This is a genomic window from Salidesulfovibrio brasiliensis JCM 12178 (genome assembly GCF_001311825.1).
Taxonomy (GTDB): domain Bacteria; phylum Desulfobacterota; class Desulfovibrionia; order Desulfovibrionales; family Desulfovibrionaceae; genus Pseudodesulfovibrio; species Pseudodesulfovibrio brasiliensis.
The window spans coordinates 1-40,548 of record NZ_BBCB01000022.1 but is presented as its reverse complement, the minus strand read 5'-3'; the positions used below and the strand labels follow the sequence as shown (position 1 = coordinate 40,548).

Genomic DNA, 40,548 nt, shown 5'->3' with positions numbered 1-40,548 from the left:
CGCTCATCGCGGCCACCGGGCTGGCGTGGCTGGCCGTACACTGGCCGGGCGCGGTCTTCTGGCAGAATCAGGAAGCCTTCGGCTCGGTGATCGGCAGCACGCCGCGCATCGTGGCGGCATCGCTCTGCGCGTACTTCGTGAGCCAGCACAGCGACGTACGGCTCTTTCACTTCATCCGCAGGCTGACGAACGGGCGCCATCTCTGGCTGCGAAACAATCTCTCGACCATGGTGTCGCAGCTCGCGGACTCGACAATATTCGTGACCATCGCCTTCTGGGGCGTGCTCCCGGTGGGCGAGATCATCATCGGCCAGTGGCTGGCCAAGATGCTCATCGCGGCCGTGGATACGCCGGTTGTCTACCTCGTGACCGGCCTGCTCGGAAGAGGGTCGACCCCGGCCGCTTCCAAGGCCTGATGCCTGAATAAACCGGGGCGTTTTCAAGAAAAACGCCCCGGGAAGACAGTGACGGGAGCGTGCCTATTGACAGACATTTCAGCTTGATACACATTTCACAACCAGTGGGAACCCACGGCCTCACTAGGTTTTTGTAAAATTTTCATTTTGGCTATTGACATTGATTGATCGATCAATATATCACGAAGACAGATTGATTGACGAATCAATCAAGTTGTCCGGACTCAAGACAAAGGCTCGTACGATGACAAAGAAGGAAGCCATACTGATAGCGGCCCAAGAGGCCTTCGGCCAACTGGGGTATACTGCGACGACAATGAAGGACGTCTCCACACGTGCCAACGTGTCGTTCGGTTTGGTTTCCCACTACTTCGGGAACAAGCAGGACCTGTTTCTCGCGGCGGGCTCGGCCATGGTCGACAGCTTGATCGAGCACCTGCGGCAGGCAACCGGCAAGGCGAAGAACGGACTGGACGCGATCAACAACTACATGACCGCGTATTTCGACTTCACCAACGCACACAGGAACACGTTCCCGGTCCTGTTGCGCTGCTCCCCCTTCTCCCACATCGAGCCGGGAGTGGATGCGAGCAGGGTTGCCGAGAAGTTTCAGGTCATCATCGACACCATACGGGAATGCGTGTCGATGGGCATTAGCGACGGTAGCATCAGGGAGCTCCCTGTCGAAGAGACTTCCCTGATCATCTACGGCAATATTGTCGGTGCCGTAAGGACCAAGCTCCTCACCCCTTACGGCACCGACAACATTTTCGCCGAAAGCACGAAGCATACGCTTCGCAGCCTCCGGCCCGTGCCCGCCGATTGCGGATAGGGCGTTTGAAAATTTCGGACACTACGTCAACCGAATTGCCTGGGGATCCGAGAGGATCAGTATGCGATTCCCGCAGTATCGCATGAACACCCAAGCGACATAGCCATAATCGGACACACCTCCGAACGGAAACAGAACCGGACCGCAACCCTATTCTGTCCCCCAAAAACAGTCCGATTTGGCATTTACCGGGTATCCTCCCGGTTCACGCGGGACGGCCCATCCAGCCGTCCCGCTTTTTTTTTGCACATGGACGCGACAGCGCGACACTTTGCAACGCTATGCGACACAATGCGCAACACATGCAACACTGTGTCACCTGACTGTTACGTTTTGCCTAATATCTAGACTTTCTATAATACGCCACAATCGCTTATAATAACGTCTTCTTCCGTCAACACAGGTCGTTTTGGCACGCAGGTTGCTCATATTTGCGCATCCGCAACGCGGAATTTGTGCAAACGCAACCCGTTCAGGAGGGGCCATGTTCAACAAGAACGTTACCAAGGTGGTTCAGGACTGCATTCTCGACAGCGGCATTCAGGCCAAGGATATTGCCGAAAGGATCGGCAAGCCCTATTCGACCCTGATGCGGGAGATCAACCCCTTCGACACCAGTGCGAAGCTGGGTGCCGAGACACTGCTCGACATCATGCGCGTCACCAAGGACCTGCGCCCCCTGCAGTTCATGGCCGACGAAATGGGCTTCTCCCTGACCGTCGCGCAACATGAAGAAGGATACGCTCGCCCTGCAGACACGTACGAGCGCGCTGAAGCCAACTAGCATTCGGCTGGTAGCGACTTTTTTCTTGGCGAACGCCTTTAAAGGCGTTCGCCATCACTTTTTCCCACACTCCTCCCGATGGAGCCCTCCTGCCGACGCCGTAATATAAAGAGCACTGGACCCCGAGCCGGGAAATCCGTTACTATCCGGCGGGGGTACATATTTGAAAAAAACAACCGCCACCATGCGAAAGCCGTTCGCCATCCTTCTGATCGTCCTCGCGCTGCTCTTCGGCGCGGCGGTAATCGTGACCGCGACGGTTGTTTCCGACACACTTGAGAATCAGCGGGAAGGGCTGCTTGAACAGGCACGACGCACCGGGCTCAGCCTCGAGCAGCAGCAGATCCGGTTTGCCGACGAAATGCAAAGCCTCGTCAAGCTTGGCCTGTTCGACGGTTTCCTGGACAGGGAAACGCCCGACGCGAGGCCACCGACAAGATCAAGCGGTTCTACCTGCGCCACCAGCACGCCATCCGCAGGATGATGGTTCAGGGGTCAAACGGACGATGGGCGAGCATTCTGAGAACCGACGAAGGCCACTACCTCATCTCCCGCGACAGCAATCCCGGCCCCCTCGTCTCGGATGCGGCATCCCCACACGTCATGCGGGACGGCGGCGAGGCGCAGTTCCTTGTCCCCTCCTTCGATGACTACGGCTACATCAACTACCGGGTCATCGTCACCGTGGACCTCGCAGCCCTCTTCGAAACACAGATCCGCCGCGTCCACGTCGGCCCCGACCGTTGGGTCTGGGTGCTGGACGCCGAGGGCAGGACCATCTTCGGCTCCACCGGGGCAATCGGCGCCCAAGACGTGCGCTTCCCGGACTCCGAAGAGGCGGACACCATAGCCAGAGCCATCCGCAACGGTTACAAGGGCTACATCGAACACACCCTCGACACCAAACACCGCCCGGACGTCATTTCCGCCTACTATCCAGTAACGCTTTCCGGACAACACTTCGGCGTGGTGTACTCGGCACGCGAGCGAGCCCTTTACGGGAACATCATCGACGCCGCCACCGCACTGGGCATCATCTTCTGTCTGGCCCTTGTCATATCGCTTTTCACTTTCCACGCGCTCCTCAGCCAGCGAGAGCAGGCCGCACGCGAAGCCCGCGAGGCCAACGACGCCAAGAGCAGCTTTCTGGCAAACGTCAGCCACGAAATCCGCACGCCCATGAACGCATTTCCGGCATGGCGCAACTGCTGGCCCGGTCCCCGGACCTCTCCGACGAGCAGCGGGAAAACGTGAACATGATCCTTGCCGCGGCCGACAACCTTGTGGAAATAATCAACGACATTCTCGACATATCGCGCATTGAGGCCGGGCGCATGGAAATGAACACCGCGACCATGGACCTCAGGGCCATGGCTCGTGAGCTGGTCGCCATGCACGCAGTCAGCGCGGAAAAAAAGGGAATAACCGTCAAGCTCAACCTCGAGGACGCGCCCCAGTGGGTAATCGCCGACCCGGTACGCCTGCGACAGGTGCTGGTCAACCTGCTCGGCAACGCCGTGAAATTCACGGAAAAGGGGGCCGTAACGCTCACCGTTGCCGACCGCGGACACGGGTGGTCCATCGGTACGCGACATGTTGAGTTCATTGTTGAAGACACTGGCCCCGGCATTGAGGAAGAGGACAGGGAGCGCATCTTTTTCCCCTTTACACAAGGTCGCCCGGACGCCCACTCCCCGACCGGCTCCGGGCTTGGGCTGGCAATCGCCAACCGCCTGCTCGCGCTCATGGGCAGCAAGATCGAAATGCAAAGCACTCCGGGCCGTGGCAGCCGTTTCCACTTCACCCTGGACCTGCACGTCACCGAACCGAAAAACGACGGAGAGAAGACCATGACGGCCACCACCCCGCCCAAAAGGGACCTCCGCATCCTCATTGCAGAAGACATGCACATGAACCGTCTGCTGCTGCAGAAAAGCCTTGCGGCCATGGGCATCACCGCAGTGGACTGTGCGGCGAACGGCAAGGAAGCACTGGAAAAGGTTGCGGAAAAAGAGTACGATTATATATTAATGGACATACGAATGCCCGTCATGGACGGCCTGACCGCAACGCGCGAGATGCGCGAGGCCGGGGTTACCACGCCAATCATCGCCCTTACCGCCCAAGCCATGGAGGAAGACAAGGAACAGTGCGCTGCCGCAGGGATGAACGCCTACCTCGCCAAGCCCTATCGTCTGAACGATCTCAAACGGTTGCTGGACGAAGATCACACCGAATTCAATTAAAGAATATCATATCGGCTCATCGCTTGAGCATGTAGTCTTTCACGCAAACCATGCACCACCCGGAGCAAAGATGCTTAGAGACAAGACGCAGCATTACTACGAAAGGGAATTTCAGCTCGGCCCGGAAGACGTGGAGGAGCTGGTGGCCGCGGCCGAGGCGACGCTCGACGACAGCCTGACCGACCTGACAGCCGCATTCACGGAAGGCGCTGACCCCGCCCGGATCAAGGACGCCGCGCACGCGCTCAAGGGCAACCTCATGAACATGGGGCTGCCCGACCATGCCGGACAGGCTCTGCGCATCGAGCAAACCATCGACTCCGAACCGGACAAGGCCCGGGCAGTGTACGAGGCGCTGCTGTCGGAACTCATGACATTCTAGGGAGATGCAGCGATGAACCAGCGCCCGAACGTCCTGCTTGTGGACGACCAAAAGCTCACGCACGCGGTCATTGAAAAGGCCCTGCGCGAAATGGATCTCAACCTCATCAGCGCCTTTTCCGGCGACGAGGCGCTGCGGGTCGTCCGCAGCCGCGAAGTCTCCCTCGTGCTCATGGACCTCATGATGCCGGGCATGAACGGCATCGAGGCGGCTACCCGCATCCGCGAGGAGCTCGCCCCGACACTCGTCCCCGTGATCTTCATCACCGCCGCGTCGCAGGACGAGGAAGCAGTGCGCCAAGCCTACGAAATGGGCGCGGTGGACTTTCTCTACAAGCCCATATCCCCTACCATCCTCAAGGCCAAGGTCGGCGTTTTCGCGGAGTTGCACCGCCAGCGCATGGCGCTGGAGCAGCGCAAGGAAGAATACCGCGACATCATTGAAGCGGTGGCAACCGGCATCATCACGCTGGACATGGACTGGCGGGTGGTGGAAGCAAACGACTCGGCCTGCGTGCAATTCCTGCAGGACCGCGACTCCCTGCTCGGCAAAGGGCTTTCCTCGATCCTCGGCAGGGACGGAGAGGACCTGAGCGCCGAGATCGCCAGCCACCTTGACAGCAGCGTGGGCTTCTCCGTGCAAAGCATCGGGCACCGCAGCGATGGCACCACCTTCCGGGCGGCGTCCGGGGCACCACCATCATGCTGCAGGGGGCACCCTGCGTCCTCATGTGTGTCACCGATGTCACGGCCTACTGGAACATCACCATCGCCGAGGAGGAGCAGCGCGGCACCCTCGATCCGGACGACAGCCGCAGACTCGACAACCTGCGCGAAGCCCTCTGCGGACACCAGCCGTTTGCACCTGCGGAAGACACCGGCTGCCCTGAGGCGGCGCCCTTCTCGGCTGTCACCGAAAGCCTTCTGGAAGATTTTCCCTGTCCGGTATACGTCAAGGACGCCCACGGCGTTTTCCTTGGCTGCAACAGCGCCCTGACCGATCTTTTCGGCATCACGCAAGAGGATATCATCGGCAAGACCGTCCACGCCCTGATGCCCGAGCAGACCGCACACTCCTTCGAAGCCAGCGATCAGGCCCTTCTTACCGGGAGGCGACGGACCCAGTCTTTTGCCAAGGGCATGCCGACCAGTTCCGGCAAAATGGTTCACCTCGCCTTCCACAAGGCGGTCTTCGGCCCCCGGTCCGACATGCCGAAGGGCATCGTGGGCATTATCGTGGACCAGACCGAGTCCGAGACCCGCCGCCGCTCGCTGCAGGAGGACCTCAACCTCGTGCGCGAAATGCTTGTGGGTCTTGAGGCGGCCTATGTCGTGGTGGACATGGAGAACGACGTCATCGTGGACCTCAACCCGGTGGCGGAAGCTCTTCTGGAAGAGAGCGCGAACACGCTGGTGGGCGCGACCCTTACCGAGATGGTCTGTCCGAGAATGGCGTGCTCGGAGTGCCGCCGCTGTCGGGAGGAACCCATCCGTGAATGGCATGAGACCGAAGTTCGCCTGACCCGAAAGGACGGGCTGGTCATCCCGGTGCGCAAGAACGCCTTCATCACCATGCGGCACGGCCGCCAGTGCATGGTCATGGTCCTCAACGACATCTCAAGGCGCAAGGTTCTCGAGCAGCAGCTCTCCATCGCCCAACGGCTCGAATCCCTCGGGCAGCTTGCCTCGGGCGTGGCTCACGAGATCAACACGCCCATCCAGTACGTTGGAGACAACATCCGCTTTCTCAAGGGGGCGGCCAACGATCTCTTCGCAATGGTCGATGCCGTGGCCGAGAGCCTCGACAAGCTCCCCGAGCCGCTGCACAAGGTCCGGGAGACCATTGAGGACCGCGACTACCCCTTCCTGACGCAGGAGATTCCCCAAGCCATCGAGCAGTCGCTGGAAGGGGTCGACCGGGTGGCGGAGATCGTCCGCAGCATGAAACAGTTCTCGCACCCCGGCAACGAGGAGATGATCCCCTACGACATCAACTCCGCCGTGAAAAACACCGTCATCGTTGCAAGAAACGAGTGGAAGTATTCGGCCGAGGTCCACACGGACCTCGCCCCGGACCTTCCGCAGGTGGTCTGTGACCCATCCGACATGAACCTGATAATCCTGAACCTGCTGATCAACGCGGCACACGCGGTCACGGACGTCTTCGGTTCGGAGAACCCGGAAAAGGGCACCATCACCATCAGCACGAAGAAGCTGAACGGGTTTGTCGAACTGGCCGTGTCGGACAACGGTTCCGGCATCGCCGCCGAGAATCTGGAGAAAGTCTTCAACCCGTTCTTCACCACCAAGGAAGTGGGCCGCGGGACCGGTCAGGGACTGGCCCTCGTGCACAGCGCCGTGGTGGACCGCCATTCAGGCAGCATCGACATCGAGACCGAAGTCGGCAAGGGAACGACCTTCCGCATAACCCTGCCCGTATCGCAGGCTGGCGGGGAGGTGAGCGCATGAAGCGGGTTCTTTTCGTCGACGATGAAAAAAACGTTCTGAACGGCCTGCGCCGCATGCTCAGGAGTATTCGGGACGAATGGGAGATGGACTTTGCCCCCGGCGGGGCCGAAGCTCTCGAACTGGTCGGGAAAAAGGAATACGATCTGGTTGTCAGCGACATGCGGATGCCCGGCATGGACGGCGCGGAACTTCTGACCAAGGTTCAGGAGCTCAGTCCGGAAACGGTGCGCATCGTTCTTTCCGGCCACTCAGAACAGAACATGGTCATGAAGTCGGTCAAACCCGCTCACCAGTTTCTGAGCAAGCCCTGTTCCTCGGAGCAGCTTCTCCAGACCCTCAAGGAGGCCTACAGGCTGCGCAGGCTGCTCAACAACCCGCGCATCAAGCTGCGGTATCAAGTGTCGAGACGCTCCCAAGCATGCCTGACCTCTATAACCGGATAGTCAACGAAATAGACGCGCCCGGCTCATCCCTTGAGGCCGTGGGCGACATCATCGCCGAAGACGTGGGCATGACCGCCATGATCCTCAAGATGATAAACTCGTCCTTTTTCGGCTTTTTCCGCAAGATCAATACGCCCGCACAGGCGGTCAGCCTGCTTGGCGTCGAAGTGGTCAAGGGGCTGGTGCTCAGCGGCCACCTGTTTTCATCCTATTCGCCCGAAAACGCCGCCCCGAGCTTCGACATGGAGGGCTTCATGCGCCACAGCCTCATGGTCTCCAAGCTATGCGAAGCCATTGCCGAAGCAGAAGGCGCATCCCAGCAGGCAAAGGACCAGTGCTCCATTGCCGGGATGCTGCACGACATGGGCAAACTGATCATGAGCACGCAGGTCCCCAAACAGTATGAGGAGATTCTGCGCGCGGCCAAGGCTGGCGGAATACAGGTACACGACGTTGAGGAGCGGCTGCTGGACGCGACGCACGGCGAAGTGGGCGCCTATCTGCTCGGCCTTTGGGGAGTGGATCGGTGCGTCATCGAGGCCATCGCCTTTCACAACCACCCGGAAGCGTACAAGCAGGACGGCTTTCCCATGCTCGCCGCAGTTCACGCAGCAGACTGTTTCGAGTACAAGCTCCTGAACATACAAAACGCTGCGGAACGACCACTTGATCTCTCTTTTCTCAAGGCCTGCGGCTATGCCGACAGGATTGGCGACTGGGAAGCGGTCTGCAAGGACGTAATCAACGAGGTAAAGAAGCATGAGCAGTAACTCCATCCTGTTTGTCGACGACGAACCGAACATTCTGGCCAGCTTTCGCCGGAGCTCGGCAGGCGCTTCAACCTCAACCTCGCCAACGGCCCGCGCGAGGCGCTCTCCATGATAACCAAGGAAGGCCCTTTTGCGTGGTGGTAAGCGACCTCAAGATGCCGGAGATCGACGGCATCAACCTCTTGTCCATGGTCAAGAAACACTCGCCGGACACCGTGCGCATCATCCTGACCGGCCACGCCGATCTGGATTCCGCCATCTCGGCCGTGAACGAAGGGAGCGTCTTCCGCTTCCTGACCAAACCATGCGACACCGAAACGCTCATCAAGACTGTCGATGCAGGGCTCAAGCAGTACCGACTCGTCACGGCCGAAAAGGAACTGCTGCGCGGCACCCTGCGCGGCAGCGTCAAACTGCTCACCGACATCCTCGCGCTCATCAACCCCGAAGCCTTCGGCCGGGCCGAGCGCATCAAGCATCTGGTCATCAAGACCGCCAAGCAGGCCGGACTGGAAAACCCGTGGCGTTTCGAGCTTGCCTCCATGCTCTCCATGGTCGGCTACGTCTCGGTAGACCCGGACATACTGACAAAGAAATTCACCAACCAGCCCCTCTCGCCGGAAGAGGAGCAAATGCTGGCCATGCACTCCGCCATCGCCAGCGGACTGCTTTCCAACATCCCGCGCATGAACGATATCATCGCCATCGTCTCGGCGCAGGACGACCGGCTGGACGAAAACCCGGAGCAACCTCCCGGTGCCCGGCTGTTGCGGCTGGCAAACGATTACGACGCACTGGAACGAAGCGGCCTCGGCAAGGAAGACAGCATCGAGAAGCTTCGTAAGGACGAGGGCTGCTACGACCCTCACCTGCTCGACGCACTGGAACATGTCATCTTTATTGAAGAAGGGTTCCTTCCCAGAAGTCTGCCCTTCAATGACCTCAGGCCGGGCATGTTCCTTGCCATGGACGTGACCACCCCGGACGGCGTACTGCTTATGGCAAAAGGACAGGAATTCAACGAGGTCAGCCTGTTACGGCTCAGAAACTTCGCACGCAACAACAGCATCAAGGAACCCATTCACGTTCGCATCCCGCTGGACAGGGATGAAAAGGAATAGTCGGACGCTCAATCCTTCCGGTACGCCTTTGCCACCGGATCGCCACGGCAGCACCACACCATGACGAACCTACTGCGAAAACTCATCGACGCCCTGCCGCCCAACCGCAAGAAGCGCCCTGAAGCCGGGGAGCTGAGCAAGCGCTTCTACAAGGTGCAGACGCTCAGCGTCAGCGTCATCCTTCTGCTCTTTTCCCTGACCTACGTCGCGGTCAACGTCATCCGGCTGCAGGAACAGCTCGAGGCACGCATCGAAGGTCTGAGCAGGCTTGCCAAGACCAGCCTGACCACCTCGGTCTGGCAGGTGGACTACGACTCGATCCGCGACTTCGTGGACGCGCTTTTCCTCGATGACAGCGTGGTCTATGTCAGCGTCATCACCGATGAGCGAAACATCATCGAGCGAACCAGCCCGCAGCACAAGGGCATGAGCTTCCACGACTTCACCAGAGACTCCGGGTTTCTGACCCGCAGTGTGGAGATCAGCAAGTTTTCCGAATGGATCGGCACCTTCCGCATCGCGGTGACGCTGGAAAGCATACGGCACGAGATCATCGTCAACTCGCTCATATCCCTTGTGCTGGCGCTCTTCATTCTGGCGGCAATCCTGTTCACCAGCTTCCTCTTCACCAGACGCAACATCTTCCTGCGCCTGACCTCGCTGGCGACCACGGCGCGCGCCATTGCGGACGGGAACACCAACACCCCCATCAAGTCCAGCGGCACGGACGAAATCGACGAACTGGCTCAGGCGCTGGAGGACATGCGCCTCTCGCTCATCTCGCTCATCGAGAGCCTGCGGGAAGCCAACGTGAAGCTGCGCAACCAGTCCGCCACGCTTGAGGCGGAGGTCAAAGAGCGCACACTTGAGCTGGAAAACAAGAACGAGTCCCTCAACAACGCCCTGCTCGACGCCAGTGAGGCCCGCCTTCAGGCCGAGACGGCCAACAAGGCCAAAAGCGAATTCCTCGCCGGGATGAGCCACGAGATACGAACGCCCATGAACGCCATCATCGGCATGGCCGAAGGGCTCTCCGACACCGGGCTCGACGACACCCAGCAGCAGTACATCCAGATCCTGCGCAACGCGGGCGAGTCGCTTCTGACAATCATCGACGACATCCTCGACCTCTCGCGGGTGGAGTCTGGACGCATGGAGCTGGAACGCATCGACTTCTCGCTCAGAAGCATCTTTGAGCAGGCCGTGGCGCAGGCCAACAACAAGGCCCTGAAAAAAGGCATCGGCATCAGTTCCCACATCTCACCCAAACTGCCTCCGGTCATCAGCGGCGACCCGGTCCGTCTGGGGCAGGTGCTCACCAACCTGCTGGACAACGCCATCAAGTTCACCCACAAGGGCTCCGTGGAAATCGCGGCCGAACCCGTGGACCGCAACGCCAGCACCATGCTCGTGTCCATCAGCGACACCGGCATAGGCATCCCCGCGCAGAAGCTCGAAACCATCTTCGAATCTTTCACGCAGGCGGACGGCTCCACTACCCGCCAGTACGGCGGCACGGGCCTCGGCCTCTCCATCTGCCGCAAGATCGTTGAACTCATGGGCGGGAAAATCTGGGCGGAAAGCAGCCAGGACAAAGGCACCACCTTCTTCTTCACCATACCGCTGGAGGCCAGCACGGTAGAACTCGAAGCGGTCGGCCCTGTGGACATAGAAATGGACATGCCAGCCTGCCGAATCCTGCTGGTGGAAGACTCCGAGTACAACACCTTCGTTGTGGAGACCTATCTCAAGGACACCCCCTGCACGCTGACCAAGACCGTCAACGGGCAAGAGGGCCTCGACGCATACATGGAGAAGGAATTCGACATGGTCATCATGGACGTGCAGATGCCGGTCATGGACGGCTTCACGGCCATGCGCCGGATCAGGGCCTTCGAGCGGGAAAACGATCGAGAGAGAACGCCGATTCTCGCCATGACCGCGCACGCGCTGGCCAAGGAAGCCCGCCGCTGCATCGACAGCGGGGCCGACATGCATCTGGCCAAACCCGTCCTCAAGACCCAGCTCCTCGACGCGATCCGAAGCATGTGCGTTCGCCGGGAAGAGGACACGGCCACAGCGCCGCCCAAGGCGGAAATCCCGCCGGAGATCGCGGCCATAGCCCCGCAATTCATCGCGAGCATGCGCCGCCAGCTGGCCGAATGCAAACCGGACGCTCTCGAGGGCAGGATGGACTGTCTGCGAAACTATCTTCACAAGCTGCGCGGCGAGGCGACCGCCTTCGGCTTTTCCGGCCTCGACACCTCCACGGCCGAGCTGCACGAGGCTGCCCGCAAAGACGACTTTGACGCCGTGAAGCGTCTGCTCCCCGAACTGGAAAAAGCACTGGATGAGCTCGCCGAGTAACCCGTACAACCGACGAGGAGACTGACATGAAACGACTCGTGATCTGGTCACACGGAAAGGACGCAACCCCTTGGGGCACCAAGAGCCGGATGCTTGCCGAAACCGCCAAGGCCCGGGGATACGAATTCGAAGTGCTCGACTACACCGACACGGTGGACCCGGACGAACGAGCGGAGCGGCTGAAAACCCTGCTCGCCGACCGCAGGCCCTCGGTGCTGGCAGGGTCCAGCATGGGCGGGTACGCGAGCCTCGTCGCCTCCATGGGCGCGGACGTGGCCGGACTCTTTCTGGTGGCACCGGCGCTCTATCTGCCCGGATACGGGACCCACATGTTCGACCGCCTGCCCGCCGCCGTTCAGGTGGTCCACGGCTGGAAGGACGACGTCGTGCCCATTGACAACTCCATCCGTTTCGCGCGGCTGCACGGCGCGTCCCTGATGGCCATTGAAGGAGACCATCGCCTTGCCGGAAAGGCCGGGACGGTGGCATCGGTCTTCGACATGTTCCTCGCCAGCCTGAGCTGATTGTGGACAAGAGCTATTGAGACGTGTAGTGATTGCACTAAGTTGAGAGGGGTGTTTTCGCCATGCGTTTCTTCGCGCCACTTATGCGGACAAAGGCCGTTTTCGCGGCCATGCTGCTCTTCATTCTCGCTGCGCCGGGCATTGTCACGGCGCAGGACGACTTTCCCCTGCGCCCCTTTTTCCCGCACGTTCCCTTCATCGAAACAGAGGATCTCGCGAGGCAATACCGAGAGGCCATCATCGTGGACGTGCGCACACGGTTCGAAAACGAGGTGGCGAGCATCAACAAGGCCGTGCTGCTGCCGTGGGGAGACGACTTCCTTTCCCGCCTCGGCAGACTGCGCGCCCCGGACGGCACGGCTCCGCTGGTCATCTACTGCAACGACCCCACCTGCATCCGGGCCTATCAGGCCGCACAGGCGGCCATCAACGAAGGATACGGCAACGTCTTTGTCTACGATGCCGGCGTCTTCGCGTGGATGCGGGCCCATCCCGATCGGGCCACGCTGACGGGGACCACTCCCGCCCATCCGGACATGGCCCTCGGCGCGGAGGTCTACGCAGAGCACAGGCTGCCCTATTCACGGTTTGCGTCCCTCACGTACGAGCCGACCACGCTGACCATCGACGTGCGCGACATCTACCACCGCGAGCTGGTGCCGGTCATGCACGGTCTGCGCAACATCCCGGTGGAGGCGTTCCTTCAGGCCGTCACCAACCGCGTGTGGACCGAATACACCCTGCTGATTCTCGATAACGACGAAAGCCAGACCCGATGGCTGCAATACTTTCTGGAAGCGAACGGCTATCTGGATTACTACTTCCTCGCCGAGGGCGTGAACGGTCTGCCCAAGCTGCGGGGCGTGCTTCGCCCCCCGCGCGACAGGCTGGCCGAGGTCACCATCCGGCAGGACCGGCTGGGAGGGCTGACCACCACCCCGGACATCGACGCGAATGACAGGGAACTCTTCCTCTACCTCGCATCCCGTGTTCGTTTCGAGAACGTGGCCCTCGTGTCCACGGAATTCAGCGGGGAAGAACTCCGCAGGGAAGCGGCCATGCTGCTTCGTTCCGCAAAGCGCCTCCAGCAGGCGGGCTATCTGCTCTTCAGCACCGTTTCCGACACGCTCATAGCGCAGCTCGACCCCCAGCTTGTCTGGAAGGGCGAGATGGAAGGCGCCATCTGGGAAAAGCGGTGTCGCGAATTTTCCGAGACCGGGCTGGCGAGGCGTCAGGCTGCCGCCAAGTCGCCTGACGGGGAGGTGCGACAGTGAAACGCCTGCTTCTCGTCCTGACATTCCTGCTTGCCGCCGCGACCGCTCACGCACAGACCGCGACCGTGGTGCTGCAGTGGCTCCCGCAGGCCCAGTTCGCCGGGTTCTACGTGGCCAAGGAGAAAGGCTTCTATGCCGAACGCGACGTGGACCTGACCCTCATCTCAGGCGGCCCGGACGTCATCACCTCGGAGCTGCTTGAGTCCCGAAGGGCCACCTTTGCGACCATGTTCCTGTCCACGGGCATCCAGCGCCGGGCAGCGGGCATTCCCATCGTCAACATCGCCCAGTTGGCCCAGCACTCGGGCATGATGCTGCTGGCAAAAAATCTTCCGGGATCAACGGCATCTTCGATCTTTACAACCGCAAGGTCGGCCTGTGGGCCAACGAGTTCCAACTCCAGCCACGCGCCCTGTTCCGGCGCAGCCACATCGACGTCAAGGTCGTGCCCACCGGCTCGTCGCTGGACCTCTTCCTCCTCGGCGGCGTGGACGCCACATCAGCCATGACCTACAACGAATACCATCGGCTCTACACCTACGGCATCGACTTCAAGGACCTGACCGTCTTCCACTTTGCTGACATAGGCCTCGATTTTCCCGAGGACGGGCTGTACGCCCTTGAGGAAACCGCACGGCGACAGCCCGAGCTATGCCGCAAGGTGGTCGAGGCCACCATGGAGGGCTGGGCATACGCTTTTAAACACAAGGATGAAGCGCTCCAATACGTCCAAAAAGAAATGGAGAGCGCACACATCCCCTTCGCCCTGTCGCACCAACGCTGGATGCTCGATGAAATCGAAAAACTCTTCGAGTTCCGGGACGGCTCGTTGAGCATCGAACTGCGCGAGGCCGACTACGACTTCACTGTCCGTGCCCTGCGCGAAAACGGGTTCATCCGCACCAGCCCGGCCTACGCCGACTTCCGCAAGGAGGTGCTGCAATGAAACGCGGCATAGCCTTCAAGATTTCCGCGCTGGCCCTTGCGAGCACCTTCATCATTTTCGCCGCTGTGCTGGTCTACAATTACGACGTTTCCCGAAAGATCATCGGCGAAGCCGCGGAAACCAACGCCCGCAACGTGGGCAAACGTGCCGCCAACCGGGTGGCCTCGGTGGTGTTGCCCATCCAGAAGGCCGTGGACAACCTCGCGCTGGCTCTTGAAGACGCCTCGCTGACCACGGACGAAATCGTGACCCTTTCGCGCAGGATGGTCGAGAGCAACAAGGACATCTACGGCGTGGCCATCGCGTTCGAACCCTACCGCCACGATCAGGAGGAACTCTTCTTCTCGCCGTACCATTACCGGGGCAAGGACGGGATCGAGTTTACCATGCTGGGCGGCACCAGCTACCGCTATTTCTACATGGACTGGTACCAGTTGCCCAAGGTGCTGGGCCGGGCCGTCTGGACCGAGCCATATTTCGATGAAGGCGGCGGCGACGCGCTCATGGCGACCTACTCCGTGCCCTTCTACCGCAGCGAAAACGGCAAACGCGTGCTGGCTGGTGTCTGCACCGCGGACATCACGCTCGACTGGCTGCGCGATGTGATGGACGAAATCCGGCTTTCCAAATCGGCCTACTCGGTGATCCTTTCCAGAAACGGCACCTACATCCACCACCCCATCTCCGAGCTGGTCCTGAACCAGACCATTTTCTCCCTCGCCGAAGACCGCGAGGAACCGGCCATCAGGGAAATCGGACAAGACATGATCGCCGGAAAAACCGGCTTCATGTTCAGAAAGTCGATACGGGGCAATGTGGATAGCTTCCTTTACTACACAGCACTGCCGGTTGGCGGCTGGTCGCTTGCGATCCTGTTCCCCAAGGACGAGGTGCTGGCAGGCGTGAACACCCTGCTTCGCGACATCATCGTCATCGGCGCGCTGGGTTTCCTGCTGCTGACCGGGGCCATGCTCTGGATTGCCAGAAGCATCTCGCGCCCGGTGCGCCAGCTATCGGACTCGGCCATGGAGATCGCCGGAGGCAACCTCGACGCGGAAATCCCGACCATTGAAACCGAAGACGAAGTGGGCGATCTGGCGGACTCTTTCAACCACATGCGCACCTCGCTCAAAACGTATATCAAAGACCTCACCGAAACCACGGCCAGCAAGGAGCGCATCGAATCCGAGCTTCGCATTGCGCGCGAGATACAGATGGGCATTCTGCCCAAGCTGTTCCCGGCCTTCCCGGACCGGCCGGAGTTCGACATTTACGCATCCATCGAACCGGCCAAGGAAGTGGGCGGGGACCTGTACGACTTCTTCTTCGTGGATGACGACCATTTCTGCTTCCTCATCGGCGACGTTTCGGGCAAGGGCGTTCCCGCGGCCTTCTTCATGGCCGTGACCAAGACCCTGCTGAAGGTCATCTGCGAACGCGGGCTCGACCCCGGCGCCGCGCTGGAAAAGGTCAACAACGATCTGGCCGAGGAAAACGAGTCCTGCATGTTCGTCACGCTCTTCCTCTGCGTGATGAACATCCATACCGGCGAGGTCAGATACGGCAGCGCCGGGCACAACCCGCCCATCCTCATCCGCAGCGGCGAGGCCGAATGGATTCCGCCGCTCAAGGAACCGGTGGCTGGCCCCATTGAAGGCATGAGTTACTCCACGAAAACGCTGCAGCTCTCGCCGGGCGACACCATTTTCCTCTACACGGACGGTGTCACCGAGGCCATGGACAACGAGCGCACGCTCTACGGGGAAGACAGGCTCATGGAGCACATGAAACGGTACGCCCGAAAGAACGCCGCGGAGATAGTGACGTCGGTGGACGCCTCCATCAAGGAGTTCACGGGCGGGGCCGAGCAATCCGACGACATCACCATGCTGGCCATGCGCTTCAACGGCGACGGGCCTCAGGAACCATAAGGAGACAACCAAATGGATTTCAAGAACGAGAAACAGGGAGCGTTCATGGTCGTTGTACCGGCCGGGCGCATGGACGCCGTTACCGCTCCCGAATTCGAGCAGGAATGCGAACGCCTCATCCAGTCGGGAGAACTGAAAATGGTGGCTGACATGAGCGCGCTCGAATACATCAGCTCCGCCGGACTCAGGAGCATTCTGGCGACCGCCAAGAAGCTCAAGGGGCAGCAGGGCGAAATCCGCTTCTGCGGCCTTGAGGGCATGGTGGAAGAGGTCTTCTCCATCTCGGGATTCTCCTCCATGTTCCCGGTCTTCGACACGCGGGACGACGCGATCAAGGACTGATGCGTGGACCAAACATCCACATTCCGCGTCAGCGCTTCCCGAGACAATCTCAGCAAGATTCAACACTTCGTGCTCGAACGGGCCGAGGCCCTCGGAGTGCCTGACTCCCTGCGTTCAAAGCTTGAGCTTGTGGTCGAGGAAGTCTTCATCAACATAGCATCCTATGCCTACTCCGAAGGCGGCGGCACCGTGGAGGCGGACTGCGCCCTTGACGGCAGGCGCTTCCGGCTGCGGTTCGTGGATCACGGCATCCCCTTTGACCCGACCGGGCAAGGGCCGCCGGACACGCATGAAGACGTGGACCACCGCACCATTGGCGGCCTCGGCGTCTTTCTGATCCAGAAGATGGCCGACGAAATACGCTATGAACGGCAGGAAGACGTAAATGTCCTCACCATGCATTTCACTCTGCCGCAGGAAGCCTCGGCCGCACAGGAATATGATGACGAAGAAAAGAAACTGGTTTAATCAAAAGACAAGGGAAAACACCTGACAGCCGAGGAGGAACCGAAGGCAATGCGCCTGTTCAGGGGATTCAGATCAATAGCGTCGCAGTTGACATACGGCTTCATCGCACTGGCCGTTGTCGCCGCGTTCGCATCCGGCGCCCTGCTCATGACCATTGCCGACGACTACTCCACCCGAGACAGGCAACGCATCCTCAACCTTGAGGCCCGCCTCGCCGCCGAGCGCATCAACGGCTACTCGGAAAGCCTATTCAACCGCCTCAACTACCTTGCCAGCATCCCGGGCCTCATCAACATGCACCGGGACTCCATGCACAGCCTCCTTGAAGGCCTCTCCCGACTGAATCAGGCATACCATGCAGCGGGCATCGCCGACCTCAACGGCAAACTGCTCGCCAAGGTCGGCGACTGGGACCGTGTCCCGGACATGCTGCACCGAAACCCGGTGTTCCGGCTTGCGGCCAAGTCCCGGTTCAACGCCATCGGCCCGCTCACCGTTCTGCCCGGCACCGAAACCCCCGCCATTGAAATAGCCGTCCCGGTGCGCGACAAAAGCGGCAAGGCCGCAGGCGTCCTCTGGGCACAGGTCAGCCTCAAGTACCTCATGCTGGTGCTCGGCGACCTGCCCATCGGCAAAACCGGCTACGGATACATCGTGGATGACAAGGATTTCCTCATCGCGCTTGACGCCGAGGGCGATCCGAGACTGGAGCCGCTCGAGGCGCCGGAACTGCAGAAAACGATCGCCCGCTCGCTCGGCTATGGCGCACGCCCCGATCCCTATGTCGGTCTGTACGGGGAAAAAGTCCTCGGCACGGTCTCCCCGGTGACGAGCCTCGGGCTCAGGCTTGTGGTCGAGATGCCGCAGGCCGAAGTCTACGCCCCTCGCACGGCCATGATAAAGGCCACCTGCATCGCCCTGCTCATTCTGGCCACCGCGGCGGCACTTCTGGCGTATCTCTACTCCCGGCGTTTCGTCAGGCCGCTTCGCACCTTCACGAGCGCGGCCCGCAAGGTTGCGGAAGGCGACCTCGACGTTCACATCGCCTATGCCGAAGAAAACGAACTCGGTACGCTTGCGCGAACCTTCAACGACATGACCTCCCGGCTGAAGGACGGCCTCAAGTCCCTTAACGAGGAGATCACGGAACGCAAGCTCGCCGAGCAGGCGCTGCGCATAGCCGAGCAGCAGTACCGCAGCATTTTCGAACGGGCGCAGGAAGGCATCATTCAAACCTCCACGGACGGACGCATTCTCATAGCCAACCCGGCAGCGGCCTCCATCTTCGGCTACGACTCCTTTGAAGAACTGCTGCGCGAGACGGACGCCAACATTCGCAAGGTCTATGCCCACCCTGAAGAGCGCGAGGAATTTCTCGGCAAGCTGCACCAAGGCGCTCGCATCAGCGGCCGGATGATGGAGATGGTCCGCAAGGACGGGGAACGCATCTGGATCATGCTGCACGCACAGGTAAGCATGGACCAGAACGGAGAGTACACGCTCATCGACTCCACCTTCCAGGACGTGACCGAACGGCTGCGGGCGGAGAAGGCCTTGGCCGATCTGAACGCCACGCTGGAAAAGACCGTGGAGGAACGCACCCACGACCTGTTCATCAAGGCCCGTGAGCTGGAAGAGGCCAACCACCGCCTGCGCCAGCTCGACAGGATGAAGTCCTCGTTCCTGTCATCGGTCTCCCACGAACTGCGCACACCGCTGACCTCCATCCTCGCTTCGCCAAGCTCATCCGCAAGGAGTTCCAGCGTTCGTTTGCCGGAACCTGCAAGGACGACCCGAAGCTCGAACGAAAGGCCTACCGCATCGTCAAGAACCTGCAGGTGGTGGAAAAGGAAGGCGACCGCCTGACGCGGCTGGTCAACGACGTGCTCGATCTGAACAAGATCGAGTCCGGCAAGGTGGACTGGCAGTACCGCGAAGTGGACGTGGAAGAGCTCATCAACAACTCGGTCAGCCTCGTCATGGGCCAGTTCACCAGCAAGCCGGATGTGGACCTCAAGGTGGAGATCGACTCCGGCCTGCCGCTGCTGCACGCGGACTCTGACCGCATGACGCAGGTGCTCATCAACCTGCTGAGCAACGCCGGGAAGTTCACGGAGAAAGGCTTGGTCAGGGTCAGAGCATACGCCACGCGCGACGGGCTGATCCGCATCGAGGTCATCGACACGGGCCGCGGCATCCCCCGTGAGGAGTTGCACTCCATTTTCGACAAGTTCCAGCAGGTTCGCCAGGGCGACACGCTGCGGTCCACCCTTCAGGGGACCGGCCTCGGGCTGGCCATCAGCCGCAACATCATAGAGCACCACGGCGGCCACATCTGGGCCGAGTCCGAACTGAACAAGGGAACGGCAGTCATCATCGAATTGCCGCTGCTGTTCATCCCCAGCGACAAGGTGCTGCATCCGGAAAGCGAAGACGAGGCCGCACCGCTTGTGCTCATCGTGGACGACGACTCGGGCCAGCGGCACTACCTCTCCAACCTGCTGCGCCGTGCGGGCTACCGCACCATCACGGCGTCCGACGGCGGTTCCGCGCTGCGCATGGCCCGCCAACACACCCCGGACCTCATTACCATGGACATCGTCATGCCCGGCATGGACGGCCGGGAAACCCTTGAGTGGCTTCGCAAGGATGAAACACTGCGGGAAACCCCGGTCATAATCCTCAGCGTACTCTCCGAAGACGAAAACCAGCCCCCCGCCGACGCAATCATCAGCAAGCCCGTTACGCCGCAAAAACTCCTCAATACTGTCAAATCACTGCTCAAAAAGTGATTCTTTTGGCCCCGTCCATCCTCGCGACCTGTTATATTCTGCCCCCTGCCGCTGTTTTTTTCTCTACCCGGTTTGACGATTTTTCTCGGACTGTGCTACCTCTGAAATAAGCCTCTTTTTTTCAAAAGCACTGGAGGGTGGAGACAATGTTTGAAAAGAATCTGACCAAGAAAATGCAGGACGCGGTTCTGGACGGAAGAATTGCTGCCAAGGACGTGTGTCGGAGAATCAACAAGCCCTACTCAACGCTTCTGCGCGAACTCAACCCCTTCGACACACATGCGAAGCTCGGCGCAGAGACCATGTTCGACATCATAAAGGTGACACAGAATGTTGCCGCGTTGGAGTTCATGGCCCGCGAGCTCGGGTACACCCTGCAACCCAACCCCGAGCAGCGCAAGGCGGAAAAGACCGACGGCGCAGCCATAATGATGTAGCCTGCACGACACATGCGTGCTCATGAAATCCCGGGATGCTCTTTGACTTTTCCCGGGGTTTCGTATTTAGTTGGGCCTTTGTACGCCAATCATTACTTTTGAGGAGGATATAGGGCATGTCCCAGAATAAATTCGAACAGGCACTGGCGGTCGGTCGTCCGCCGAACGTCAGGGAACTCTTCCCGAATTCCAGGGCGCTGATCGTCAGCGGCAAGGCCATTGACCGCGCCTGCCGCAAAAAGGGCAAGTGCATGACCATCGCCGCCAACGGCAGGAACATCTTCGTCATCGAAGGTGCCCTGAAGGCGGCCCAGCGCGCCAATGCCGCCATCATCCTCGAAATCGCACGCAGCGAGTCCACGTACTGCCCCACCACCATGTGGAACCTGGCCCGCCGCGTGGACGCCCTGTGCAACCAATACGGCATCACCATCCCGGTGGCCATCCACGCCGACCACTACGTCATCAAGAAGTGGGACGACGTGGCCGTTGCCAAGCGCGAAATCCCCACACTTTTCGACGCAGGCATTACCTCCATCGCCGTGGATGCTTCCCACATTCCCGACGACCAGAACCTGCTGGCGAACATCGAGCTCAACCCGGTCATCCCCGGCTGGGCCGGGTACGAAACCGAAGTGGGCGAGATCAAGGGCAAGCACGGCCTGTCCACCCCGGTGGAAGCCAAATTCCTCATCGAAGGCCTCAACGCCCACGGCATCTGCCCGGACTGGATCGCCCTGAACAACGGCACCACCCACGGCATCGAAGCCACGGGCGGCGGCATTCAGGTGGACCTGACCGCCGACATCCACGAAGCCCTGAAGCCCTTCGGCACCTCCGGCGCGCAGCACGGCACCTCGGGCAACGACTCCGAGCGCCTGCGCGAAATCGCCGCACAGACCCAGACCACCAAAGCCAACGTGGCCACCGCGCTGCAGATGATCGGCTTCGGCGTCAAGGTCAACGACTACGGCAACGCCATCATGACCGACGGCCGCTTCGAAAAGGTCGAAGGCAAGGGCATGAGCGAAGAGCTGTGGCAGGAAATTCTTGAGTACGCCGATGCAAACGGCCTCAAGGGCGGCGACTACAAGAAGCTGAACCAGCCCTTCGAGCGTCGTCTGCAGGGCGAGCCGCGCGAAATCCGCGAGCGCATGGCCAAGGCTATCGAAGACTTCATCTACGACATGCTGGTCAACGTCTTCAATGCAGAAGGCACCGCAGACATCGCCTGCGACCTGCTCATCGAGGCCGGATCCCACGACCTCGGCCCCAAGGTCGAGCAGTTCACCGATCCCGCAGAGTGGACCGAAGACAAGATCCGTGCCCGCGCCAAGGAAATCGACACGGACAAGGGCCCGGAAGGCGACTGGGACGACTAGTACCCACCACTCTGAATACTTGCATCAAAAGCCCTCCCGTCCTGATGGACGGGAGGGCTTTTCCGTTGGTTTGCGCTCCGCACATACAATCGACACGAAATGGACACATTATTTTCCGCATCTTTCATTATTCCAACTCTGTACCGGACACACGAAGTTATGTTACGTTTCCGTGTCCTGTATTGATATCCTGTTCACACAGGTGCTATCAAACCAGTTCCCCTCACCACAATGGAGGTACAAATGGGCAAGGAAATCAAAATCGAAAAGTATATTGAGAAGAAGGACCTGATCACCTTCTTCCGCGAGATCGCCGATGCCATCGAAGGCAGCAGCAGTGAAGAGCTGGCCTGTTTCGAGGACTTCAAGAAAGTCAAAATCAGCATCAAGAACGAGTTCGGCCAGATGGCCGTGAAGGCCAAGATCAAGCAGGAGCGCGAATGCGACGCGACCGGCGAGGAAGCGGAAACCGCCCCGGCCGGGGAAGGCGTCGCAGCCAAGCCCAAATACAAGGATCTGAAGAAGCGCATGAAACGCAGCTTCAAGATGATCGTCAAGATGACGCACGACGAGACGCTCCCGCCCAAGGAGGCGGTGGACTCCTTCCTGGAGGACTCCGAGCTGATGGTCGCCTATCCCGGATACGGCGATGAATACTACGAGGACTACACCAAGGCGTGCGCCGAGTTCGCCGAGGCCTACAAGGCCGAAGACATGGAGCGGCTCAAGGCCGCTGTGGACGAGTTGGCAAACCAGAAAGGCCGCTGCCACGCCAAATACGACTGAAATACAAGACCCAGAGTGAGACCCATGAAGTTGATCAAGAAGGACGACAATACAGTGGAATGCAGACAGTTCCCTGCTGAAGCGAGTGAAGAGATTACCGAGGACGACCGCAGCCGGTTCTTCCGGGTGGTCTCCGTGGACCTCGAGCCGTGGCAGGTGGAACAGGTGCTGACGCCAGCCAAGGTGCACGTCCGGCAGGAAGCCCTGCTGGCCGTGCATTGGCACCCGGAGTTCGTGCCCATGGAGCACATCCGCAAGCGCATCGACGCCACCTTTCCCAATCGGGACGAGGAGCTGCTCATTCCCACCCAGCACAACGTGCTGATGAGCTACGACGGCCATTCCGGCGTCGAGGTGGACTGCTACGCCAGCGGATTCCACCGCAAGGTCCAGCTGCTGCTGCACTTCACCAACGACAAGGTGAAGGAGGCGGGCGTGCTGAAATCCATGCTGGCTCACACCTTCAAGTATCGCTCGTCCCAGCTTTTCGACTTCATGCACACCATCACCTCGCCGCACGAGGAGCGCATCAACAAGGCCGCCCGTTCCACCGGCGCGGATCAGGAACTGATCGAGTTCGTGCGCATCAACGTCAGCAAAATCCAGCAGCTCCTTGACGACGAATGGACCAACGTGCCCCGCCTGTCCGTCAAGAACAAGCTGCTGCGCAACTGGTTCGACAGCATGCGCCCCGAGCTGGGCGACAACGCCGTGGACAGGGTGCAGGCGTATCTCAAGGCGGTCAAGAAGCTGGTCAAGCAGGGCTTCAACCTGAAGTTCTTTTACCGCGCCAGCGAGATCATCGAAGAGGTTCGCGGACTCGGCGGGTGCGTGGTCATCCCCCACCCCGAGCAGTTCTGGCCCATCCTTCTTCGCAACTACGACGTGGACGGCATCGAAGTCTGGAACCCGCAGTCGCAGGAGTACACCGAGTTCCTCATCTCGGTGGTCAACGAGCAGAACTCCCGGCGCAGAAACCACGAGCGCGACATGCTCATCTTCATGGGCGACGACTGCCACATGGGTGAAAAGACCAAGCCGCTCGACCAGCAGGACACTGCCAAGGCCGCGCGCGAGATCGGCGTGCAGCCCGCCTGGGACGACCTGAGCATCCGCAAGAAGCTCATCGTCAACGGCATCAGCAGGCGCTCCGTCATCAGAGAATACAAAGAACGTTTAGCAGGATAGAGGTATCATCATGTCAGAAGAAAAGTTCCTTTTCGATTCCCTTCAGGATTGCGAATCCATCGGCGATTTCCTCGGCTCCCTCACGGAAGGCTTCCGCAAGGGCGACATTGCTCTCGCCACCAACGGCGACGAGATCGTGCTGCGTCCCGAGGGCCTGCTCAACTTCACGGTCAAGGCCAAGAAGAAAGGAAACGAGAACAAGCTCTCGATCAAGATCAACTGGAAGCAGACCACCGGCCCCAAGGAAGGCGAGCCGGGAGCGTTGAAGGTCCGGTAGGCCATGATCACATTTGAAGGACTGGACGAGAACTTCAAGTTTCTCGTGCTCGAGGTCGACAATCAGGCCCGCGCGACCCAGCGGTTCATGGAAACCCCTTCCCGGAAGGGGTTTACCAAGATCACGTCGAGGGACGATTACATCGACAACCTCAAGACGATCATCGAGAACAAGTGCTTCTCGCGCATCCACTCGGACAAGAATCTGGACAAAAACCAGCTCAACAAGATCCGGGCGGTGCAGGTCATCTGCGTCAACCTCGAAAAGATTGCGGACTATTTCGTCAACATCGTCAAGCAGATGCGATATCTGGACGACCAGTCGTTCATTGCCCGCTACAGTTTCGAGGAAATCTTCGAGATCACGTTCGAGAGCCTTGCGGCCATCCGGCCGGCCTTCCATGAGGAAGACATGTCCAAGCGCTCAACATCTGCAAGGCCGAGCCGGAACTGGACGCCATCTACAAGACCAACTTCGACAGAATCCTGAATGAAATGGGTATGGGCCGTGACGCGCAAAGCCTGATCACGGTCCTGTTCATCTTCCGCTACTTCGAGCGCGTGGGGGATGCGCTGCTGAACATCGGTGAGGCCATCATTTTCTCCCTGCTCGGCGAGCGCATCAAAATCGAACAGTTCGACGCCCTGCAGCAGACGCTCAGCAAGTCCGGGTTCAGCGACTCCTTCGCGGACATCGACTTCCGGGCCATCTGGGGCACCCGTTCGGGCTGTCGCATCGGCAAGGTCGAGCAGCGCGACGGTTCCCCTTCGCCACGCCCGCAGGGCAGCATCTACAAGGAAGGGAATCTGGAAAAAATCCGCAAGGAGCGGGCCAGCATCAACCGCTGGAAATCACTCTTTCCGGGTCTGGTGGCCGACGTGTACGGCTTCCACGAGGAGTCGGACAAGGGTTCCATGCTCGTGGAGTTCCTCAACGGCTGCACGCTCGACGAGGTGGTGCTCTCCGGCGATGACGAGTTCCTCAGGAACGCCCTCTTCATCTTCGAGAGCACGGTGCTCGACACATGGACCACCACGCTGGAAAACCTCCCGGTGAAGACCAACTACATCTGGCAGATCCAGTCGCGGCTGGAAAGCGTGCTGCAGATGCACCCGGAGTTCTGGAGGATGCCCAAGTCACTCGGGTCCTCCGAAGTGCGCTCCACCGAAGAGCTGCTCAGCCACTGTGCGGACATCGAGGACGAGCTGGAAGCGCCCTTCTCGGTATTCATCCACGGCGACTTCAACATCAACAACGTGGTCTACAATCACGAGGCCCAGCAGGTGCACTACATCGACCTGTACCGCTCCCGCGATTTCGACTACGTTCAGGACGCCTCGGTGTTCCTCATCTCCAACTTCCGCATGCCGGTCTTCGAGGACAACCACCGGGCGCGAATCAACAGCGTGATCCGGCAATTCTACACCTTTACCAAAGGGTTTGCCGACCAGCACGGGGACACGACCTTCGAGGCCCGCATGGCCTTTGCGCTGGCCCGCTCGTTCTACACCTCCACCCGTTTCGAGCTGAACTTCAAGTTCGCCAAGGAGATGTACAACAGGGCCATGTTCCTGCTGGAGAAAATCTACCACTACCGTGACGGCAAATGGGAAAACTTCTCCCTGCCCACGGACATCCTCTACTATTAGACCAAGACGAGGAGCATTCTTGTGAAAATCGGAGTGATCGGAACCAAGGGCGGCTGGTCGTCGGAGAAGCTGGCCGATACCGTGGCGGAAAAGACCGGAGAGCGCGTGCTCATCGGCATGGATCAGGTGCGCCTCGATCTGCCTCGGGCGATGCGTACTACAACGGGCACAACCTCAAGGACTTCGACGCGCTGATCATCAAGAAGATCGGCTCGCGCTACTCCCCGGACCTGCTCGACAGGCTGGAGGTGCTGCGCTACCTCGCCGAGCGCGGGCTGCCCATATTCAGCTCCCCGCTGTCCATTCTGCGGGTGCTGGACCGCCTGAGCTGCACCATCACCCTGCAGCTTGAAGACATCCCCATGCCGCCTACCACCATCACCGAGAGCGTGGATCAGGCCCTGCACGCCGTGGCCGAATACGGCGAGGCCGTTTTCAAGCCGCTCTACACCTCCAAGGCCCGCGGCATGTTCATCCTCAAGGACGGACCGGACGCCCGCAAGGCCATTGAGGAATACAGGGCCGAAAACCCGATCATGTACATCCAGAAGACCATCGAGCTGGGCGATCTGGACCTCGGCATCGCCTTCCTCGGCGGCGAATACCTGACCACCTACGCCCGCTGCAAGACCAACGGCGCGTGGAACACCACCACCGAGTCCGGCGGCAAGTACCGCGCGTATGAACCGCCTGCGGAAGTGATCGAACTGGCCCGCCGGGCGCAGGCGCGCTTCAACCTCGATTTCACCTGCGTGGACGTGGCCATGACCGACGACGGTCCCTTCGTCTTCGAGGTCTCTGCTTTCGGCGGATTCAGGGGCATTCAGGAAACCAGCGGCATCGACGCCGCCGAACGGTACGTCGAGTACGTCATGAAGAAGGTGGCGAAATGAAACTGACCGGAACCACGAGAAGCGAACTGGCCGCACAGGTAAAGGACGCGGTGCCCGCGCAGAAGGAGCTGCTGCTCGACTTCGGCGGCTGCATCATCGCCGCAAAGAGCAGCACCGATGCGCTGCATGAGGCGCTGGCCGACTATTTCAAGGAGTTCGTCACCACGTCCGGCACGCCCGAGATCACGGTCACGGCCCATGAAGCCGCAACCCCGGACATGGACTTCGAGTTCACGGTCAAGCAGCCTGATCCCGGCAAGACCAAGATCAAGGAAGAGTGGGTGGACCTGCCGGGCGGACGCATCGTTAAGAAACGCCTCACCGGCATGATCTTCATCTTCGGCGAGGGCGAAAACGTGGCTGTCGGCCCGTGTCTGGAAAACAGCAATCAGGTCATCAATTTCATCAACAACCGCTTCATCGAGTGGAAGCTCAACCGTGGCGGTTTCCTCGGCCACGCCGCGGGCGTCATCCACAACGGACGCGGCATCTCCCTGGCCGGGTTCTCGGGCGCGGGCAAGTCCACGCTGGCCCTGCACCTCATGAGCCGGGGAACCACCTTCCTGAGTAACGACCGGGTCATGGTGGAACGCGACGGCTCCGGGCTGACCATGTACGGCGTGGCCAAGCAGCCGCGCATCAACCCCGGCACGGCCCTGAACAACCCGGACCTCTGCAACATCGTGGAAAAAGACCTGCGCGAGGAATTTCTCTCCATGCCCAAGGAGGAACTCTGGCAGCTCGAGCACAAGTACGACGCGCTCATCGACGAGTGCTACGGCCCCGGCAAATTCGAACTGCGAAGCGGCATGGACGGCCTTGTGATCCTGAACTGGGAGCGCGAGGCAGGCCCCATGAAGGTAGCCAAGGTGGACCCGCATGAACGAAAAGACCTCCTCCCGGCGTTCATGAAAGCCACCGGCCTGTTCTACCTCCCGGACGATCCCGCGCGCAGGGACGACCCGGATGCCGACGCCTACGCGGAGCTCCTCGCCCACGCCGACCTCATCGAGATTTCCGGCGGGGTGGATTTCGACCGGGCTTCCGAGGTGTGTCTCAAGTACATGGAAACGGGCGAAGTGAGTGAACAGTAACGGAGAGGCCATGCGCATCAGCATCACCCGCGAGGCGGCGATTCCGGACCGCCTGAAGATCGAACGCTACAGACGAGCGCCGGAACTCGGCCCGCGCATTCTCTTTTTCAGCGGCGGGACCGCGCTTCGCGGCGTATCGCGCGCGCTGATCCGTTATACGCACAACTCCATCCACTTCATCACGCCCTTTGACTCCGGCGGCAGCTCCGCCGTGCTGCGAAAAGCCTTCGGCATGCTCGCGGTGGGCGACATCCGCAACCGGCTCATGTCGCTTGCGGACCAGTCGGTTAAGGGCAACCCGGAAATCTTCGACCTCTTCGTGCACCGCCTTTCCAAGAAGGCCACGCAGGACGAACTCTGCGAGGAGCTTCAATCCATGGCCAGCGGCAAGCACGAGCTGGTGCGCAGGATTCCGGACCCCATGCGCAAGATCATCCGCAACAACTTCCACCAGTTTCTGGAATCCATGCCCGGGGACTTTGACCTCAAGGGTGCCAGCGTGGGCAACATCGTGCTGACCGCGGGCTACCTGAGCAACCGGCGGCAGATGGACCCGGTGATCTTCATCTTCTCCAAACTGGTGCAGGTCTGCGGCGTGGTGCGGCCCATCGTGAACAAGAACATGCACCTTGCCGCGCGCCTGCAGGACGGCAGCGTCATCGTGGGCCAGCACCGCATGACCGGAAAGGAAGTGGCCCCGCTGGCATCGCCCATCGAGGAAGTCTGGCTCACGGACACCCTCGACGACGAGACGCCCAAGCAGGCATACATCCGTAGCAAGGTGCGCGACCGCATCGCCGAAGCGGACCTCATCTGCTATCCCATCGGGAGCTTCTATTCCAGCGTGGTGGCGAACCTGCTGCCGCAGGGCGTGGGCAAGGCGGTGGCGGAAAACACCTGCCCCAAGGTCTTTGTCCCCAACACGGGCTACGATCCGGAGGCCTTCGGCCTCGGCGTGGCCGATCAGGTGGAACAGCTCAAACGCTACCTGCAAAAGAGCGGAGCACCTGAAGGCGCGGATGTGCTGGGATACGTCATCGTGGACACCGAGCATGGCGAGTACCCCGGGGGGATCGACATCGACGCAATCGAGCGGCTCGGCGTGAAGGTGGTCGACAGTACGCTCGTCACCGAAGAGAGCGCGCCGTACATTGACGGCGACACGCTCGCCGCCGTGCTGCTTTCGCTGACATAATCGCATTTTAACAAGAGCGAGGAGGCTTGGACATGGAAAAACAGAAACTCGACGTCAAGATCACGCTGCCCTATCAGGAGGCGATCGACTACCTTGAGGATATGCTCAAAAGCCTCAAGGACGGAAAGGTCGTTGTCCAGAAAGGCACGGAGTACGTGTCCATGACGCCCGGCGAGACGGTGACCATGGAACTGGGAGCCAAAACCAAGAAGAACAAGCAGAAGTTCAGCTTCGAGATTTCCTGGACCGATGACGGCGAGGGGGACCTCGTCATCAGCGGCAAGGAACCTGTTTTTGCGGCGCAGGAAACCTCGGGCGAAAGCGTGAAGGATGCCCCGGCAGAGGACTCTGCGAAAGCCAAGCCTGAAGCGGCCACCCCCGAAGAAGGCAAGGAAGACAAGAAGCAGTCCTCCCCCGCGGCTCCGGCAAAGGCGGCCCCAAAGGCTGTCGCCAACAAAGAGCCGGCCAAGAGTGCGCCCAAGAAGACCGCCGCGAAAAAGACCACAGCGACCAAGAGCAAGACCTCGGCCAAAAGCGGCGGTGCCGCCAAGGCCAAGTCCGCAAAGACTGCGGCAAAGAAATCATGATTCAGCGGCACAGGCCGCAAGGAGGCGTATCATGAACGAAAACGAAACACCTTGCTGGTTTGACTGGAACGAAATCGTGGATGTTTTTTCCATTCCGGAAGAAGATGCGCTGGATGAGAAAAACGTGAAGAATTCCTGCAACGCATAAACAGCATCGCTGACGAGTACGGACGGGAGTACGTTCTCAGGAAGATCGCCCTCATCTGCTAGCAACGGCCATGCGGAGCCCCTGCCGCCCTGCCTCCTGCGGGGCGGCGGCGGACCGCATGGACATGAATTCCATTATGATTTCAGGCACAGAGAGTGTGCCCTTGGTGAAGTCTATCCTTCCTTCAGGCAGGTGGACTCATGGTGGAAACGGTAGCCGTTCTTGCCCGAGGCCTTGACCTCGTACATGGCTGATCGGCCTTATCCACCAGCTCCTGAACCGAAGAGGCGTTTGCCGGGAAGCAGGCGCCCCCCACGCTTGCGCCTATCGTCACTTCGCGCCCCGCCACAACGTATGTCTCCCCGACACGCCGCACGATGTCGCTGGCAATGTCTTCTGCATGGGTCTTGCCGTTGCAGCGGTTGAGCAGGACGATGAACTCGTCTCCGCCCATGCGATACACCGATCCCTCTTCTGCGACACAGGCCAGCAGCCGCTCGGCCACGCGGGCCAGCAGCGTGTCTCCGGCCTTGTGGCCGAGGGTGTCGTTGACTTCCTTGAACCCGTCAAGGTCGATGAAATAGATGAGCACGCAGCCCCCGCGGTCGCGGGCCCGGTCCACCACCATGGGCAGGTCGCGCTCCAGCGCGAGACGGTTGCGCACCCCGGTGAGACCGTCACGAAATGCCAGAACTTCCATATTGGCAGCATCCCCGACCTCGTTGGCCACGCAAAAATAGGCGTTGTGGTCCGGGGAATAGATGGCTTCCCAGTTGAGCAGCTTGTGGCCGCCCGAAGTGTCGAGGAACCGGAAGGAGAAGGACGTGGAGCCGATGTCCGAGGTGATGAGCCGCTGCATGGTACCGAGCGCCTTTTCGCGGTCCTCGAAATGGATGTATTCGAGAAGGTAGGAGTCGCGCAGGGTCTCCGGCTCGTGCCCGGTCACGCGCTCCCAGGAGGGATTGACGTCCTCGATTTCGCCGTCGATGCTGATGACGGCGGCAAGCCCCTGAGCAAGCGCCAGCCAAGCATAACGCTCAACCTGAAAAAGTCGTTCGAGCATGTGCGGGTCGCCGCACTCCTCTAAAAACCTGTCGAAATCCATAAGTGAGGGCTATACCTTAGCAGCGTCCATTTTCCAATAGGGGAATCTCCTTGTTCCTCAATTTCTTCATATCGCAAGGACATTCAGCCGATTTTGACGAATTGCGCATAGTCACCCGAAAAGAAAACCGACTTTCCAGAACTGTTGAAAACACTGTTGACAGGAGAGTCAGAGAACCCGACGCGTGCCAACGTAGTGTTCACGCCAGAAATCATTATCGAGCGAAGATTCCATGACCCTGCTGCCGGAGCGGGGCGAATGGATGAAGGTGCCCCTTTCCGTCACGATGCCCACATGCAGGCTCTTGCCCGTGGTTATCCGGAAAAAGATGAGGTCTCCGGGACGAATGTCGTTCTTGTCGACAAAGATTCCCGCTGAGTACTGCTGCCATGAGACCCGGGGAACCGAAACGCCGTGCTGCCGGTAGACCCACCAGATAAGGCCGGAGCAGTCGTATCCTGCCGACGGAGACTCACCGCCCCAGCGGTAGGGCTTGCCGATCTGGGTGCGTGCGGTCTTGATGACCGCCGAGGCCTTGACTCCGGCTCTGCCCTTGGTCCGGATCGGTTCGCTGTCGCCGAAGTCCGGGATGTAGGGCTCAACGTAGGCGCACCCGGCCAGAAAAAAAACGAGGGACATCCCGCAGAGCAAGGTGCGCAGTGCGGCAATGTCCCTTTTCTTCATGAACGGCCCCGAGGACTATTTGACCTTGAGGTAGGACTTGACGCCCTTGAGGCCCTTGACGCTTCGGACGTGGGCCAGCGCCTTGTCACGCTCGGCAGCGGATCCGACGATGCCGAGGATGACCGCCTTGCATTGGACCATGTAGACGTCCACGTTGGTGGACCAGATGTCCTCGTCCTTGATGAGCTTCTGCTTGATGGAGGCCATCAACTCAAGGTTGTCGGTGGTGCCGCAGTCCGCAAGCTCGCGCTTGGGAAGAAGATAGCTCGTCACCCGCCGTACGCCCTTGACGCCCTTGGCGAGCGAAACGGCCCTGTCTGCCTGCTTCTTGGAAGTGTACTCGCCCACGACGTACACATGGCCTTCATAGGAGGCCACATCGTAGTCCATGTACTTGACACTGTCGTCCTCAAGAAAGGCCTGCTTTACCTGAAAGGTAATCTTTTCGTCATTGTAGATGGTGCCGAGATCGCGTTCATCCACGGCGGCCTTGTAGGGAGCGGCGCAGCCGGAGAGCAGCACGGCAGAACAAATGAACAGAAGGCAAAGGACGGGTAAAACGCGTTTCACGGTTTCCTCCGGGTGGTGGTTTTACATGACAATACCTTTACCGGCGTCCCGAGGCAAGTGGCGCAACAACTCGCGGGCGGCTTCCATTTCCGCCGCCCCTACCGCGTCGCCGCCTTCCCAGTCCGGTGCCGCCTGAATCGTCAGCTCACCGCCCTCCCCGTCTGGGAGTTTCAGGCCAAAACAGTGGAGTTGAAGAGCGCCTTTTGCGCAGTCGCCATATTTCCCGTCGCCAAGGACGGCGTGCCCTCGCGAGGCAAGCTGGACCCGGATCTGGTGCGTCCGTCCTGTGAGCAGCCGCACTGCCAGCAGGCTTGAACGCTCGTCCGCTTTCAGCAGCGTCACATCCGCTGCCGCCGCTTTCCCTTCACCCGTCCGGACCCGCTCACTGCCGGGCTTACCCCGCTTCTCCATGCGGTCCTCCACCCGGACCGTGCCATCGTGCGGCCACCGTCCCGCAACCCGCGCAAGGTAGAGCTTGCCGACCTCTCCATTGGCAAAAGCGTCGTTCAATCGGCGCAGGCTTTCGTAACTCTTCCCCGCGACGAGCAGCCCCGTGGTGTCCCGGTCCAGACGATGTGCCAGCCCGGGCATGAACGGCGCGTCTGCGTACATGGCGCGCAGTCGCCCGGCCACGGAATCCTCTATTCCGTCACCGCCGTGCACCGCCAGCCCGGCAGGCTTGTGCAGCACGACAATGCGCTCGTCCTCATGCACGATCGACAGGGTCCGGACCGGCTCCCGAGACTCGCTTTCCGCAACATGATGCGGCGGGATGCGAACGGTCTGCCCCTCGCGGACACGATCGAACGGCTTTTTCCGTCCCTTGTCCACCCGGACCTCGCCCTTGCGAATCCACTTCATGACCGCCGACTTGGGCACATCCCTGCCCACGCGGCGCTGTAAAAACTGCAAGAGCTTCTGTCCGGCCTCGGCCTTGGTGACGGTTATGTTCTGCACTCCGGGCATGGGTCGGTCATACAGGGCTTTCGCTGCGAGGTAAACGGGACCAATTTCCCTTTCGTCCAAGGAACTAATGGCAAAATACCGAGAATGGGCTATTGTTGTCTTCTGCACCAACACCTACGTCGAACCCGAGGGGACAATGCAACAGGACCGCAGCGGAACACATCAATACGACGCCAACGCGATCAAATCCGTAATGGCGCTCATGGACTCCGCACAGAAGGGCGCCGTTCTCATCCGCGACGGCGAAATAGTCATGGCAAACGAAATGGCCTCCGCCATTTCAGGTTGTGACCTGCCGCTTGAGGGTTCTGCGCCCGACGACCTGTTTCATGACAATACCGGCCCTGCGCTCGCCAAAGCCATCGCCGAGGCAACAACGGGGACTGCAACCGCTTCCCGCCTGAATCTTCGGACGGCAAAGGCGGACCGGGACTGTCGCGCCTATGTGGACATCATTCCAGTCAGCCTCGACGGAGCCCCATGCGCCATGCTGCTCATCGATTCGCCCAGCTGCGAAGGCAGCGACGAACCGGAAATGGACCGCGACCACTGCAAGCTGCTCTCTGAAGCGTCCTATGAAGCCATCTTTCTCTCCGAGGCCGGACGCTGCGTGGGCCAGAACCGGGCGGCGCAGGAAATGTTCGGCTACAGCGACGAGGAAGCAATAGGACGAATGGGAACCGACTGGATACACCCCGATGACCGGGAGACCGTCATCAGGCACATTCGGGAAGGTTACGAAAAGCCATACGAAGTGACCGCCCTTCGCAAGGACGGCAGCACCTTCCCTTGTGAAATTCAGGGGAAAATGACCATTCATGACGGCGTTCCCCTGCGGGTCACGGCGCTTCGCGACCTCTCGGACCACAAGGAAGCCACCCGCGAACTCAGCGAAAGCGAACAACGCATGCGTGCCATCTTCGAGCATTCTCCGCTCGGCGTGGTGCTCTTTTCACCCGAAGGGACCATCGTGGACTGCAACCATTGCTTTGTGGAAATGATGGGCTCCAGCCGGGAGAAGCTCATCGGCTTCAACACCGTACGACAGAGCACCGTGGAGATGAGTCATGCGCTCCTGACCGCCATTAACGGTCGGGCTTCAAGGTATGAAGACCAATACACCTCCGTCACAGGTGGAAAGACTCTGCACATCCGGGTCAACTTCAACCCCATCCATCCCGGCAAATCCCCCACCGAGGTCATCGCCACGCTGGAGGATGTCAGCGAACGCGTGCAGTCGCAAAAGGCGTTACAGGAAAGCGAGGAGCGTTTCCGTGCCATGTTCGAGCACATGGGCAGCGGCGTTGCCGTTTACGAAGGGGTCCAGGAAGGACAGGATTTTCGCTTCAAGGACCTCAACCCCCGGGCTGAAATCATAACTCGAATCAAGCGCGAGGACGTGGTGGGCCACACCCTTCTGGAATGCTTTCCGAACATGGAAGGGACCGGGCTTCTGAATGCACTCAGATATGTATGGAAGACCGGCGAATCCCAGCACCTGCCACCATTTCACTATAAAGACATGCAGCGTCACGGCTGGCGCGAAAACCGCATCTACCGCCTCCCTTCCGGCGAAGTGGTCGCCATCTTCGACGACGTGACCGACCGCATGGAAGCGCTGGAGGCGCTGAAGGAAAGCGAAGAACGGATGAGCCTTGCCATGCGCTCGGCCAATGACGGCCTGTGGGACTGGCACATCGACACCAACGAGGTCCATTACAGCCCGCGCTGGTACACCATGCTCGGCTATGAACCGAACGAACTGCCCCAGACACGTGAGCTTTTCGATCATCTGGTGCACCCCGAAGACCTCGGCCCCCTCAGGGCCTTGCTCAGTCGTCACCTGAAGACCGGAGAACCGTTCGAGACGGAATTCCGCATGAAGACCAGAAGCGGGAAGTGGCGCTGGATACTCAGCCGGGGCCAGAACGCTGAGCAAAACGCTCCCGGCGCCCCGAAGCGCATGGTGGGCACGCATACGGACATAACCGAACGCAAGCGCATGGAAGAAGAACTGCGCAAGGCAAGGGACGCAGCAGAGGAGGCGAGCCGGGCCAAGTCCGAATTCCTCGCCAACATGAGCCATGAGATCCGGACGCCGCTCAATGGCATCATGGGCATGCTCCAACTCATGCAGACCACGAGCATGAGCAGGGAACAGCGGGACTACGCGGAGACCGCGGTGCAATCCTGCATGCGACTCACCCGGTTGCTGGGCGACATTCTGGACCTCTCAAAGGTGGAGGCCGGACGCATGGACATCAACGAGGAGCCCTTCGATTTTGCAGATGCCATGAAGAGCGTCATCGATCTCTTCGGGCCGCCCGCCGAGCAGAAAAAAGTCCGGTTGAGCCTTGAAATCGACCCGACAATCCCGGAACACCTGCTGGGCGATGAACCGCGCCTCCTGCAGGTGCTCAACAACCTCGTCGGCAACGCCATCAAGTTCACGGAACACGGCAGTATTACCGTCCACGCCAGCGCCGCTCTTGCACGGCACGATCTGACCCGCGTGCTGATCGTGGTCAGGGATACCGGCATCGGCATCACCGACCGGATGGTGAACATTATGTTCAACCCCTTCCAGCAGGGTGACGGCAGCCTGAACCGCAAGTATCAGGGAGCGGGACTGGGGCTTTCCATCACTTCGCGCCTCGTCAACCTGATGGGCGGCAACATGAGCGTGGTCAACGACGAGGGAAGGGGCACCACCTTCTACGTGAGCATCCCGTTCCGTCACGCCGAAACGGCGCAGGAAGAAACACAACCGGCCGTTACGCAAGAACAGGAAGGAGTGATAGACGGGATGCGCATCCTCCTGGCAGAGGATGAGAGGGTCAATGCGCACGCCATGACCCGGCTGCTGGAAAAAAACGGCTGCGCCGTAACCGCGGTTCAGGACGGCAGGGCCGCAGTGGACACGTTGGCGAAAGAACCGTTCGACGTCGTCCTCATGGACGTGCAGATGCCGGTCATGGACGGGATCAAGGCCACGGAAGCCATCCGGGACGGCAAGGCAGGCGAGGACAAACGGGACATCCCGATCATCGCACTGACCGCTTTCGCCATGGCTGGGGACCGTAAGCGTTTTCTCGAGTCCGGCATGGACGGCTATCTGGCCAAGCCGGTGGACATGGGCGCACTATTGCAGGCCATGAAGCGCGTGACCCGATCGGACAGTTGATCCGGAAGCGAACGCCCCGGCGCTATCGGTTGCTGGCCGCCACGGCCGCGCCCGCGCCAACGAACGATGCCCCCACGCCCCTGCCGAACCACCGGGCAACCCGTGGCCTGCGCAAGAGAAGAGCCAGACGGCCGCCGCCGAGTGCATAGACCATCATGCAGACAAAGGCCACGACTCCAAGCACCCCGACCATGGCCGCCGCGCCGGTCAGTCCCGCGCTCTCGGCGGTCATGAACTGCGGAAAGAGTGCCGTGAAAAAGATGACAGCCTTGGGATTGCCTGCCGCCACGAAGAATCCCTGCATAAACATGGAGCCACAGGAAAGGCCATCGCCTGCGCAAACTTCTTCAGCGCGGAAGCACTCGGGGTTCCTGAGAATCCCAACACCCAGCCAGACCAGATAGACCGCCCCCGCAAGTTTGACGAACAGGAACAGGGACGATGAGGCCAGAAGCAGCATGCCAAGCCCTGCCAGTGCGGCAACGGCCTGAAGCATGGAGGCGACGGTGTTGCCGAGGCCAGTGAATATCGTCCTGCGCGCCCCGTACCGCACGCCATGGGCAAGCGCCAGCAACATGCTCGGCCCCGGAATGATGGACGCCACGAAAATGGTGGCCACGTAAGCGGCCCAGAACTCCATGGACATGATGATTCTCCGAAAAAAGGCCCCACCGAAGTGGGGCCTTGTCATTATTCTTCTTTCTTCGCCTTTTTCTTCGGCTTCGGCGGTTCGCCGTGCATGACGATCATCTGGCGCTCCGTGGCCGGAGAGCGATGGACGTCATGGAAGTGCAGGCACTTGGTCGGACAGGTATCCGCGCAGATGCCGCAGTAGACGCACAGGAACGGATCGCACTGCCAGAGGCCGGTCTTCTTGTCGACGGTGATGCACTGGGCCGGGCACTTGCGCGAGCAGGTGCCGCAGAAGATGCACTCGTCTATGTCGTTGTAGAGCTCGCCCCTGAAACCCGGGAAGGGATCACGCTTCTCAAAGGGATACTTGCGCGTGGCCTTCTTGGTCACCAGGTTGCGGAGGACGTTGGGTGTCATGTTCAGCATGATGGCCTCCTAGCGTTCCGTGCAGCTGATGCACGGGTCGATGGACAGGACGATGACCGGCACGTCGGCCAGCTCGCACTCCGGCATCATGGCCAGAAGCGGCGGAACGTTGGCGAACGTGGGCGTGCGGATGCGCAGCCTCTCCAGGTTCTTGGTGCCGTTGGCCTTGATGTAGTAGGTGCATTCGCCGCGCGGCTGCTCGACGCGAACATAGGCTTCGCCCTCGGGCTTGCCCTTGACCTTGGCGGCCAGCTCGCCTTCCGGCAGCTTCACGATGGCCTGACGGACCAGATCGATGGACTGGTAAACCTCATGGAAGCGCACGTAGGAGCGCGACCAGGAGTCGCCGTCAGGGCCGACGACCGGCTTGAAGTCCAGATCGGCGTAGGCGCCGTATCCGGTCATGCGGGCGTCGATGGCGTGATTGGAGCCGCGCAGGGTCGGACCCACTGCGCCGAGCTCGTAGGCCTGCTCGGGAGTCATGACGCCGATGCCTTGGTGCGGGCACATACGGTGTAGTCTTCCAGCAGAACCTTTTCGAGGCGCTTGACTTCGCTTTCCACGACCTCCAGTTCGGAGAGGATCCAGCGCAGCTGCTCTTCGGAAAGGTCGGCGCGCACGCCGCCGATGACGTTGACCGAGACGATGACGCGGTTGCCCGCGGTGGCCTCGTTGATGTCCATGATGCGCTCGCGCACCTTCCAGAACTGCATGAACAGGGACTCGAACCCGAAGGCGTCGGCAAAGAGGCCGAGCCAGAGCAGGTGCGAGTGGATGCGGTGCAGTTCCGACCAGATGATGCGCAGGAAACGGGCACGGTCCGGCACCTCGACTTCCATGATCTCCTCGATGCCCTGACTGTAGCAGACGGCGTGGATCATGGAGCAGATGCCGCAGACGCGTTCGCAGACCTGAATCATCTGGTTGTAGTCGCGGATTTCACAGAGCCTTTCCAGTCCGCGGTGAACGTAGCCCAGCGCGGGGACGGCTTCCTTGACGATTTCATCTTCCACCACAAGCTTGAGGTGGAGCGGTTCCGGCAGCACCGGGTGCTGCGGCCCGAAGGGAATGACGGTTCTTGCCATTACTTGGAACCTCCTTCTTCCTTCAGGTCGATCTTGACGTTGTTGACCATGGGCACGGTAACGGCGGACACTTCCTTGTCGAGGAGCAGGGTCCGGTTGAAGTCGAGCGCCAGACCTTCGAAGGTGAGGTCGTACTGGTCACGCATTTCGTTTTCACCGATGATTGCGGCAAAGTAGACGCCGGAGATGCTCGGCACCGGGTCGGCGGTTTTCACGCCGGACATCCGCAGGTGCGCGAACTCCATGTCCTTGTCGAAGTGATAGAGTATCTCCGCTTCGCCCTCGCCGGTCTGGCGGCAGGTCATGCTCACGAGGCGGTAGCCGTCGTTTTTCATATGCATGACCTCGCTGACCAGATTGTCGATGGTAACGGGGGATTCTTTTCCTTTCACGATACAGTCTCCCTGCCGAAGCGCCTAACCGGCGGCCTCGGCCTTTTCGGCGAACTTGTTGAGGGCCTCGACCACGCCGTCGATGATCGCTTCGGGCTTGGCCGGGCAACCCGGGACGTACACGTCCACCGGGATGACCTTGTCCACGCCGCCGACCACGTTGTAGGCGTCCTTGAAAACCCCGCCGGAGAGGCCGCACGCGCCGATGGCGATGACGGCCTTGGGGTCGGGCATCTGGTCGTAGATGTTCTGAAGCACTTTCTTGTTGCGGTGGTTCACCGTTCCGGTGACCAGCAGCACGTCGGCGTGCTTGGGGTTGCCCACGTTGACGATGCCGAAGCGCTCAACGTCGTAGAGCGGCGTCAGGCAGGCCAGTGTCTCAATATCGCATCCGTTACAGGAGCCGCAGTCGAAATGAACGATCCACGGCGACTTTATCCGGGATTTGTTGATGAATTTTTTCAGCATGTACTACCCCGCATGCAGCCAGATGAGGTTGACGACGGCCATGAGCAGGCCGATGCTCCAGACGTACTTGAGCATCCAGCGCCACGTCATGCGGGCCGTTGCGTTATCCAGAAGGATCTCGGCAAAGTAGGTGCCGACCAGCAGCAGCGCGCACCAGAACACGTTGGTGGCCCAGAACATGCTGGCCACGCCGAGAACCAGAATGGTCTCGTACCAGTGCGCCACTTCCACGAGGCCGAAGAACGGACCGGAGTATTCCGTGGTCACGCCCTTCACCAGTTCCTGATGGCCGTGATGGGAAGTGGAGAAGTCGAACGGCGACTTCCTGAGCTTGATGGTCAGCGCGTACGTCAGCACGATGAACAGCAGCGGCAGCTTGGCAATCAGCGGCTCCGGATGGGCGAAGATGGTGCCCACGTTGAAGCTGCCCGTTGCCATGAACATACCCGCGAAGACGAGAATCAGCAACGGCTCGTAGGTCAGGATCTGAATGAGTTCGCGCTGTGCGCCCACCTGACTGTAGGGGGACTTTGCGGCCAGCGCGCCCATGACCATGAACACGGCACCGGCGGCCTGCACGAAGAATATCAGCAGCAGGTCGGCCTGTGCGAAGAACAGGGCTACGGACAGGGCCGAGGCCAGCAGGTAGGTCCACGCGCAGAAAATCTGCCAGCGGTTGACCACCATGGGTTCCTTGCCGAAGAGCTTGGCCACGTCATAGAAGGCCTGCATGATCGGCGGTCCCTGCCTTGACTGCATCCATGCGGTCACCCGGCGGTCGATGCCAGCCAGGAGACCGCCGAGCAGCGGTGCGACGACAAGTCCGATGAGAGCGAGAATGACGGCTTCCATTAGAGAGCACCTCCCATCATGAGAACGATCAGGGCGCCAGCGGCGGCGTTGACCCAGAAGGTCAGCCGGTGCTCGCCGAAGAATTCGCCCAGATAGTAGTTACCGGCAGCATAGGAGACCGCCGTATCCATGGGACCGTTGAAGTCGGTCTCGTTCAGGTTGCCGCCGCCCATGTAGGGGCGCGAAACCTTGACGCCGGGCGACTTGATTGCCTTGCGGAAGGCATACAGCGTGGCCACGCCCACCAGAATGAACAGCGGGTAGACCATGAAGCCGCCCATGGCGGAATCGAGAATGCCGAAGCTCACGGTGAACGGTGCCATCGCGAACATGGGTGCGATCCAGCCGGTGTAGATGACCGGGGCAAGGAAGCTGAACGCCACCGCCATCAGGCAGAGCAGGGCCAGCGGGGCGCTGACGAGGGTCGCCTGCCGCTCCGCG

Annotated in this window: 42 protein-coding genes and 3 pseudogenes; 34 read left to right on the top strand and 11 right to left on the bottom strand. The window is 60.4% G+C overall.

The window, feature by feature from the left end; genetic code table 11:
- The 33 genes and pseudogenes from JCM12178_RS07825 to JCM12178_RS07670 form a co-directional block, all read left to right on the top strand.
- On the top strand, positions 1 to 416 hold a 416-nt coding region (locus tag JCM12178_RS07825), incomplete at its 5' end, for a queuosine precursor transporter (RefSeq protein ID WP_157054822.1).
- A gap of 244 nt (positions 417 to 660) precedes the next feature.
- A complete protein-coding gene (locus JCM12178_RS07820; RefSeq protein WP_054650272.1) occupies positions 661 to 1,248 on the top strand; it encodes a TetR/AcrR family transcriptional regulator in 588 nt (195 codons plus the stop codon).
- Positions 1,249 to 1,732: 484 nt separating this feature from the next.
- Positions 1,733 to 2,032: a phage regulatory CII family protein gene (locus tag JCM12178_RS07815; protein WP_054650270.1), complete on the top strand. Its 300-nt coding sequence runs from the start codon at positions 1,733 to 1,735 to the stop codon at positions 2,030 to 2,032.
- A gap of 163 nt (positions 2,033 to 2,195) precedes the next feature.
- A complete protein-coding gene (locus tag JCM12178_RS07810) occupies positions 2,196 to 2,516 on the top strand; it encodes a hypothetical protein (RefSeq protein ID WP_054650268.1) in 321 nt (106 codons plus the stop codon).
- Positions 2,513 to 3,286: a hypothetical protein gene (locus JCM12178_RS07805; RefSeq protein ID WP_157054821.1), complete on the top strand. Its 774-nt coding sequence runs from the start codon at positions 2,513 to 2,515 to the stop codon at positions 3,284 to 3,286. Before JCM12178_RS07810 ends, JCM12178_RS07805 begins: the two co-directional genes overlap by 4 nt.
- Positions 3,229 to 4,278 (top strand): response regulator, encoded by a 1,050-nt coding sequence (locus JCM12178_RS07800; RefSeq protein WP_054650264.1) that lies wholly within the window; start codon positions 3,229 to 3,231, stop codon positions 4,276 to 4,278. Before JCM12178_RS07805 ends, JCM12178_RS07800 begins: the two co-directional genes overlap by 58 nt.
- 70 nt (positions 4,279 to 4,348) lie before the next feature.
- Entirely contained in the window at positions 4,349 to 4,660 is a 312-nt protein-coding gene (locus JCM12178_RS07795; RefSeq protein ID WP_054650262.1) for an Hpt domain-containing protein, read from the top strand.
- 12 nt (positions 4,661 to 4,672) lie between these two features.
- Positions 4,673 to 5,656, top strand: a complete 984-nt coding sequence (locus JCM12178_RS19555) for a response regulator (RefSeq protein ID WP_054650260.1) — start codon at positions 4,673 to 4,675, stop codon at positions 5,654 to 5,656.
- On the top strand, positions 5,584 to 7,128 hold the full coding sequence (locus tag JCM12178_RS07785) for an ATP-binding protein (protein WP_245628670.1): 1,545 nt from the start codon (positions 5,584 to 5,586) through the stop codon (positions 7,126 to 7,128). Before JCM12178_RS19555 ends, JCM12178_RS07785 begins: the two co-directional genes overlap by 73 nt.
- The gene (locus JCM12178_RS07780; protein ID WP_054650256.1) at positions 7,125 to 7,571 is read left to right on the top strand and encodes a response regulator; all 447 of its coding nucleotides are present in this window, start codon (positions 7,125 to 7,127) and stop codon (positions 7,569 to 7,571) included. The genes JCM12178_RS07785 and JCM12178_RS07780 overlap by 4 nt, the downstream gene beginning before the upstream one ends.
- Positions 7,547 to 8,341 carry an HDOD domain-containing protein gene (locus JCM12178_RS07775; protein WP_054650254.1) on the top strand — a complete coding sequence of 265 codons (795 nt, stop codon included), beginning with the start codon at positions 7,547 to 7,549 and terminating at the stop codon, positions 8,339 to 8,341. Before JCM12178_RS07780 ends, JCM12178_RS07775 begins: the two co-directional genes overlap by 25 nt.
- Before the next feature lie 11 nt (positions 8,342 to 8,352).
- On the top strand, positions 8,353 to 9,462 hold the full coding sequence (locus tag JCM12178_RS07770) for an HD domain-containing phosphohydrolase (RefSeq protein ID WP_083465806.1): 1,110 nt from the start codon (positions 8,353 to 8,355) through the stop codon (positions 9,460 to 9,462).
- Between the two features lie 60 nt (positions 9,463 to 9,522).
- Positions 9,523 to 11,829: a sensor histidine kinase gene (locus JCM12178_RS07765; RefSeq protein WP_054650250.1), complete on the top strand. Its 2,307-nt coding sequence runs from the start codon at positions 9,523 to 9,525 to the stop codon at positions 11,827 to 11,829.
- 26 nt (positions 11,830 to 11,855) lie between these two features.
- A complete protein-coding gene (locus JCM12178_RS07760; RefSeq protein ID WP_054650248.1) occupies positions 11,856 to 12,353 on the top strand; it encodes an alpha/beta fold hydrolase in 498 nt (165 codons plus the stop codon).
- A gap of 62 nt (positions 12,354 to 12,415) precedes the next feature.
- On the top strand, positions 12,416 to 13,627 hold the full coding sequence (locus JCM12178_RS07755) for a rhodanese-like domain-containing protein (protein WP_054650246.1): 1,212 nt from the start codon (positions 12,416 to 12,418) through the stop codon (positions 13,625 to 13,627).
- A pseudogene (locus JCM12178_RS20475) lies at positions 13,624 to 13,887 on the top strand (ABC transporter substrate-binding protein); the annotation flags it as partial. The gene JCM12178_RS07755 and the pseudogene JCM12178_RS20475, both read left to right, overlap by 4 nt.
- Positions 13,888 to 13,964: 77 nt before the next feature.
- Complete coding sequence (locus JCM12178_RS19550; RefSeq protein ID WP_083465805.1) at positions 13,965 to 14,573, top strand: ABC transporter substrate-binding protein; 609 nt, start codon at positions 13,965 to 13,967, stop codon at positions 14,571 to 14,573.
- Entirely contained in the window at positions 14,570 to 16,504 is a 1,935-nt protein-coding gene (locus tag JCM12178_RS07740) for a SpoIIE family protein phosphatase (protein WP_054650241.1), read from the top strand. The genes JCM12178_RS19550 and JCM12178_RS07740 overlap by 4 nt, the downstream gene beginning before the upstream one ends.
- A 12-nt stretch (positions 16,505 to 16,516) precedes the next feature.
- Complete coding sequence (locus JCM12178_RS07735) at positions 16,517 to 16,846, top strand: STAS domain-containing protein (protein ID WP_054650239.1); 330 nt, start codon at positions 16,517 to 16,519, stop codon at positions 16,844 to 16,846.
- 3 nt (positions 16,847 to 16,849) lie between these two features.
- Positions 16,850 to 17,314 carry an ATP-binding protein gene (locus tag JCM12178_RS07730; protein ID WP_054650237.1) on the top strand — a complete coding sequence of 155 codons (465 nt, stop codon included), beginning with the start codon at positions 16,850 to 16,852 and terminating at the stop codon, positions 17,312 to 17,314.
- A 48-nt stretch (positions 17,315 to 17,362) separates the two neighbouring features.
- Positions 17,363 to 19,180, top strand: a complete 1,818-nt coding sequence (locus tag JCM12178_RS07725; RefSeq protein WP_054650235.1) for a cache domain-containing protein — start codon at positions 17,363 to 17,365, stop codon at positions 19,178 to 19,180.
- Positions 19,153 to 20,106: a hybrid sensor histidine kinase/response regulator gene (locus JCM12178_RS07720; RefSeq protein ID WP_054650232.1), complete on the top strand. Its 954-nt coding sequence runs from the start codon at positions 19,153 to 19,155 to the stop codon at positions 20,104 to 20,106. The genes JCM12178_RS07725 and JCM12178_RS07720 overlap by 28 nt, the downstream gene beginning before the upstream one ends.
- A 146-nt stretch (positions 20,107 to 20,252) precedes the next feature.
- The gene (locus JCM12178_RS07715) at positions 20,253 to 20,543 is read left to right on the top strand and encodes a phage regulatory CII family protein (RefSeq protein ID WP_054650230.1); all 291 of its coding nucleotides are present in this window, start codon (positions 20,253 to 20,255) and stop codon (positions 20,541 to 20,543) included.
- A 116-nt stretch (positions 20,544 to 20,659) separates the two neighbouring features.
- Positions 20,660 to 21,925 (top strand): class II fructose-bisphosphate aldolase, encoded by a 1,266-nt coding sequence (locus JCM12178_RS07710; RefSeq protein WP_054650228.1) that lies wholly within the window; start codon positions 20,660 to 20,662, stop codon positions 21,923 to 21,925.
- 243 nt (positions 21,926 to 22,168) lie between these two features.
- Complete coding sequence (locus JCM12178_RS07705) at positions 22,169 to 22,711, top strand: GAK system XXXCH domain-containing protein (protein ID WP_054650226.1); 543 nt, start codon at positions 22,169 to 22,171, stop codon at positions 22,709 to 22,711.
- 24 nt (positions 22,712 to 22,735) lie between these two features.
- Entirely contained in the window at positions 22,736 to 23,899 is a 1,164-nt protein-coding gene (locus JCM12178_RS07700; RefSeq protein WP_054650224.1) for a PHP domain-containing protein, read from the top strand.
- A 10-nt stretch (positions 23,900 to 23,909) separates the two neighbouring features.
- Positions 23,910 to 24,176, top strand: coding sequence for an amphi-Trp domain-containing protein (locus JCM12178_RS07695; RefSeq protein WP_054650223.1), 267 nt, complete (start codon positions 23,910 to 23,912; stop codon positions 24,174 to 24,176).
- Positions 24,177 to 24,179: 3 nt separating this feature from the next.
- Positions 24,180 to 24,665 (top strand): PhoU domain-containing protein, encoded by a 486-nt coding sequence (locus JCM12178_RS20755; protein ID WP_369404475.1) that lies wholly within the window; start codon positions 24,180 to 24,182, stop codon positions 24,663 to 24,665.
- On the top strand, positions 24,605 to 25,825 hold the full coding sequence (locus tag JCM12178_RS07690; protein ID WP_369404476.1) for a PhoU family transcriptional regulator: 1,221 nt from the start codon (positions 24,605 to 24,607) through the stop codon (positions 25,823 to 25,825). The genes JCM12178_RS20755 and JCM12178_RS07690 overlap by 61 nt, the downstream gene beginning before the upstream one ends.
- A 21-nt stretch (positions 25,826 to 25,846) precedes the next feature.
- Positions 25,847 to 26,718, top strand: a pseudogene (locus JCM12178_RS07685) (GAK system ATP-grasp enzyme).
- A complete protein-coding gene (locus JCM12178_RS07680; RefSeq protein ID WP_054650221.1) occupies positions 26,715 to 27,812 on the top strand; it encodes an HprK-related kinase B in 1,098 nt (365 codons plus the stop codon). The pseudogene JCM12178_RS07685 and the gene JCM12178_RS07680 overlap by 4 nt, the downstream one beginning before the upstream one ends.
- 10 nt (positions 27,813 to 27,822) lie before the next feature.
- Positions 27,823 to 29,007: a GAK system CofD-like protein gene (locus JCM12178_RS07675; RefSeq protein WP_054650219.1), complete on the top strand. Its 1,185-nt coding sequence runs from the start codon at positions 27,823 to 27,825 to the stop codon at positions 29,005 to 29,007.
- A 32-nt stretch (positions 29,008 to 29,039) separates the two neighbouring features.
- Positions 29,040 to 29,594 carry an amphi-Trp domain-containing protein gene (locus JCM12178_RS07670; RefSeq protein ID WP_054650217.1) on the top strand — a complete coding sequence of 185 codons (555 nt, stop codon included), beginning with the start codon at positions 29,040 to 29,042 and terminating at the stop codon, positions 29,592 to 29,594.
- A gap of 332 nt (positions 29,595 to 29,926) precedes the next feature.
- On the opposite strand, the gene JCM12178_RS07665 is transcribed toward JCM12178_RS07670, so the two are convergent.
- From JCM12178_RS07665 to JCM12178_RS07650, 4 genes are all read right to left on the bottom strand, one after another.
- A complete protein-coding gene (locus tag JCM12178_RS07665) occupies positions 29,927 to 30,805 on the bottom strand; it encodes a sensor domain-containing diguanylate cyclase (protein WP_245628669.1) in 879 nt (292 codons plus the stop codon).
- 210 nt (positions 30,806 to 31,015) lie between these two features.
- A complete protein-coding gene (locus JCM12178_RS07660; protein ID WP_054650215.1) occupies positions 31,016 to 31,531 on the bottom strand; it encodes a C40 family peptidase in 516 nt (171 codons plus the stop codon).
- Between the two features lie 15 nt (positions 31,532 to 31,546).
- A complete protein-coding gene (locus tag JCM12178_RS07655) occupies positions 31,547 to 32,101 on the bottom strand; it encodes a BON domain-containing protein (RefSeq protein ID WP_054650213.1) in 555 nt (184 codons plus the stop codon).
- Between the two features lie 21 nt (positions 32,102 to 32,122).
- Positions 32,123 to 33,067 carry an RluA family pseudouridine synthase gene (locus JCM12178_RS07650; protein ID WP_054650211.1) on the bottom strand — a complete coding sequence of 315 codons (945 nt, stop codon included), beginning with the start codon at positions 33,065 to 33,067 and terminating at the stop codon, positions 32,123 to 32,125.
- Between the two features lie 67 nt (positions 33,068 to 33,134).
- On the opposite strand from JCM12178_RS07650, the gene JCM12178_RS07645 reads away from it, so the two are divergent.
- Complete coding sequence (locus JCM12178_RS07645) at positions 33,135 to 36,251, top strand: PAS domain-containing hybrid sensor histidine kinase/response regulator (protein ID WP_054650209.1); 3,117 nt, start codon at positions 33,135 to 33,137, stop codon at positions 36,249 to 36,251.
- 22 nt (positions 36,252 to 36,273) lie between these two features.
- Here JCM12178_RS07645 and JCM12178_RS07640 read toward each other — a convergent pair whose 3' ends face one another.
- From JCM12178_RS07640 to JCM12178_RS18670, 7 genes and pseudogenes are all read right to left on the bottom strand, one after another.
- Positions 36,274 to 36,897: a LysE family translocator gene (locus tag JCM12178_RS07640; RefSeq protein ID WP_054650207.1), complete on the bottom strand. Its 624-nt coding sequence runs from the start codon at positions 36,895 to 36,897 to the stop codon at positions 36,274 to 36,276.
- Positions 36,898 to 36,941: 44 nt separating this feature from the next.
- Positions 36,942 to 37,310, bottom strand: coding sequence for a 4Fe-4S binding protein (locus JCM12178_RS07635; RefSeq protein ID WP_054650205.1), 369 nt, complete (start codon positions 37,308 to 37,310; stop codon positions 36,942 to 36,944).
- A 9-nt stretch (positions 37,311 to 37,319) separates the two neighbouring features.
- Positions 37,320 to 38,395 (bottom strand): annotated as a pseudogene (locus tag JCM12178_RS07630) (hydrogenase large subunit).
- Positions 38,395 to 38,787 carry an NADH-quinone oxidoreductase subunit C gene (locus tag JCM12178_RS07625; RefSeq protein ID WP_054650203.1) on the bottom strand — a complete coding sequence of 131 codons (393 nt, stop codon included), beginning with the start codon at positions 38,785 to 38,787 and terminating at the stop codon, positions 38,395 to 38,397. The pseudogene JCM12178_RS07630 and the gene JCM12178_RS07625 overlap by 1 nt, the downstream one beginning before the upstream one ends.
- A 24-nt stretch (positions 38,788 to 38,811) precedes the next feature.
- Positions 38,812 to 39,255, bottom strand: coding sequence for an NADH-quinone oxidoreductase subunit B family protein (locus JCM12178_RS07620; protein WP_054650201.1), 444 nt, complete (start codon positions 39,253 to 39,255; stop codon positions 38,812 to 38,814).
- A 3-nt stretch (positions 39,256 to 39,258) separates the two neighbouring features.
- Positions 39,259 to 40,107 (bottom strand): respiratory chain complex I subunit 1 family protein, encoded by an 849-nt coding sequence (locus JCM12178_RS07615; protein ID WP_054650199.1) that lies wholly within the window; start codon positions 40,105 to 40,107, stop codon positions 39,259 to 39,261.
- On the bottom strand, positions 40,107 to 40,548 hold a 442-nt coding region (locus JCM12178_RS18670; RefSeq protein WP_500799072.1), incomplete at its 5' end, for a putative NADH:ubiquinone reductase complex subunit. The genes JCM12178_RS18670 and JCM12178_RS07615, both read right to left, overlap by 1 nt.

Bases quoted from the DNA above. Each gene is read 5' to 3' on its own strand.
- JCM12178_RS07820 (WP_054650272.1), top strand. From the start codon at position 661: ATGACAAAGAAGGAAGCCATACTGATAGCGGCCCAAGAGGCCTTCGGC.
- JCM12178_RS07815 (WP_054650270.1), top strand. From the start codon at position 1,733: ATGTTCAACAAGAACGTTACCAAGGTGGTTCAGGACTGCATTCTCGAC.
- JCM12178_RS07805 (WP_157054821.1), top strand. From the start codon at position 2,513: ATGATGGTTCAGGGGTCAAACGGACGATGGGCGAGCATTCTGAGAACC.
- JCM12178_RS07800 (WP_054650264.1), top strand. From the start codon at position 3,229: ATGGCGCAACTGCTGGCCCGGTCCCCGGACCTCTCCGACGAGCAGCGG.
- JCM12178_RS07795 (WP_054650262.1), top strand. From the start codon at position 4,349: ATGCTTAGAGACAAGACGCAGCATTACTACGAAAGGGAATTTCAGCTC.
- JCM12178_RS19555 (WP_054650260.1), top strand. From the start codon at position 4,673: ATGAACCAGCGCCCGAACGTCCTGCTTGTGGACGACCAAAAGCTCACG.
- JCM12178_RS07780 (WP_054650256.1), top strand. From the start codon at position 7,125: ATGAAGCGGGTTCTTTTCGTCGACGATGAAAAAAACGTTCTGAACGGC.
- JCM12178_RS07775 (WP_054650254.1), top strand. From the start codon at position 7,547: ATGCCTGACCTCTATAACCGGATAGTCAACGAAATAGACGCGCCCGGC.
- JCM12178_RS07765 (WP_054650250.1), top strand. From the start codon at position 9,523: ATGACGAACCTACTGCGAAAACTCATCGACGCCCTGCCGCCCAACCGC.
- JCM12178_RS07760 (WP_054650248.1), top strand. From the start codon at position 11,856: ATGAAACGACTCGTGATCTGGTCACACGGAAAGGACGCAACCCCTTGG.
- JCM12178_RS07755 (WP_054650246.1), top strand. From the start codon at position 12,416: ATGCGTTTCTTCGCGCCACTTATGCGGACAAAGGCCGTTTTCGCGGCC.
- JCM12178_RS07740 (WP_054650241.1), top strand. From the start codon at position 14,570: ATGAAACGCGGCATAGCCTTCAAGATTTCCGCGCTGGCCCTTGCGAGC.
- JCM12178_RS07735 (WP_054650239.1), top strand. From the start codon at position 16,517: ATGGATTTCAAGAACGAGAAACAGGGAGCGTTCATGGTCGTTGTACCG.
- JCM12178_RS07725 (WP_054650235.1), top strand. From the start codon at position 17,363: ATGCGCCTGTTCAGGGGATTCAGATCAATAGCGTCGCAGTTGACATAC.
- JCM12178_RS07715 (WP_054650230.1), top strand. From the start codon at position 20,253: ATGTTTGAAAAGAATCTGACCAAGAAAATGCAGGACGCGGTTCTGGAC.
- JCM12178_RS07710 (WP_054650228.1), top strand. From the start codon at position 20,660: ATGTCCCAGAATAAATTCGAACAGGCACTGGCGGTCGGTCGTCCGCCG.
- JCM12178_RS07705 (WP_054650226.1), top strand. From the start codon at position 22,169: ATGGGCAAGGAAATCAAAATCGAAAAGTATATTGAGAAGAAGGACCTG.
- JCM12178_RS07700 (WP_054650224.1), top strand. From the start codon at position 22,736: ATGAAGTTGATCAAGAAGGACGACAATACAGTGGAATGCAGACAGTTC.
- JCM12178_RS07695 (WP_054650223.1), top strand. From the start codon at position 23,910: ATGTCAGAAGAAAAGTTCCTTTTCGATTCCCTTCAGGATTGCGAATCC.
- JCM12178_RS20755 (WP_369404475.1), top strand. From the start codon at position 24,180: ATGATCACATTTGAAGGACTGGACGAGAACTTCAAGTTTCTCGTGCTC.
- JCM12178_RS07680 (WP_054650221.1), top strand. From the start codon at position 26,715: ATGAAACTGACCGGAACCACGAGAAGCGAACTGGCCGCACAGGTAAAG.
- JCM12178_RS07675 (WP_054650219.1), top strand. From the start codon at position 27,823: ATGCGCATCAGCATCACCCGCGAGGCGGCGATTCCGGACCGCCTGAAG.
- JCM12178_RS07670 (WP_054650217.1), top strand. From the start codon at position 29,040: ATGGAAAAACAGAAACTCGACGTCAAGATCACGCTGCCCTATCAGGAG.
- JCM12178_RS07665 (WP_245628669.1), bottom strand. From the start codon at position 30,805: ATGCTCGAACGACTTTTTCAGGTTGAGCGTTATGCTTGGCTGGCGCTT.
- JCM12178_RS07660 (WP_054650215.1), bottom strand. From the start codon at position 31,531: ATGAAGAAAAGGGACATTGCCGCACTGCGCACCTTGCTCTGCGGGATG.
- JCM12178_RS07650 (WP_054650211.1), bottom strand. From the start codon at position 33,067: ATGCCCGGAGTGCAGAACATAACCGTCACCAAGGCCGAGGCCGGACAG.
- JCM12178_RS07645 (WP_054650209.1), top strand. From the start codon at position 33,135: ATGGCAAAATACCGAGAATGGGCTATTGTTGTCTTCTGCACCAACACC.
- JCM12178_RS07640 (WP_054650207.1), bottom strand. From the start codon at position 36,897: ATGTCCATGGAGTTCTGGGCCGCTTACGTGGCCACCATTTTCGTGGCG.
- JCM12178_RS07635 (WP_054650205.1), bottom strand. From the start codon at position 37,310: ATGCTGAACATGACACCCAACGTCCTCCGCAACCTGGTGACCAAGAAG.
- JCM12178_RS07620 (WP_054650201.1), bottom strand. From the start codon at position 39,255: ATGCTGAAAAAATTCATCAACAAATCCCGGATAAAGTCGCCGTGGATC.
- JCM12178_RS07615 (WP_054650199.1), bottom strand. From the start codon at position 40,107: ATGGAAGCCGTCATTCTCGCTCTCATCGGACTTGTCGTCGCACCGCTG.